Genomic DNA, 49825 nt, shown 5'->3' with positions numbered 1-49825 from the left:
CCGCTACTGGAACACCAAGAGGTACCAGCCGAAACTGAAAGGGCTGAGCCCGGAACAATTCCGGACCCAGTCCGTGGACGCCGCTTGAGACCCCTATTAAGCCGTCCAGCTTTTGGGGTCTAGTTCAGACGGAGGGGGCCGCTCTTTGAGTCCGAGGCTCTCGCGTCAGTAGACCGGGCCGCGCGCCCGTGCTGCCTGCATCTGGGCCCACACCGCCCGCTTTCGCGCCGGATCCGAAAGTGACGCCTCCAGACCATTAACGGCGACGATCTTCCTGCCAAGCACGGTCACAGCTGCGCCGAACGGCGGTGTCGTGATCCCGAACGCAGCCGCCACGTCCTGCGCAGCCTCCATGTCCACGGCGAGCACGAGCGCGGGGTCGACTGCCTCGATCTGTCGGCGCAGCCGCCGAGATCGTGCCGGCTGGTCGATGCCGGGTTCTGGACGCGAAAGCGTGTAGAAGAGCGTGTCCGCCGCATAGCCAAGCGCTTCAAGCGCGCTTTCGGCCGCATGGCCATCCGCGCCGCTGAGTGCAGCACCCCCGCAGGACTCGGCCTCCCCCGGAAGCCCTTTCACGACCGCGACCGTTGCCAGCAGTGATCCGCGCCACGCGACCGCATCCGAGCCCGGAGCGAGCGCATCCGCCTCGGCAAGCTCGGCAAGAGCGCGGCCCTCATGCAGCGCGCGTAACTGGGCGGCCTCGATCGCGAGGCCTGAGGAAGCGCCGTTCGCGCCGGGATCGTCTCCGGATGGAGTACGTGAACTCACGCGTGTCCGCCAAACCATCGCCATGTCGACGTCACGCCACGCTCCAGCGGAGCCACTGCATGCCAGCCGAAAGCACCTAATGCCTTCGCGGGATCGAGCGAACTGCGGTCGACATCGCCGTCGCGTGCGGGCAAGAATATCGGCTCCCCCATCTTGGCCGATGCGGCACGCAGCGCGTCAAGCAACCCGTTCACGGACGTCTCCGCGCCCGTCGAGATGTTGTACGAGGCTGCATCTGCCCCAGAACCCATCGACGCAAGCGACCCCGATGCCTCGGCCGCCGCTATGATCGCCTCAACCACGTCGCCGACGTAGATGAAGTCCCGTGTCTGACCGCCGGAGCCGTAGATCACGGGCGCCACGTCGTCCCGCAGCCTCGTGCAGAAGATGGCGACCACGCCGCCCTCACCCGCCCCGTCCTGCCCCGGACCGTAGACGTTGCTGAAGCGAAACGACGCGAAGTCCGTTGGGCTTCCGGCGAGTTCGGCCGCCATAAGCCCCTCGGCGGCGAGTTTGCTCTTGCCATAAGGGTTCGCCGGCGCCTTGCGGGCCGTCTCCTTCAGAGGCAAGTCGGCCTCGTCGGGCTCGCCGTAGACCGCCGCCGAGGATGCCGAGACCATCCGCTGCACGCCGACTTGCCGTGCGGCTGCAGCCACCAGCCGAGTACCCTCGGCGTTCACGGCCCAGTCGCGCTCGGGATCGCGCAGTGACTCCGAGACACTGGCCTGCGCCGCGAGGTGGACCACGGCCTCAGGCGCGAACTCGGCGACCGCGTCTTGCAGCGCCGTGTCCAGGATGTCGAGCTCGCGGAACCAGACTTCGGGCGCAAGGTTGTCTCGGCGACCGGTGGAGAGGTTGTCCACGACGCCTACATCATGGCCGCGCGCCAATAGCGTGCCAACGAGATTCGAACCGATGAAGCCAGCTCCGCCGGTAACGAGAACGCGCATGAGATGCCCCCCTATTTCGACGCGGAAGCCGGCGCTAGGCGTTCGACTTTCGCGAGGTCGGACTGAACGATCATTCTGTACTCGGCGCTGAACGGAGGATGACACGCCGAAAGCGTCAGCATGGGCGACGGCGTCGGGTCCATGACATCCACCTGCGTCGGCAACACGATCAGCGTACGGCTCACCCGATAAGTGTAGCGGCTGTACGGCGTGTAGAACTCGATTGTGTCACCAACTTGAAGCTGGTCGACGTCGCGAAACGGAGCCAGGTACGTCGTCCTGTGCCCCGCGATGCCGACGTTGCCGGTGGTCCCGGGAACGCTCGTCGTGGGGATCCACCCCGGACCCTTCATGAGATCGTCCCGGTTCACGCCCTTGACGACCACAACGTCCAGTCCAATGCGCGCGATGACCAGCCGGCCAAAAGCGTCACCCTCGGCAAGTCCGCCCCAGTACGCCTTGTCCTGCTCGGCTGAATTCGCAGAGTCCGTGGTTACCACAGACCCGGATTCGTTGGGAACGATACGCACGTCTGCAACCTGCGGAATTTGCGCCTGAAGGGCCTGCTGCTCGACAGCCGTGACCCCGTTTGTCACCGCGTAGTAGCCGAGCAGCCCGATCGCGATGCCGAGAAACACATCGCCGAGAAGAGAAGCTGCCAGCCTCCAGCTCCGCCTCTCAGGGCCGCTCCCCGCTTCCGGCATCCCATCCTCCTCGAAACTGACCGATTTCTTCGAACAAAGCTGTAATGATTCTACCGCCCGCTGCCGATACTCACAGTGTAAGGATTTGAAAACCGCACATCGAACGTGTTCCCCGACAAAGGCACAGCGGATCGAAAGTCCGCCTCGCAAAGTCACGGGTCTAACGGAAGGCAAGCGTCTTCCCACGACAGCCGGACCGCCGGGACGAGATCTCCAAGCCGTTCGGCTGAGGTTCCGCCCAGCGAGTGTTTACGCAGGGGGGAAGCTCGGCCGATGTGCTCGCATCTCGCAGAAGGGCACACGATCATGAAGCGGTTCACTTGGCCGAAACACCTCGGGCGCATCATCGCCGTCGCCATGACCGCTCTTGCGCTCACCACGGTGCCGACGCTCGTCGCTCTCGGCATGCCGACAAGCAATACCGGCACTCAGGCAGTCGCAATCTCCTCCCCGGGCGCCATCACCTCTTCAGACCCAACGATAGTGGTTGCGTCGGCATCGTCTGAGGTCGCCACCGTCGCGCCTGCGTCCGCGACCACCCCGGCTCAGGCTGAACCATCCGCAGCCCTGAACACACCGAACCAAGCGACGGCAACTCCTCCGGCAAACACAAACCCCGCTCCCACCCCAGCTGCTGAGAACGTCGCTCCGGCCGCGGCTCCCGAACCCGTCCCTGCGCCGACCCCGGTTCCCGTTGTCACTCCGGGTCCGAGCGAGCAGGAGCAGGCTCAGGCCATCCTCGACTCATACGTCGCCAAGTACCCGATCCTTGCGGGAACGACGATCACCTTCGGGGACGCTCGTGGCTATCAGGCGATCACTTACTACCAGAGCGGTCGGATCATTCTTTCCGCCACTCACACGGCGAGCCTCGCCACCATCATTCGTCATGAAATCGGCCACGTCATCGACTGGCGTGACAACGGCGTGATCGACTGGGGCGAGAGCATCCCTGCCCTGTAAGCCGAGAGTTACGTACGACCAAAGAAAGAGCCGCGTCTTCGCGGCTCTTTCTTATCGCCAGAATGCTGTTTCCCGCTAGTGCGAAGTCCGTCCGATCCTGCGGAGGAATACTCCGAGACCTGCGGCAAGCAGTGCGAACATCCCGATGAGAGACCAGTTGCCGCCCGTGAAGGGCAGGAATGGATCGTCAACGGTCACGTCAACGTTCCAAGACGACTGGTGGTCGTAGGGCGTGATCGTCGCGGTGTTGCCGATGTGCGTCGTACCTGCAGGCATCGCTGCCTTCACGCGCATTGTATAGGTGATCGTGCGTGACTCGCCCTGCTTAAGCGGGGTGTTGTCGACCCACTTGATGGTGTCGCCATTGTCGATCCCGCCCGCCACATTCACGGGGGTCATGTATCGCTGATCGTAGTTGTCCGTGATCGTCAGGCCCGAGACCGTCAGGGGCTCGGTGTTGGTGTACGTGAGCGTATAGGTCACCAGATCGCCAGGCTTTGCCTTCGTGCGATCGGCGGACTTGACGAGCGTGACATCCGAGAACCCGAGAGCAAGCGCATTACCGACGAGAATGGTGCCGGCATCGCCGCTCTGTAGGGTGAACGTGTACGGAAGTCCGGTCGTGTTGAACCAGCCCGCCTGCTCGACTTCGCTCAGCACGTAGGTTCCCGGCTTGAGATCCGAGAAGAGAGCCTTACCGTCGGCGCCGGTCGTCACAGTCACCGTGGTCTCACCGTTGTAGAGGGCGAACGTCCAACCGGAAAGCGCCGGCTCGTTGGCCTCGCGCACGCCGTTACCGTTCTGATCGTTGTACTTGAGTGCGGTGACACTCGGCGGCTGGTAGTTCCCGAACAGCAGACCGGTGATCGCGGTTCCGTTCTCAACAACCATGGTCCCGTTCGGATGCTCAAGATTGACCCAACCGGCACGCTGCTCCTCGACCACGCGGTAGGTTCCCGGAGGCATGTCGATGAACGAGTAGTTGCCGTTCGCATCCGTGGTAGTGGTTGCCCATGTCTCCCACGTGGTCGCGACCACGGCGTTGGGCTGGATCTGCCCACCGCTGGGAACCAAGCGCTCAAGGGTGATGCCCCAGCCAGCGATGCCAGGCTCGCCTTGATCGCGCTGACCATTGGCATTGAGGTCGTTGTACTTAAGACCGGAGAGAGTCGGATCGTAGTAATCATTCTTGTTGAGCAGATCCGCGCTGAGGGTTTCCGGACCGAACGGTGCCTTCAGGGCAATGGACTCGCCACTGGCAAGCTCGATCATCCAGCTACCGGTGATCACAGACATCACAGGCAGCTTCACGGAGCCTTTGTAGGCATCCGTGGTTCCGTCGCGAACCAGATCCACTCGGCCCGACCCGCCGCCGACGACTTGGTATGTGGCATAAAGCTTCGCGCCCGCAGGCATGTTGCGATATGTGAACTCGAAGGATTTTGTGACGTCGTAGGTGTTGCCGACCTCAAAAGACGCATTCTGTCCCTGGCTCAGCCCAACAGTGATGGGCAGGGTAGTTGTTGCATACCAACCGGTCTGCGCCACCTCAACCAAGCTGTACGTCCCGTTGAGAAGGTTGCTGAAGGTGACCTCACCGTTGGCATTTGTGATTCCAGAGGCAACGGTGGTATCGCTACTCTTCAGAGCAAACGTCCAACCTGAGAGCAGCGGCTCGCCGGAGTCGCGGGTTCCGTTCAGGTTGTAGTCTTGGAACTTCTTTACCGTCACAGAGGCGAACTGCGCGTTGGTGAAGGCACAGGAGGCGGTGTCGCCTGTCTTGACGGTCAGCGTCACCGAGGTCTTGGGATCCACACTGTACCAGCCCGAGGGCACGGTCTCTGCAACCGTGTATGTGCCGGGGAGAAGGTTGCCGAACGTGTATGTTCCATCGTTGCCGGTTGTTCCTGTACGCGTTCCCCCGGGACCTGTCAGCGTCATGGTCACGCCCTTGATAGTGCCACCGGCTGCGTTGTTCTTGGTGACGATGATCTTTGCGTACTTGGCGTTGAAGACACTGAGATCGGTCGTATCCCCCGCACACACTGACAGTGTCTTCTGATCTAGTCTCGTAACAAGGTAGTACCCGGTATTCCCGGTGAGGTCCTCTGTAACCGTGTAGCCACCACCAACGAACAATCCATCAAAGTGAACGTGATCGCCTCCATTTGTAGACTTCGTTTCGATCAAGGCGCCGTTCTTGTAGAGAGAAAACGTCCAGTTCCCTGCAAGTCTGGGTCCACTCTCACTCGAACCGTTAGAACTCAAGTACTTGGTGACTTTGATGCTGCCGACTTCCTTGTTGCCGATCTCAATGGCCGGCTTGATCTTGCCCAAGTCCGAGGCAAGGATCTCGACGATCTTCGGCAGGGTCGTGGTGTTCTTGTAGCCACTCTTGACCTGCTCGGTAATCTCGTACCTGCCAACGTCAAGCTGGACAAGGTCGGTCAAGCCAGACCCGTTATGAGTGGTTTCAGTGAATACGTGGCCTGTAGCGAGGTTCTTGATGTAGAACGTGAACCCACCGAGCTTCGCCTCGCTCGACTGCTTCACTCCGTCGGCGTTTGTGTCATTGAACTTGAGAATCTGAATCTCAGCTTTGTTGGATGGACACGCCGAGGCCGTCGAGGGCAGGATCAGCCCTGATCCTGCAATGGACACGGTAAACACGACGGCCATGACCGCCGAAATCATTCGCCGGAAGCCATTCGGCCGATACAGCAGTTTCCTCATCGCCCTCACCCCTATCGCATGTACCTGAATGCAGTGCGAGGTGAACCCTCTAGGGCACCTCAAAACGAAGCATGCCCCCAGATGATCGAGAAAGGACGACTGATAGGGGTCAATCATCCTTTAGGAGGATGGTCTATCATCCCTTCCGGCGACCATTTTTCCTGGGTCGGCAGGAGGCGACCAGTGCAAGGTCCAAGACCTCGTCCATCGTCTTGACTGGCACGATCTTGAGTTCTTCGCGAACAGGCTTCGGCAGCAGTTCGAGATCGCGGACGTTGTCCTTCGGAATCAGCACGGTCCGAATTCCGGCGCGGTGCGCTGCAAGCAGCTTTTCCTTGAGGCCGCCAATGGGCAGCACCCGACCTCTCAGAGTGATCTCCCCCGTCATAGCGATCTCGCGGTTCACAGCACACCCCGTCAGCACCGAGGCGATGGCCGTGGCCATGGTGATACCCGCCGAGGGCCCGTCCTTGGGAATCGCAGCGGCGGGAACATGGATGTGCAGGTCGAGGTTCTCTTGGAAGTTCTCGGCGATTCCGAGATCCTTCGCGCGCGTACGTATGTATGACACCGCGGCGGTGGCAGACTCCCGCATTACATCGCCAAGCTGACCGGTGAGGATCAGGTTGCCCTTGCCCGCCATCTTGGTCGCCTCGATGAAGATCACATCGCCGCCCACTTCCGTCCAGACGAGCCCGGTCGCCAGGCCCACTTCGTCCTTCTCTTCGAGCATGCCGTAGCTGAACTTCTCCGGTCCCAGGTACTTGTGGATGGTGCGCGCCGTCACTGTCGTCTTGCCCTTCTTGCCCTCCACGACTCTGCGAGCGATCTGACGGGCGACAGCAGCGACCTCGCGCTCGAGGCCGCGCACTCCCGCCTCCCGAGTGTATCGGCGAATGATCTCGCGAACGGCGCCTTCGTCGAGGACGAGCTTGCCCGCCGACAAGCCATGCTCCATCAGCTGCTTGGGGATGAGATAGTCCTGTGCAATGTGGAGCTTCTCCTCCTCCGTGTAACCCGGGAAATGAATGACTTCCATGCGGTCCCTGAGCGCGGCCGGGATCGTATCGAGCATGTTCGCGGTCGTGATGAACATCACGTTCGAAAGATCAAACGGAGCCTCAAGGTAGTGGTCCTGGAACGAGTAGTTCTGCTCAGGATCCAGGACCTCCAGCAACGCCGAGGTGGGATCTCCCCGGAAGTCGGCTCCCACTTTGTCGATCTCATCCATCATGAAGACAGGGTTGTTCGTGCCCGCCTGGTTGATCGACTGGATGATCCGGCCGGGCAGAGCGCCAACGTAGGTGCGCCGATGCCCGCGGATCTCCGCCTCGTCATGGACACCGCCGAGAGAAACGCGGATGAATTCTCGGCCGAGCGCCTTGGCGATGGAGCGTCCTATGGAAGTCTTACCGACACCCGGAGGGCCCGCAAAGCACAGGATGGGGCCGCGCATACGGTCTGTCAGCTTGTGAACGGCTAGGTATTCGAGCACACGTTCCTTGACCTTGTCGAGGCCGTAGTGATCGTGGTCCAGTATCTCTTTGGCGGCGATCAGATCCAGCTTCTCCTCTGATTCGACGGTCCAAGGAAGCCCTGTCAACCAGTCGAGGTACGTCCGGATCACGCTGGTCTCGGCGCCGGCGGCCGGCATCTTCTCAAGTCTGCCCAGCTCCTTGAGCGCTTTCTCGGTGACCTTCTCGGGCATCCCGGCACTGCGGATCTTCTCGGTGTACTCGTCGACCTCGGCCTGAGTCTCGTCGTACTGACCCAGTTCCTGCTGGATCGCCTTAAGCTGCTCCCGGAGGAAGTACTCGCGCTGCGTCTTGGTCATCTGCTCCTTGACGCGGTTTTGGATCTTGGAGCCCAGTTCGAGGATCTCGAGCTCCTTCTTCATGAAGTGCGCGACCTTCTCAAGGCGTTCGCGGGGATCCAGCGCCTGAAGCACTTCCTGTTTGTCGTCAACCTTCAGGTTCAGGTGGAAGGTTAGAAAATCCGCAAGGTGCCCGGGGCCTTCGATTCCGGCGGCCGCAGTGAGCACCTCCTGTGGAACCGGCTTGCCGAACTCGACCGCATGTTCAAAATCCTGCACAAGCGCCCGCATGAGCGCCTCTGTCTCGAGATCGACTTTCACTACTTCGTCGATCAGTTCGACCCGAACCAGCGTGAAGGGTTCAGTCTGAAGGAACTCCAAGATCCGAAAGCGCTGCTGACCCTGCACGAGCGCCTTCGCGGTGCCGTCCGGCAGCTTAAGTTCCTGCAGGACCGAAGCAACGCATCCGATTTCGTAGAGGTCATCAGGGCCCGGTTCTGAAGTCTCGGGAACCTTCTGAGTCGCGAGCGCCACAAAATGCCCGCCACGCATTGCTTCTTCCAGCGCCTTTATCGAACGCTCGCGACCCACGAATAGAGGTACCACCAAGCTGGGGAAGAGAATCAGATCTCTGAGCGGGATCAGAGGCAGTATTTCTGGGATCACGGGTGTTTCGCTAAGGTGTGACATGGCATTCCTTTCGACTCTTCGTGCAATAATCATTCTGCCCGTTCGGCGCGGGCGGTACACTCCCCGCAGGTCGCCCGGGAGGGCAGGAAAACCGTTCGGAGCACACGATGACTGTCGTTGGCACACCATTGCGTCGCCGCACTGCCGTCTGGACGGCAGCAGTGTCACTCGTGATCGCGTTTTCCGCCGTCGGGTTGCTGGCGGCTGTTGCCGCCACTCCACCGGCCACCACGCCCCCGACCGCATCACTCGACTCCCCACGGGGTCCACTCCCCGTGAACAGCACGGCAAAGTATACGGTGACGGTCACGCTGCCCAAGGCGGTCGACGAACTCCAAGTTAAGCTGCAGCTCAATAAGCCATCTGGAGCGGCGGTCTACTCGCGCACCCAGGTCATCCAGAACGCGGCTACGGGAACCCGGTCCTTCTCATTCAGCCCGGACACAGCCACCCTCAAACTCACTCCGGGTGTGTATCCGGTCCAAGTGACCGTGAAGTCGACCGTGAACGGAAGCACCTCGACGACATCGGTAGCCACCGAGCTGCTGCTCTACGATGCTGCCAAGTCACCCGTGCCGGTGGCGCTGGTCTTCCGAGTGCACGGCGCCCCCTTCGCCGACCCGTCCGGCAAGTTGGTGGCCGACCCCGCCGAGAACACACGTGCACGCGATGACGTCGATGCTATCGTGCGGTTCGCCACCGAGAACCCAAAAGCCAAGATCAGCATGGCTGTTCCGCCCGTCCTTCTGCAGCAATGGCGCCAGCTCGCACAAGGCTACACTCTCCCGAATGGGAAGGCTGTCTTGGCTTCCGAGGCAACTCCGCGCGCCTACGCCAACACGCTCTCAAGTCTCAAGGCAGCGCTGGGTTCCGGCGCGCTCGAACTAACGTCGCTCGGCTACGCCGATCCCGATCTGGGCGATCTCGCCCTGCAGGGCCTCGGCAGCGATACCGCTCTCCAGTACACGACCGGATACTCGGCGATCTTGGCGAGCTTGGGGGCAACACCCTCCGCAGGGACGGCGCCGGCAAACGGCGCGGCGCCCTCGAAGGTTCTTCAGCAGCTTGCAGACATCGGCCTCCGCTATGTCGTGGTCGACTCCGCTCTGACGGCGCTTGACTCCAAGCCGGCTTCAAGCGGCGCCTACCCGACCGCGATATCCGGCTTGGCGGCCCTGGTCGCCGATCATGAAGCGGGAGTGGGTCTCTCGGCAGGCGAAGCGTCTGCGACCGTCCGGCATGCTTTCGAACGGATGCTGGTGAGCGGAACCACACAGCCGTTCACGGTGTGCGTCGATCTCGGTGACGGCGGAGTGGGTGCTTCCGCCGTGCTTGAGCAGATCACCGGAACGCTTCTGCAGATGCCCTGGGCAAACCTCGTCCTCGCAAGGGACGCGGCAGCGCGCACCGGCTCAACACAGCTCCTTACTATGCTCGACACAACCAACTCCGGTGCCGTGAGCTTCTGGCAGACGGTCAACAGCGCCAGCGCGTACGCTGCGGGACTGCGCTCTTCGCTGCAGCCGGGCGACGCCGACATCGTCGCGGCGACGACCCCGTCTCTGCTCGCTGAGTCCTCGGCATGGAAGGGTCTCAAAGGCGACTGGACCCTCGCGGATCGTGGCGCGGCGTTTGCCAGCACCTCGTTGGGAATCTCCAAAGGCATCCTCGGCACGATCTACCTCAAGGGTGAACCCATCACGCTTGCCGGAACGAGCGGCAACGTGCCGATCACCATCGGCAACGGCACGCAGAAGACGCTGTCGGTGACGGTCAAGACCCGCGCGCTAACCGAGGGCCTCACAGTGGCGCAGGCCGAGTCAATCGAGACCACGCTCCCCCCAAAGGAGACGTTCGTCCAGGTTCCTGTGAACCTGATGTCGACGGCATCCGGCAAGCTTGAGGTTCAGGTTCTGGCGGGCGACTTGGTGGTTTCGAGCCAGATCATCGACGTCCATGCGTCGTATCTGGACCGCATCGCCATTATCGGTGCGATTGTGATTGGCCTTGGCGTGCTGCTCGGCTACATCGTGAGACGTGTTCGTTCGGCCGACGATTCGAGCTCTTCAGCGGCCCCTGATGATGCCGAGGATGCCGCAGAGCGCTAGACTGCTGTAGGGGTCAAATCGCTTTTGCGAGCAATTGACAGACTGGTGGGCAAGACAATGAGACGATTCGTCTGGACCATACTCATTATCGCGGTCATCGCCACGATCGTGAACGACGCCGTGCGATGGGGCCGCGCAAACTCTGAGCTGAACCTCGCGACGAACCAACTCGCCGCGTGGGCCTCGGCTAACGGACGGGACTTGGCCGTCGACCAAACTATGCTGCAGCTCACGCCGCAAGCCCAGAGACTGGGTGTCACCATCGACGGCTACCAGAAGGACAGCACCGGGTTGCAGCTCTCGACACGGGCCGAAGTCAGCGGCACTTGGGTGGTCGGCGCAGTCATCGCAATGCGCGAAGGAGTTCCCTTCCGGCAGGCCCTGACCACTCCGTTCCCGATCCAAAAACACCTGGAGGCAATGTTCCAATGAGTTCTGAACGCATAGAGATCGCCATCATCGGCGGCGGTCCGGCAGGGCTTGCCGCCGCCTTGTACGCCTCGCGCGGACGCGCGAAGACCGTGGTTTTCGAGCGCGGCATCCCTGGCGGACAGATCGTCACTACCGAGTGGATCGAGAACTATCCGGGCTTTCCAAAAGGACTGTCAGGCGCCGAACTCGGCGACCTGATGACCAAGCAGGCCGAGGAGCACGGCGCAGTCGTGCGGACGTTCTCACCTGTCGACTCGCTCACTGTCGAAGACAGCGGAGCCTTCACACTGGAGAGCGACGGCGAGTCCTTCGAGGCGGACTGCGTGATCCTGGCGACGGGCGCGGTTCCTCGCAAACTCGGCGTGCCGGGCGAAGCGGAGTTCACCGGGCGGGGTGTGTCCTGGTGCGCGACGTGTGACGGGGCGTTGTTCCGGGACAAGGTTGTCGCCGTCATCGGCGGAGGGGACGCAGCCGTCGAAGAGGCGATGTTCCTGACGAAGTTCGCCGCCCGCGTCCACCTCGTCCACCGACGCGGCGAAATGCGTGCGACCAAGTGCATTCAGGAGCGCTGCCTCGCCAACCCGAAGATGGAGTTCCATTACCATCGCGTCGTCACCGAGATCGTCGGCGAGAACGGCAAGGTCGCGGGAGTCCGGCTGGAATCAACAAACGGGGACGCGGAAGAGTATCTCCCGCTTAACGGCGTGTTCATATTCGTTGGCATCCATCCGATGAACGAACTCGTCGCCGAACTCGTGGGTACCGACGAAAGTGGGTACATCAAGGTAGACCACAATGGGCTGACGTCCGTGCCCGGCTTGTTCGCGGCGGGCGATGTGACTGAGTCCCAGCTCAAGCAGGTCATCACGGCGGCCGCGCAGGGTGCCTCGGCAGCGTTTGAGGCACTGCGCTACGTCGACGAGAACGCGATTTGTCCGCTTTAGACAGATAGGTAACCGAGAGGAGCTTTCCCCATGGCAGACCTGATTCAGGTGACCGACGCCAACTTCGACACGACCGTCGGCGGCAGCGACAAGCCGGTCGTTCTCGACTTCTGGGCACCCTGGTGCGGCCCATGCCGCATGATGGAGCCCGTACTCCACGAAATCGCCGAGGAGCACGGCGCGATCGTCGTCGGCAAGCTCAACGTCGATGAGAACCCTCAGGTAGCGACCAAATTCGACATCCTGTCGATTCCCACGCTGCTCGTGTTCGTGAACGGCAAGGTCGAGAAGAAGATCGTCGGCGCCGTCCCCAAGAAGAAACTCCTCGACGAGCTTTCCTCCTGGATCGGCTAACCGCAGACCGGCCTGATATGCCCGCACAGAAGAACAGGGATGTTACGATTCCAACATTCGTGCTATGACAGTGGAGAAGCCGCATCCCCGAGAGAAGGAAGTTGAAGATGTGTGAGCATGGCATCAACATCGCCCAAATGAAACTCGCGATCGGGCAGTCTAACGACGCGATCGCTATGGTCCAGCAGTGGCTTGAGCAACTGCACCATCTCGCCGATCACGGCGCCAAGCCGGAAGCGAGCGCCGCGCTCGCGCAGGCCGGAGTGCTTCTCGGCGAGGCACGGGCAAAGCTTGAGGAAGCTGTGGACGACCTCGAGGGCAGAAGCACCGACAAGACGACGGTGGAGCTGATCTAGACAACGGTCTACCAGAAAGGCCCTCCCGGAGGTCCGAGGAGGGCCTTTCGTGTGTCCGGCTGATGCGGCTGCGCGTTGCCTGGTTACGCGCCGGTGCCACTGTCCGCTGGAGGTGATCCGCGCCGCCGCTTGCTCAGCGCGAACCCGATCAGTCCCGCAAGCCCGAGAGTCAGCGCACCGCCGACGATTCCCGCCGTGCTGGTACCGGCATCGACCGCAGGCCACGTGGCCCCGCCTTCCGTCTCGGTAGCAGCGTCATCGGAGGCCTTGAACCCATAGTCGGGCAGGAAGGCAGTCTTGCTTTGAACCTCAGCCGCGAACTCGGTGATCGCCACCGAGGTCTCCTCGGCCAACTCCGCACTGCCGGTCACCTTGGCAATCGACCACTCAAGGCCATCTGGGTTCGAAGAGGCGAACCATGACAGTCCGATACCCGTTACGAGAGCCATGGCTACCAGCCCGAGGATGACGGGCTTGAGACTCATGCCTACAAGCGACCTGTCCGCGACACTGCGCTCCAGCATCTCAGGCTGCGCCTGCCTCACAAACAGGATCACAGCAGCGGTCACGAGACCCTCGACAAGAGCAATGGCAGCGTGGACCGGCAGCATCATCAGAACAAACGTGCCAAAGGGAAGCGAACTGATTCCGGACGCCGTGGTCTCAAGCACGACTGCAAACGCTCCGAGTAGCAGACCAATCTCCGCGCCGACAATGCTAGCCGCCACGACCCGACCGGTACTCCACTTCCCGCCGAGAATTCTCTTGAAGATCGGATACGCGATGAACATCGGAAAGACGCCAAGGTTGAAGATGTTGCAGCCGAGTGCCAGTAGTCCCCCGTCGGCGAAGAAGAGGCACTGCACGGTCAGCACAGAGGCGATCGCGAGGAAGCCCGCTTCAGGCCCCAGAAGGACCGCGAGGATCAAACCACCTCCCAGGTGACCGCTGGATCCGGTCCCCGGAATCGTGAAGTTGATCATCTGCGCCGCGAATATGAAGGCGGCAACTACTCCCATCAACGGAATCTTGCTCGAGTCGCCTTTCTCTCGCACCTTCTTCGCGCAGTAGACCGCCGTCGCCGCTGAGGCAACCCACATCGCCCCGCCGACTGCTGGCGACAGCAGTGCGTCCGCCATATGCATACAGAACCCTCCCTTTCCCCATTAGTGCTATGAATTCTTAAATAGTGCTACTGACACAGAGAACATACCGCCTGTTCTGAGCGTGGTCAACGTGCGATTCGTGTGAATTGCCGTTTCGGAAATCACAACGGTCTGATCAAACAATGCGCGCCCTGTGTTACTCTTTTCTCGTTTCTGCACACCAATGCCTTTGGAGAAGCCATGCCGGAAGTCGTGCGATTCAGCATTTCCACCGACGAGCGCCTCTTGGAGCGATTCGACGCCCTCTCGGCCGAGAAGGGCTACGTCAACCGCTCCGAAGCGATTCGCGATCTCATCCGCAACGCGCTGGTCGAAGAGCAGTGGTCTCTGGGCGAGGCCGAGGCCGTCGGCACCGTCACCCTTGTCTACGACCACCACTTCAGCGACCTCGGCGACAAGCTCACCGAGCACCAGCACTCCCATCACGATGCAGTCGTCTCAACACTCCATATCCATCTTGATGCTCACAACTGCCTGGAAGTCGTTGTGCTCCGCGGCAAGGCCAGCGAGATCAAACACCTTGCGGACGGTCTTATCGGCACCAAGGGCGTGAAGCACGGCAAGTTCGTGGCGACCACCACCGGCAACGATCTCGTTTAGGGCCGGCTGCCTCCGTGCCCAGCATCGAATCGGGTCTCTACGAACTCGGCCGTCTCGACCAGCTTGCGGCCCAAGACACGCCCGCGCACCGGCTGGATCCGCGGGCGAAGCTCATAACGACGCTCGTCTTCATCGTCTGCGTGGTGTCGTTCGACAGGTATGCGGTCCTTCCGCTCCTGCCGTTTGTGATCTTCCCGCTGGTACTCGCCTATGAGGGCAACTTGCCGTTTAGCGTCATTGCCAAGCGCGTCTTGATCGCCTCGCCGTTCGCGTTGGGCATCGGCATCTTCAACCCGCTCCTAGATCCCATCCTGGCCGGACACATCGGCCCCGTGCCGATAAGCGCCGGCTGGCTGTCGTTCATCTCGATCCTCGAGCGCTTCGTGCTCAGCACCTCGGCGGCACTCGTTCTGATCGGCACGACGGGACTTGTGGGCGTGTGCATGGCGATGGAGCGGCTCGGCGCGCCTGACGTCTTCGTGACCCAGCTGATGTTCCTGTACCGCTACATCTTCGTCCTCGCCGAGGAGGCCATGCGGATGGTCAGGGCCCGCGCGCTGCGATCGTTCGAGGGGCGCGGCATGGGGATGCGCGCGTACGGCCAGATGCTCGGTCACCTGCTGCTTCGCACGTACGCCCGCGCCCAGCGCGTGTACGACGCGATGCTTTGCCGAGGGTTCGACGGACACGTGCGCGTGATGAAGCGGCTGCGCTTCACCGGACGCGACTGGATGTTCATGGTGGGTTGGTCGGCGCTGTTTGTGGTATTCCGCCTGTTCAACGTCCCGCTGCTACTGGGACAGATAGTCACGGGGTTGATTGCATGAGCCACCACAGAATCTCCGTTGCCGACCTCGGGTTTTCTTACCCTGACGGAACGATCGCACTCGATGGCGTTTCGTTCGAGATCACGCATGGCGAGTCCGTCGCGATCGTGGGCGCTAACGGCGCCGGCAAGTCCACGCTGCTCATGCACCTCATCGGCATCCTATCGCCGACGCGAGGCCGCGTTCGTATCGGCGACACACCAGTGACCAAGAACACGCTCAAAGACATCCGCAAATCGGTGGGGATGGTGTTTCAGGACCCCGACGATCAGCTCTTCATGCCGACGGTCTATGAAGATGTTGCCTTCGGACCGATGAACCTCGGTCTGCCGCCAGAAGAGATCGACGCCCGCGTAGTAAGCGCACTCGAACGTGTGAACGCACTACACCTCAGAAACCGTCCGCCGTACCGCCTTTCCGGCGGTGAGAAACGCGCCGTTTCGATTGCCACCGTGCTGGCAATGTCGCCAAACGCGCTGGTGTTGGACGAACCATCCTCAAACCTCGACCCGCAGGCCCGCCGACGCCTCATCGGACTGCTTGCCTCGTTCGACCATACCAAGATCCTCGCAACGCATGACCTCGATATGGCGCTCGACCTGTGCGGACGCACGATCGTTATCAGCAACGGGAAGGTCGCCGCCGACGGCCCAACGCGCGAGATCTTCGCCGACGACACACTCCTCGCCGCCTGCCAGCTCGAACGGCCGCTCGTGATGCAGGGCTGCCCGATCTGCTCGGCACGATCCTGAAGCGCGACGACTGTGCACGACACCCGCACCACGCTGCTACAATAGTCCCGTGACCTCGCCGAGAAAACCGCACGCAGCGAGCGACCGGACGCCCGACGGGCCGGTCTACTGGGAGTGCCCCGCGTGTGGGTACCTCTCGGCGGACCCGAGCTTTCCGCAGGGCAAGAAGAACTGCCCCGCCTGCGGGACGCCGGGCGACTCCCGCCGCATGTTCCCGCCCGAGCGGCTTCGCCGCGTCGACGCGCGCATCCGCCGCTACCATGCCGACGGGGAGCACGAGATCGTCGTGATCCTGGTGGCGACATTCCTTGAGTCGTTTATGGAGGACATGCTCGCGCGGATCATGGGCGCGCAAGGCGCGACCGTGCAGCTGCGCGCCGCCGTGCTCGATGCGCTCAGGTCGGTTGGGCAGCGCATCGGCAAGCTCTTCCCCACGCTCACCGGGAGGCAGTTCGAGGCCACAGCCGATGAGTTCGGCTTCCACGACTTCCCGCACCGCTGGCGTCTGCTGCGCACCGAACGCAACTCCTTCATCCACGACGCCGCCTTCGAAGGTACGCGCGAAACGCTCGGCGAGAAGAGCGCGCACGAAGCGATCGCGCTGCTCGACGACGGGTACGCCCTCTTCGTGCAGATCAACAACCGCTTCGTCGCAGGGCCCAAACGGCGGCGCACTGACGACTCCGCGCGGTGAAAGCGCTCTCGCTCCACATCACCGGGATCGTGCAGGGCGTCGGCTTTCGGCCGTTCGTCTACAACCTCGCACTCGCTCACGGCCTCAACGGCTGGGTGCTCAACGCCTCCGACGGCGTCTACGCGCTGGTCGAAGGCGACGCCGAGACGATCGCGGAGTTCCCACGCCTGCTGCGCGAGCACGCCCCCTCGATGGCCGTCATCGACGAGATCATCGCCGAGGAAGTCGAACCTGAGGGGTTGCTCGGCTTCGAAATCCGCGCCTCACACACTGAGGCAGGCCGGATGACACTGGTGTCGCCGGACATCGCAACGTGCCCTGAATGCGTCGGCGAGCTGGTTTCGCCGGGCGACCGGCGGTATCGATACCCGTTCATCAACTGCACGAACTGCGGACCGCGCTTCACTATCATCGACGACGTGCCCTACGACCGCCCGTCGACGTCGATGCGCGACTTCCCGATGTGCCCCGAGTGCGCCGCCGAGTACGCAGACCCAGCGGATCGCCGGTTCCACGCGCAGCCGGACGCATGCTTCGTATGCGGGCCACGGCTGTACCATGTCGCCGAGGACGGAGAACTGCCGGACGACTGGCGCTGGTCGCCGGAATGCGAGGTCGCGCCACGCCCCCACCGCGATCGCGACGCCGAGGCCGCGCGATCCGACGCCATCATCGCCGACACAGCGCGACGCTTGCGCGCGGGCGAGGTGCTCGCGATCAAGGGACTCGGCGGCTTCCACCTCGCGTGTGATGCCACCGGCGCCGAGGCGGTGGCGCAGCTGCGGTCCCGCAAGCGCCGCTGGGTGAAGCCGCTCGCGGTGATGGTGCGCGATCTGGAGGCTGCACGAGCGGTCGCCGAGGTGGGACCCGAGGAGGAGGCGCTGCTGACTGGGGCCGTGCGGCCGATCGTGCTGCTGCGCAAGCGACGCGAGACGGCAGCGGGCGCCATCGCCCACGACGTCACCGGCGACCTCGGCGAGATCGGCGTCATGCTGCCGTACACCCCGCTGCACCACCTGCTGCTGGCCGAAGTAGGCCGCCCGCTCGTGATGACATCCGGCAATCTCTCCGACGAGCCCATCGCGACAGGTAACGCCGAGGCGCTCTCGCGGCTCGCGCCTATCGCGGACACGTTCCTACTGCACGACCGCGCGATCCTGTCGCGCTACGACGACAGCGTCGTGCGCGTCGTCGACGGCCGCACCGAACTCGTGCGCCGGGCGCGCGGCTACGCGCCGTATCCCCTGCCGCTGCCGTTCTCGGCGGACGCGGGGATCCTCGCGGTGGGGCCGGAGCAGAAGAACACATTCACGCTGATCAGCGGCTCGCACGCGTTCGTGTCGCAGCACATCGGCGACCTCGAAAACGCGGAGACGCTTGAGAGCTTCGAGCAGACCATCTGCCTCTACGAGCGGCTGTTCCGCGTGCAGCCTGAGATCGTCGCGCACGACCTGCACCCCGAGTACCTCTCGACGAAATGGGCACTCGCGACCGATTTGCCCAAGATCGGCGTCCAACATCACCACGCGCACATCGTCTCCGTCACCGCCGAGCACGGCATCAGCGATCCGGTAGTCGGCTTCGCATTCGACGGCACCGGCTACGGCGCCGACGGCTGCATCTGGGGCGGCGAGGTCCTCATCGCTGACTGGGCCGGCTACGAGCGCTTCGCCCACCTAACGTACGTGCCGATGCCGGGCGGCTCAGCAGCCATCCGACGGCCGGCGCGCATGGCGATCGGAACGCTGGTCACGCTCGGGTTGCTCGACCACCCCGGCGCCGCACCACTGCGCTCCCGCCTTGCAGACGGCGAGGAGGCGATGTTGCTGCGCATGATCGAGCGCGGCGTGAACTCGCCGCTCACCAGCTCGATGGGCCGCCTGTTCGATACTGTTGCCGCCATCATCGGCATCACCGACGACGCTCGCTACGAAGGCGAGGCCGCCATCCTCCTCGAGGCCGCGGCCGATCTCGCCGAGACCGGCTCCTATGAATTCGACCTTCAGAGGCCTGCCGAGTCAGGGCAGCCGTACGTCATCGACCCGACGCCAGTCCTCTCGGCGGCGCTGGACGACCTCTCGCGGGGAGTACCCGCGCCAGCGATCTCAATGCGCTTCCACCGTGCAGTCGTGCAGTGTATAGTCCGGCTGGGTAAGGTTGCTGCGCGGCATACCGGCATTCGCTACGCAGCTCTCGCTGGAGGCGTGTTCATGAACAGGATCGTGCTTGGCGAGGCGATCGGCGAACTCGAGTCCGCAGGACTCACTCCCCTCACCCACGTACGCCTGCCGATGAATGACGGCGCCGTTTCATTTGGCCAGGCTGTCGTGGCTTGGGCACAACGGCACAAGGCTTGATGTTACTGCGGCCAAAAGTCGCTGTACCACCCTATTAGGAGGTTTGACCATGTGTCTCGCCATTCCGGCCAAGATTCTCGCGTTCGAAGACGACAAGATGGCCTCCGTCGACATCCTAGGTGTCACACGGAAGGTCTCAGTCGACCTCGTTCCTGACGCGGTCGTCGGCGACTACGTGCTGGTACACGCCGGCTTCGCCATCCAGGTGGTCGACGAACAGTACGCCGAGGAAACCCTCGATCTCTTCAGGGAGATCCCGGAACTGTGCGACGAAAACGGCATGCTGCGCGAGGAAGCGTAGGATCTCATGGATCTCTCGGCATTCCGCGATCCCACGATCGCCAAGAACCTCATCGCCGCGATCAACGCCACGAAGACCGGACCCGTCAAGATCATGGAGGTCTGCGGCACCCACACGGTAGCAATCGCCCGCAACGGCCTGCGCGCAGTCATGCCAGAGCGTGTGACGCTGCTCTCCGGTCCAGGCTGCCCGGTGTGCGTTACCGCGAACGAGGACATCGACACCGCCATCGAATTTGCTCGCCAACCGGGCGTCATCGTGACGACCTTCGGCGATATGATGAAGGTGCCCGGCAGCTACAGCTCGCTCTCGCGCGAGAAAGCTGACGGGCGTGATGTTCGCATCGTGTACTCCCCTCTTGACGCCATCGCGCTTGCCCAGCGCGAGCCGGACAAGCAGGTTGTCTTCATCGGCGTGGGCTTCGAAACCACCACCCCTCTCATCGCCGCGGCCATCATCCGCGCACAAGAGCACGGCGTGGGCAACTTCAGTGTCTTCTCAGCACACAAAACCGTGCCGCTCGCGCTCGAAGCGATCGTGAACGACCCTGAGGTGCACATCGACGCCTTCATTCTGCCGGGCCACGTCTCGACCATCATCGGTTCGGCTCCTTACGAATTCCTTGCCGAGACCTACCACATCCCCAGCGTCATCACCGGTTTCGAGCCCGTCGACGTGCTCCAGGGCATCTACATGCTCCTGAAGCAGCTCGAAGAGGGCCGCGCCGAGATCGAGATCGCATATCAGCGCGGCGTCTCGCCCGAAGGCAACCCGACCGCGCGCGCGCTCGTCGACCGCGTCTTCGGGCCCACGGACGCAGCGTGGCGCGGCATCGGCGTGATCCCCGGTACCGGCCTCAAGATCCGCCCCGAATTCGCGGCCTTCGACGCCGAGAGGCGCATCCCCGTGACCCCGCCGGAACCGCGGGCGATCAAAGGCTGTCAGTGCGGCGAGGTGTTGCGAGGCGTGATCCTGCCGTACCAGTGCCGCCTGTTCGCGAAGGGCTGCACACCCGAGCACCCGATCGGCCCGTGCATGGTGTCCTCGGAAGGCTCGTGCGCGGCCTACTACCGCTACACCGACCACGACACCGCAAACTCTTAGGGAGACACACATCCATGCAGTCTGATCGGATTCTTCTGGCCCATGGCTCGGGCGGCACGATGATGCGCGACCTGATCGACGAAGTCTTCGTCACCGGATTCGCCGAGGAAGCGCTCTCGCGCCTCGACGACGCGGCTGTGCTCGCGTTCCCCGGTAGCCGCATCGCCATGTCGACCGACACCTACGTCGTGCACCCGATCTTCTTCCCCGGCGGCGACATCGGCCGCCTCGCGATCTGCGGCACCGTGAACGACGTCGCCACCAGCGGCGCCAAGCCGCTCTACCTCACCGTCGGCTTCATCCTCGAAGAGGGCTTCCCCATCGCCGACCTGCGCCGCGTGCTCGAGTCAATGCGTGACGCCTGTCGCGAAGCCGGCGTGCACATCGTCACCGGCGACACGAAGGTTGTCGAGCGCGGCCACGGCGACGGCATCTTCATCAACACCGCCGGCGTCGGCGTCCTCGCCGAGGGCATCGATCTTTCCGGCTCCTACTGCCGCCCCGGCGACAAGGTGCTGGTCTCGGGCACGCTCGGCGACCACGGCATCGCGATCGTCTCGATCCGCGAGGGCCTCGAGTTCTCGACCGACATCCAGACCGACGCCGCCCCGCTCAACACCCTCATCGCCAACGTGCTCGCAGCCGCTCCCGATACGCGCTGCTTCCGCGACCCCACCCGTGGCGGCCTCGCCTCCACACTCAACGAGTTCGCAGCCGCATCCGGCGTCTCGATCACCATCAGCGAAACCGCGGTGCCCGTGCGTCCGCAGGTACGCGGCGCCTCCGAGATGCTCGGCTACGATGTCTTCCAGGTCGCAAACGAAGGCAAGATGGTTGCCATCGTCCCCGCCGAGCAGGCCGAATCAGCGCTCGCTGCGATGAAGGCGTCGCCGTACGGCGAGGACGCCGCCATTATCGGCGAGGTCGGCGAAGGGCCGGCAGGACGCGTCTACATCGACACGAGCTTTGGGGCCAAGCGGATCATGGACATGCTGGTCGGGGAGCAACTGCCGAGGATCTGCTAGCGAACTCCCCAGCCTCGCTGGTGTTTCCGCTACACTCCTCCCATGTCTCCCGACACCCCCTGCACCCGCCGAGAAACCCTCCTCGGCCTCGCATCCGTCGCCTTCGCCGGCGTCATGTGGGGCACGATCCCGCTCGTACTTCGAGCGGCCGACGGCGCCTCGGTCGTCAAGGTCTTCTACCGAGTTGTCTTCGCTGCGCTGGCGATCTTCCTCTGGATGCTGGTCACTCGCCGCCTCGGCGAAGTCACCGGCCTCAGCCGCCGCAAACTCGGGCAGGTCGCGCTCCAGGGCGTGATCCTCACCGTGAACTGGGTGCTGTTCCTCTCGGCGCTGGACTTGACCAACGTCGCGACGGCGGAACTGCTCGGCTACACGGGGCCGGTATTCGTGGCGATGCTGGCGCCGTTCGTGACCGGCGAGCGCTTCGATGCGCGGATCATCCTGCCGCTCGGGTTGTCGCTGGGCGGCATCGTGGTCATCCTGGCGCCGCAGGGACTGAACCTGGGAAGCGGTCGGGCGACGCTCGGCGCGCTTCTGGCATTTGCCTCGGCGCTGACGTACGCCACGCTGATGCTGCGCAGCAAGAATATCCTCCGCGGCATCTCGGCCCCGGCGCTTATGCTGATCGAATACGTAGTCGCGGGCGTGATTCTGCTGCCGTTCGCGATCGTGCTTACCAGCCGCGGCCAGGGGCCCACGCATCTCACCGGATACCTGGCACTCCTGTCGCTCGGCATCGTCCAGACTGCGCTTACTGGCGCCATCTTCCTCACCGGCTTGCGGCGCACACGTACTGACCACGCGGCCGTCCTCACGTACACTGAACCGGTATGCGCGGTGCTGTTCGCCGCGGCGTTTCTCGCCGAGCCGCTCGGCGTGTGGTCTGTGGTCGGCGACGCGATGGTCATCATCGGCGGGCTGACGATCGCACAGATGAAGCCGACGCCAAGCGCGATCGAGCCGGTGCCTCTCGAGGCGGCGGGGGTCGAAGGCGACGCAGGAGAAGAAGCGCGCACGGACACTAAGTCCTGAGCGATCAGGGAATCATATACCCGCAGCCCTGCCCGCTGCGGACTGATGTGGAGGCACCCATGGACGCTTTGCAGCACCTCATCGAGCTAGACGCCGTCGCGCGCCTGCGCACGCACGACGCCACCCTGTTCGGCACCGACCCGAAGTCTCTCGCGCTCACCGCCGGAAGCCTCGGCTGGACCACGCTGGCCGAGGAAGCGCCCTCCCTGCTGCCGGAGCTCTCCCGCCTCGCCTCCGAACTCTCCGAGGAGGGCTGCACCGACGTGGTGCTGCTCGGCATGGGGGGTTCGTCGCTGACGGCGCTCGTGCTGGGCGAGGTGCTCGGCGCGTCCGGCAAACGAACTCTGCACGTGCTCGACACCACCGCACCGCTCTCGGTCGACCGGATTATCGCCGACCTCGATCCCGCGAAGACGCTCTACCTCGTGGCCAGCAAGTCCGGCGGCACGATCGAGCCCATGTCGCTCTACGCCATCTTCCGCGACGAAGCCGACAACGAGCTGGGTCGCGAGGCCGCCGGCCGGCGCTTCCTCGCGCTGACCGACCCGGGGACGTCGCTGGAAACACTCGCGCGCGAAGCCGGCTTCCGCGGCGTCATCAACACGCCGCCGACGGTCGGCGGGCGGTTCTCGGCGCTCTCGGCCTTCGGCCTCGCCCCCGCCGCGCTCGTCGGCATCGACGTCGCCGAGCTCATCACCCGCGCCCGCGCGATGGAACAGGCCTGCGCCCTCCTCGCCGAGCACAACCCGGCAGTCGCCCTTGCCGCCTTCATCGCCGACGCGCACGCCCATAGCCGAGACAAGCTCACGATCGTGACCTCGCCCGATCTGGCGTCGTTCGGGCTGTGGGTCGAGCAGCTGGTCGCCGAGTCGCTCGGCAAGGAGGGGATCGGCGTCGTGCCGGTCGTCGAGCTGTCGGACGACATGCCTCTTGGGTATGGACCCGATCGGGCGGTCGTCGTCGTACGGCTCGCCGGAGATTCCCTGCTCCCCAGTTGGCGTGACCTGCTCGCCGATTCGGCCCCCGTGTACGACTTGGCATTGAGCGACCTCCACGACGTCGCCACGCAGTTCGTCCTGTGGGAGCATGCCGTAGCGCTGACAGGCGCGCTTCTCGGCGTCAACCCACTGGGGCAGCCCGACGTCGCCTCTGCGAAGGCGGCGACTGCGGCCGTGCTCGCAGGCACGCTGGAGGCACCCACGGCGCAGACGGTAACGCCCGAGGGCGTTGCGCTCACGTTCGCGGGGACGCTCGCCTCACCCGGCGCCCCTGGCCACACCGACACGCTCGCAACCGCGCTGGGGCACGCGATCGCCGCCCTGCAGCGCAACGACTACTTCGCGCTGCTCGCGTACCTTCCCGAGGACGTCTCGCTGCTGGCCCCGCTCACAGCCGCAGTGCCGCGAGTCTCGGCCGCACTCGGCGTCGCGATCACTTTGGAGCTGGGGCCACGCTACCTGCACTCGACCGGCCAGCTCCACAAGGGCGGCCCGAACTCCGGCGTCTTCGTGCTGTTGACCACGCGCGATTCCGCCGACGCGCTTGTTCCGGGAAGCCCTTGGGGCCTGCGCACCTTACACCGCGCTCAAGCCGAGGGCGACCTCATGACGCTCGCAGCCGCTGGACGGCGTGTGCTGCATGTGGACCTGCCGGACGTCGGTGAGGACTCCGTGGCAGGATTCGCTCACGCGCTCACGGACGCGGCTGGAGTGACCTGGGAGCGGTAAGGGGCACACGTTCGGGTGGACCACCGCGCCCGCTCCAACAGTCATGCCTGCGGAATCACATCGGGCAGAGCCGCCGAGATCTGCTCGGATGCGGCGACTCTGACATTGTCAGCGCACATCTGTGTTGATGGCCTCTCGCTATCAATCACCACTCCGCGGGTGCCCCCTGCCGCATGCGCCGCTGTTGCTCCGGCGCTTGTAAGGCGGTTCGCCTTACAACAAATCCTCCTGCAAGCCGTAAGATACGCCGCTTTTCAGGACGCCTCGACGGTCCCTTCGCCATAGGCTCTACGAGGATCCGCTTCCGCCGCCGAGAACGTACGGGACCGCCACGAGGATGCGAGGAGGCTAGAGAGAAGGCCCTGGCGGAAGCGAACCGACACGCTCAGGAAAAAGGGACAAATAGGAGGGCTGAAGGCAATGAGCAACATCCAGATCAACAGACGCGATTTCTTGAAAGGAACTCTCGCCGTTGGCGCCATTACTGCCGTTGGCGCACTGGCCGGCTGCGCTTCGGGCAAGGCGGATGCCAGCAATACGACGTCGACCGCGACCAAGCACACGTGGGAAACGGCTCCGAACGCCATCACCGACATTGCGAAGACCGAGAACTACGACGTCGTGGTCGTCGGTGGCGGCATGGCCGGCTGCGCTGCCGCCATGTCCGCAGCGGAGAGTGGCGCGAAGGTTGTCCTTGTCGAGAAGACCAAGAGGCTCAGTTTCCGCGGCATCGACTACGCCGCTCTGGCATCCAAGACCCAGCAGGCCGCAGGCATCGACCTCAACAGCCAGAAGAGCGAGATCGTGAAGGAAGCGGAGCGCTGGGCCGGTGGACGCGGCGACGAACGTGTCCTTCAAGTCTGGGCCGACAACTGCAACGAGGCGCTTGACTGGGTAGCGAACCTTCTCGTCACTTATGGGAAGACGACCATCGCGCCGATGCCCCGCGAAATGCAGGAGATACCGCACGCGAAGTACTTCCACTACGCGTGCGACGCGTTCCAGATCGTGCCCAGCCCCGAACAGCTCCAGAGGGGGTCTGAAGCCGCCTACGAGCCCCCGTTCGCGATCGCATGGGCCGACGCCTACAGCGCATATGCGCAGAAGCTTGGGGTCACGATCAAGTACTCAATGACAGCTGCACAGCTGATCAAGGATAAGAGCGGCGCGATCGCCGGTGTCGTGGCGCAAGATGCGAGCAAGACCTACACACAGTTGAATGCGAAGAGCGTGATCCTGTGCACCGGAGGATATGGCAACGATCCCGAGATGATGGACGCCTTCATCCCCAGCCATGCCGACGAGATGATAGGTACACTGACCCCGCCGAGCAACACCGGCGACGGAATCCGTATGGGCGCGTGGGTCGGCGGAGCGATCGACCCCATCCCCCACTGCCCGATGTACTTTGACGAGGCGATCGAGGGGAAGACGGGCAACCGTCCGATCCCCCTCACCAGACAGCCGTGGCTCTACCTCAACGATGATGGTGAGCGCTTCGAGAACGAGGATCTGCCTTATGCATATGTCTGCCGCGGTATGTTCCAGCAGAAGCGCAATATGCAGTGGACGGTCTGGGACAGCAAGTGGCCGACCGAGGGTCCCAAGATGGGAATGGTCTCATGCAAGGACTTCCGCGGAGCCCTGCACGACCCGGCAGCGATCGAGGCATTCATCAAGGATGGCACCATTCTTTCGGGCAACACGCTCGATGAACTGCTCGGCAAGATGAAGGGTCTCAACACCCAAACCGCCAAGGCGACCATTGCGCACTACAACGAGCTATGCGCGGCCGGCGTGGACACCGACTTCGGTAAGCGCAAGGAGTGCCTCAACTCAATCACGAAGGCCCCGTTCTATGCAGTACACATGGGCGCCCAACTGCTTGTGACTCTGGGTGGACTTCAGATCAACCACAACCTCAATGTGATTGACAAGGACGGCAATCCGATCCCCGGGCTGTGGGCCGCAGGCAACTGCTCGGGCAGCTTCTTCTTCAATGACTATCCGATCGTCCTGGCGGGCCTGAGCCATAGCCGCGCAGTGACCTTCGGACGCCTAGCCGGTAAGGCCGCGGCAGCCACCAAGGCATAGATCCGGCACAATACGTGACCGAATGACAGAGAGAGTCGCCTCTAACCGGCGGCTCTCTCTGTTTCGTGAACGCCCTGACAACGCGGATGCCAGCGTGGCTCTATGAGTTCCTATGCCACTCGATGCTACTCTCGACCATATCGATCAATTCCTGTCGGGAGTGAACTCCCAGCTTGTTGTAGATCCGGTAGACGTGCGTCTTGGCCGTCCCGTGGGCGATGACGAGCTTGCCCTCGATGTAGGCAAGGCTTCTCCCCTTGGCCAACAGCTCCATGACCTCGCGCTCTCGCCTGGTCAATGCTGCGCGCTCTGAGATCTCATGGTAGCTCAGCATCAGCAGATCCTCGTCGGGCGCAGACAGGGCGTTTGCCTCCTCCAGACCCCAGGCGCCGAGAACATCTCTCGCGCTGAGTACTATGGAGGTGAGTAACACGAGCGCGATCACAGCGCCGACTGCGACCCAGGTCAACCCTTCCGACGCCACTCCGATCCTACCCGCGAAAAGGTAGCCCAATAGCATGCCAATGAGCATGCTGCCTTGGGCCAAGCCCCTTCCGCACCCGAAGACCTTCAGTGGGGATATCCCGGATCGGTTGGCCAAGTCGGAAAGCATGATCCATACGAGAATGTCAAAACATACATAGCCGGCGGTGACTGCGGCTCCGGCCAAGTAACTGCGCGACCCGCCGAGAAACGGCAGGAGAAGAAAGCCGACGACAAGCAACGGTAACACCGGCCGATAAGTGAAGCCCAAATCGAGATCTCTCGAGAAGAGAATGGATCCCAAGGTGATCAGTACGGCAGCGATACCTCCCCCGAGAAGCGACCACGCGTATGTCGAGTTGAACGCGGCGGCGGATCCCGGCAGGATCAGTCCCTGCATCAGCCCGAATGCCGCACCGTAGAGCCCGATGGCCAGCGAGAGCCTCCAGGGGATCGGAAAGACCCGAGTACTGTGAGCGCGCAGGATAGGAATGGCCGCCGGGATCCGAAGCAGACTCAGAGCCAATACTCCGGCGGCGCACAACGGCAATGCCGCCAACGCAATGATCGCTGCTACCGGGCGCAGATTCACGACAACGAAGTAGAGCGCGATCGCAAGCGCAAATGCAGCGGGAATGTAGATACTCGCCCTCTTGGTCCCGATCGAACCGTAGAACTCCCCGCACATGAGTAGAAGCGGAGCATTCCCGACTCCGGTCAACGCCGCAGCGCCCAGAAGCACAACCATCGACAGCGAGTCACCAGCGGAGGCTCCCACGAGAGCAATCGTGGCGGTCCCCACGGCGACGAGCAACGGAGAGAAGATCAGAAGGATCTTCCTCTGCGATGACGAGATCGGTCGCGTGAAGAAGAGCCCGACCGCAAGCAAGACTACCACGTCAACACCAAGCGAGACCGTATAGGAGAGCCGCGCCAATGCGACCGGAGACTCTGCTGTCGGGAAGAGCAGCGTGCTGGAGGACGTGAGCCAGATCCAGGTCATGATGAAGCTGAGCCCAAGGTACCTGATCGGCATCCACCACTTGGGACCGACAGAGTCCGGCACCACCGGCACCTCGTCTGGTGTTTGACTCGGAGTCATTGTCTCCCTGGCTGGTATCGATACGGCCAGATCCTGGCACACGCGGAGGGCAGGTCCGCGCAGGGCTACTCGCTCGACACAGTCTGACACAACAAGCTCACGCGCGTGCCGATTTTCGAGTGTCGATCACAACCCACCCATCGACGCCTTGTATGTTGCTGCCAGCCTCTCTCGTCGTCCATCATGGCATTCCCAACTCCACGATCCGTGCACTGACCTGCCCGTCGTCCCCCACCTCGAGGATCCCCACACTGGTGCTCGGCATCCTTCGGCGCTGTGTTGCCGATCCCGGGTTCACCGCAAGCACATGGTCGCGGCGACCCACCACCGGGATGTGCGAGTGTCCGTACACCACCACATCGACATCGACGGGCGCCGAGCCGAGATCCGCAAGGTTGTGGATCGCCAGCACCCTCACTCCCGCAAGCCGCATGCGCGCAACGCCCTCAAGCAGCCAGCCGGGGATTGCGCGGTCGCAGTTGCCGAGAACCGCCGTGACCGGCGCGATGGTCGAGAGCTCCCAGAGCACGTCGGCGCGCCCGATGTCACCGGCGTGGATGATAGCGGCCACGTTCTCGGCGCGAAACACCTGCAGCACTCGCGGGTCGAGGTAGCCGTGCGTGTCCGAGATCAACCCCGCGCGTATCACTGGCCATCACCTCCATCGCGAGCAAGCGCGTGCGATCGCTACATCGCTTCCTTCGAAGTCTCCCCCAGCGCCTTGTCGATCTGCTTGCGCAGGACGTCGGGCAGCCCGGGGATGTCGATGTTGACGAACCCGCGTGTGATCATCGAGACCGCCTCGTCTTTGGGCACACCACGCGTCATCAGATAGTAGATCTCCTCGGCGGCGATGGGCGAGATGGCGGCTTCGTGCGAGAGTTCGGCTCCGGGGGCGCCAACGCTTGCGAGGTCCGGGATCGCCCACTGCGTGGACTCAGGCGACTGGACGATGCCTCGGCAGTCCAAGTGAGCCTTGCAGTCGTTGGTCCGGCCGATGAGTCGACCGCGTGAGTACACGGTCGAGCGATCCATCGACACGGTGCGCGCCACAGCCTCGCTGCGGGACCCCTCGCCGATGAGCTGCGCCTCGCTGCCGAGGTCGATGATCGAGTCCTTCAGCCCATAGACGATCGAGTTGAAGATCGCGGTCGAACGCTCCCCCACCAACTTCGCAACGGGGAACGCTTGGATCGACTTCACAGGCTTCAGGAGTACGTAGTTGTTGATGTAGACGCCATCGTCTTCCACGATCACGCCGGTGCGCGGGCGGACGGTGAAGTCCTCGGCCCAGTTGTGCACCATCGTGAAGGTGAGCTTGGCGCCCTTGCCCACGTAGAACTCGGAGATGCCAGCGTGCAGGCCCTCCTTCACGTTATGCGTGATGTTGCAGCCCGTGATGACGTTGGCCTCGGCGCCATCCTCGAGGATGATCACGTTGTGAACGTTCTGGCTGACGTTGCTCTCGCTGACGAGCAGGCACGCCTGAATCGGCTTCTCGACCTTGCGGCCGGCCTTGACCCGGATGAAGTAGCCCTCCGTCTGGTGCAGCGCGACGAGCGCCGTGTACTTGTCCTTGCCCGGGTCGACCGCGCGCCACCAGTACTTCTCGAGCAGCTCGGGGCCGTAGAGCTGCAGGGCCTCCTCGGTGCCCATGATCTCGATGGCGTCGTCGAACGCTTTCTCGACGCGCTCGTAGATCGCCGTGCGGTCGCGCTGGAAGTACGAAGCCGAGCGCTCACTTTCATCGGTGACGAAGCCGCTCATGATCACGGTCTCTCGGATCTGCTTGTCGAGCGACGCGAGCGAATCAACCTTGTCCTGCTCGGAAACGGTCGTGAAGCGGGTTATGTCGATGTCCGGCCCAAGGGCGGCGGGTTTGTCGATCGCAGCCGTGGCTGCCGCGCGTATCTCTTCGAGACGCCCTTCGGCGCCTGTCATCAGCTCGTCTGCATGCATGCCGCACACCCCGCACACTTCTCGTAGCCGTTCTGTTCGATCTCTTCAATCAGGTCGAATGGGTTGCCGTGGCAGGCAAGCCGGCCATCGAACAGGATGTGCCCCACATCGGGGTTCACGAACTGCAGGATGTGCCCCGTGTGCGTGATGATGAGGCCAGAGCGCTTCTTCTCGGCGACGCGGCCGCTCTTGAGCAACCGATTGATCGCCCCGCCCACGACGGCGATGTTGTCGAGGTCGACGCCGCTCTCCGGCTCGTCGAACAGCGCGAGGTCGGGCGACTGTGCGAGGATCTGCGCCATTTCGGAGCGTTTCGCCTCGCCTCCCGAGAACCCCATGTTCACGTCTCGGCCGAGCATATGGCCAAGGTTCAGGTCCTGATCGAGTTCGGCGACGTCTGCATCCGTGATCTTGCCGTGCGAGGCAACCTCGATCAACTGGCGCAGCTTCACGCCACGCACGGCGGGCGGCCGCTGAAACGCGATCCCGATGCCGAGGCGCGCGCGTTCGTCGATCTCCAGCTCCGCGAGGTCGACGCCCTTGAAGAGGATGCGGCCTTCGCTGATCCGATAGCCCGGCAGGCCGACGATGGTGTTGAGCAGCGTGCTCTTGCCGCCACCATTGGGGCCGAGCAGCACGTGCGTCTCGCCCTCGCGGATGACGAGATCCACACCACGCAGGATCTCACGCTCCCCCACCCACACGTGCAGGTTCTCTATTTGCAGCAACGGTGCCGGTCGTTCAGCGGTCATGGGTCACCTCGGTCGTAAGCGGGCATTTCTAGTCGGCCGTAGAACTCGGCCCTAAAGTCCCAGCGCTTTCTTCAGCGAGGGCACTCGGCGGCGCGACACCGGAATCTGCGTGCGCGCTTCATCGGCCAGTGTAAGCACGAGCGTACCCCCGTAGAGCGGGGCAACCTCTTTGACGCGGGCGAGATTCACAAGATAGCGGCGATGGATCCGGAAGAATCCCGCCGAGTCGAGCTTGGCCTCGAGCTGTGCCAGCGACAACGTCGAAAGGAACCTGTCGCTCGTCGTGTGAAGGTAGCTGTAGTCGTCCTTCGCCATGACGTAGAGGATCTCGTCGACGCTGATCAGCAGCTTCCTGCCCGCTTTCTCCACAGGAATCCGCTCGACCTTGGCTGACGCGGGTTCGAGTGCCGGAGCTAGACGTGCGATCGCCTGCTTCAGGCGGCTGAGCTCGACCGGTTTCATGAGGTAGTCGGTCGCGTTGACCTCGAATGCCTTCACGGCGTGCTCACTATGGGCGGTGACAAACACCACCGCGGGCGGTTTTGAGAGTCCTGAAAGCGCGGCCGCCAGTTGCACGCCAGTCAAACCGGGCATCTGGATATCGAGGAAGAGTACGTCGTAGGGGATCGCCTTGATGAGCTGGAGCGCCTCGACCGCGTTGCCTGCCTCGCCCACAACCTCCACTCCGCCTGCTTCGCTCAGGAGGAAACGAAGCTCGGAGCGGGCCGGGGCCTCGTCGTCTATGACCAGTGCTTTAAGCATTGCTGCCTCCATCGCCGACATGAGCGAGCACGAGTGAAACAGTGGCGCCTGCACCCTCAGTGCTTTCGATCGTGACTCCGGAGCCGGGACCGAAGTGCCCCTTAAGTCTATCGTCAACATTCTTGAGCGCAATCCCGAGTCCCCGCCCGTACCCGGACTCAAGCACATGGGGCAGACTAGCCGCCGAGATCCCCACGCCATTGTCGGCGATATCGATATACACGCTGCCGTCCTCACACGCACGTGATGACATGCGGATGGTGAGCACTCCAGTCGGCCGCATCCCATGCGCGACCGAGTTCTCAACGACGGGCTGCACAATGAAGGCCGGGACGAGAAGCTGGCGGTGCTCGGGCGCAATCGCCTGCTCGACTTCGATCCGCTCGCCAAAACGCGCCTGCTCGAAGGTGAGGTAGCGAAGCGTCTGCTCCAGCTCGGTCTCCAGCGGAATCAGTTCTTCGCCAGACTCAAGAGTCCGCCGGTAGAAGGCCGCGAACTCCCTCAGCAGCACCCTGGCTCGAGTTGGGTCCGTGCGAATCAGAGACGCGATCGTGTTGATCGTGTTGAAGAGGAAGTGCGGGTTGATTTGCGCCTGCAGCGCTTTGAGCTCCATGCGGGTCGCAAGCTCTGTCTGACGCTCAAGTTCAGAAAGCTCAAGCTGGGTCGAAAGCGTATCCGCGAGACCCTCGGCCATGGCGATCTGCGTCTCGTTGAGCAGGCTGGGCGTCGTGTAGTAGAACTTGAGGGTGCCGACCGGCATACCGCGCATCATGAGCGGAACCACGATCGCCGCGTTGAGATGACAGTCCTCTCTCGGACAGCCGATCTCCTCCTTGGTCGCGAGGATGCGGATCTCACCGGTCTCGAGCGACTCGCGCGTGCCGCGGGTGATGATCGGCCCGCCAACCGAATGGTGATCCTCCCCGATCCCCGCGAACCCGAGCACGTCCGCCATGTTGGTGATGGCCACGGCGGCGGCGCTTGTCTCGGCGAGCACGATTCCGCACACGGCCTGTGCGCTTTCCGGAGTCAGCCCGCGGCGCATGTACGACAGCGCTTCGTTGGCAACCCGCATCATCTTGTGCGACTGCAGTGCCCGAACGTGATCGGGGCGCGAGGCGAATCTCGAGACGACCAGCACCACAGCCGAGACGACGATGCCCGTAAGCCCCAGGATGGGAACCCACCGCGCGACGTCCACCGTGACGATTCCCACGTACGTGATAGCCGAGAACACAACGATGGCGGCGACCACAAGGATGTCGACAAGCGAGCTGCGGTTGTCGTTCAACTGCTCTCCTCTTTGAGTCACGCGTCACAGACTGCCAGTGCATAGCGCTCGTCGAGCTCGCCGAGCCCTGCGCCGACATAGAGCGACCGCGATGCCACGTTTTCTTCCTGCGTACACAGCGTGAGCGTCGCCGCGCCGAGATGCGCGGCCCACGCGGCGGTTTCGGCAAGGAGTGCCCGGCCGAGTCCGCGGCGTCTGGCGCTTGGCGCCGTGCACAGCCTGCCGAGCGATACCGAACCCCGCATGGCAGTGGCCAGAGTATAGCCGATGAGTTCGCCTTCGGCGGTCTCGGCGACCATAAGACGCTCGCGGCGGGTCAACACGACAAGGTCGTCCTCGGAGTAGCGCCAGAACTCGTCGAAGCAGTCTGCGTCGATCTGCGCCAGAGCCGCGAGATCCGAGAAGGTTCCGTGACGCAGCCGGACTCCCGAGGGGAGACCAGCAGGGCAGATCACACGCGGTGAGCCTTGGATCGCGACGAGACGGTTGGCGACCTGCATCCCGGCCCGCACGTACCCGTCCAGAAACGGCTCCGGCAACAGCGGCGATAGCGCGCGGTCGAAGCCGCGCGAACGCGCGACCTCACGGGCGTCGGCGACAAAGGCCGGCACATGGCGATCGGAGCACCACGCGGAGCGGATCGCGAGGACGTTACTGTGCTCCCGCCACCTGCCGAGAATGGCCGCCTCTCCGCGCGAAGTCACTCGCACCCGCCAGGGAGCCTCGGCCTGATACGCGTGCAGCTCGCCGATGGAGCCCATCAGCTGGGCCGCGTCCACGACCGGCCAGAGGCGCGCGCACTCCTCGGCGGTCGCAGCCCGGGGATTCGCGCTCATCGCAGGAACCCGGCGAGCTCGCTCGCGCCCAGCCACACGCCGACCAGCACCAGTAGGGCGGCAAAAGCGATCTTGACGCTGCGATCGCTCGCGCCCAAGGTGATCCGCGCGCCCAGCCACGCCCCGGGAACCACACCGAGCGCAAGCGAAAGCGCGATCGCCCAATCGATGTGACCCAGCAGCGCGTGAGTGATCGTGCCGGGAATCGCGAGAATCGAGATCGCAAGCAGCGAAGTCCCTATCGCACGCTTGATGTCGAAATGGAGCCACCGGGTGAGCAGCGGCACCAGCACGAAACCACCGCCAAGGCCGAGGAAGCCGGAGTAGAAGCCCGTCAACGCACCGACGGCCAGCAGCGAGCCCCACGCCGGACGGGATTGGGGCGCCTGCGGCGCTCCCTCCGGCGGCGAACTCACGGCTGCGAATGCCTCGGCCTCCTCGCCACCCTCAAGCCCGAGGCGAGGTGGACGCACAAGAGAGACGATCACATCGGCAGCGACATAGAGGATGAGCATCGCCGTCGCGATAAGGACGACCTCGCCCCCGACAAAACGAGTGGCATAGGCGCTAGCCACCGCCACCAGCGAACCAGCCAGTCCGCACGCGACTGCCGTGCGAACGTCGATGATTCCTCGGCGGTAGTAGTTGTAGGCACCCGTCAGCGCGCTTGGAAGGATGACAGGGAGCGGAGTGCCCACAGCAATCAGCGCCGGCGCGCCCAAGATCAGACGAATCGCCGGTGTGGTGACTATGCCGCCCCCGATGCCAAACGCGCCCGAGAGCACCCCCGATACGAATCCGATCCCGAGGGTGATGGCGGTTTGGCGCATACGTCGCCTAAGTCGGCACGACGGGGAATCTCCCCGTGATCGCAGTGCGGTCTACTCGGCGCTCACCACTGAAGAGCGACTTCAGAGCGATGTCGTCCCACAGACCCGCCATCAGAATCGGCCAGCGACGCTGGAACTCAAAGTAGTTCTGGCAATTCTCCTGCGCATACTTGCCCGCGTTGGGTGCCACGCGCAAGCCTGCGTTGAAGTAGTCGCGGCCGCCGCGGAGCACCCGCAAGAACGCCGTCAGTGTGGCTCGCCGACCGATGGAAGAATGGATGAAGTCACCAGGATAAGGCGACAGGGAGCGAGCAGTGACTTGACGCAGGTCGACCTGGGACTTCGCGAACTCGATCTTGCGCTGTTCATAGATGAACCGGTAGACGTCTTGGGAGAACCTTACGGACTCGGAGACAGGTTCGGGCGGCATGTGCACGACAGACCATTCGTTGTCCAGATACACCCCGCCGCCGTGCATCCGGGCATTGATGACGTAGTCGGCGTCCTCGCCGCGCAAGACCCAAGGATCGAACGACACGCTCACAAACATGTCCCTGTGCAGTGCAAGGCAACCGCCGAAGGCAAGCGTCGCGTGTTGGATGCGCGGAGACCGCATCATGACAGCCATCGTCTCGTTGAACGCGTCGCGCTGACGCCAGAACATGTCCGACCAATGCGTCTCGCCGACCTGCTGCCAACGGCCGTTGGTGTCCGTATAGAATCCCGACTTCGCCAACAGCGCCCGCCCATCGTCGAAGCGCGCGCCCAGACCGTACATTGCCTTCTTCAGAAAGTCCGGCGAAGTCACGACTTCATCGTCGTCCAAGAACACCACAGCCTCATAGCCCAGTACCGCGGCGGCCATGAGCCCGACGTTGCGCACCGCGCCGTATCCGCGCAGTCTGACGCCGTCGATCATGTCGGCGAACTCAAGCTGCTCAAGGCGCCTGTGCAGGCTGCCCAGCTCGGCGGGGCCGAAGACGAACGCGTTGATGTCAGGGAAGTCGTCGACGATCTCACGAACACGGTCCTCGGCGCGATGCTCGATGGTTTCGTCGGTTGCTGCTGCGATGATCAGAACCCTGCCGAGCCCCTCGACCTGCTCGAGGGAGCGCAGACAGTCGCCCAGCGTGCTCTCGGCATCGATCGGGGTGGGGTGATCGTATACTGAGGTGAGATCGTCCAGCGCAGCCGTATGGGAGCGCCCACGCTTTGACTTGGGCCGTGTCCAGAACGTCGGGATGATGATGAGTGGTTCCACGGTTGCAGGATCTCCCTTGTCGGCGGGCCATGCACAACACCAAGCGTTCAGACCCCGTACATAATAGCGCTCAGGAGCGAAGCATTGTGTAACGGAGTCTGTGCGGATTCTATGTGCACTTGCCGATCTTCAAAGCGAGATCCGTGCCGCACGTCGAGCACGCGCCGCTGTCATCGACCGCCCCGATGCTCGTCCGGTATCCGCGACGTTGCACGGCTACCACGCCACACGTGGGACACACGGTGTCCTCGCCTCCCGGCTCGTCCACATTGCCCAGATAGACGTAGCGCAACCCCTTCTCGGCACCGATTTCGCGGGCGCGCCGGAGCGTGGCGATAGGCGTCATCGGCAGATCGGCGAACTCGAGGTACGGCACGAAGCGGGTCACGTGCCATGGGGTGTCAACGCCGAGCTCGGTTGCGATCCACTCGGCGATCGCGGCCAGTTCAGCGTCAGTGTCGTTGATGGTTGGGATGATGTTTGTCACGCACTCGACGTGCATTCCGTGCGTATGCTTCGCGCGCACCGCCTGCTCGCGCACCGCCTGGGCATGTGGAATGTGGCAGATGCGTTTGAAGACCTCTTCCGAGAACCCCTTGATGTCCACGCGCCACACGTCGATAACCTCGGCGAAGAGATCGAGCCCTGCCGAGGTGACGTAGCCGTTGGTGACCATGATGGTGAAAAGGCCGTGCCGGTGAGCAAGCCGCGCCGCATCCAGCACCCACTCGAGCCAGATCACCGGCTCGTTGTAGGTGAACGCCACGCCCTCGGCCCCGGCGTCGAGAGCCATGCGCACAGCCTCGGCGGGCTCCACGTGACGCAGCGCCACCGTGCCGTCATCTCCCTTGGGACGCGAGATCTGCCAGTTCTGGCAGTGGCCGCACCGCATGGTGCACCCCACCGAGCCAAACGACATCACATGCGTCCCCGGGCGGTAGTGGAAGACCGGTTTCTTCTCCACGGGGTCAAGCGCAATCGAACTCATGAGCCCATAGGTGAGCGCCCGCAGCGTGCCACCCACAACCCCGCGCGCTCCGCACACGCCGCGCGCGCCCTCGGCGATGAGACACGCATGCGGGCACAAGCCGCAACGGACGCGATCGCCTTCCGTCGTGCCGAGCAAAGCGTCATGCATGGCCGGCCCCTCCGAAAATGAGCGCCGAGAATCCCTGCCTGGGGGAGTATTCCCACCTAGCGGTGTGTCAGCCCAGCGCGATCTCCACGCGGTTGCGGCCGCCGTGCTTCGCGCGGTAGAGCGCGGTGTCGGCTGCGGCGATGAGGTCGCGTGCCGTTGCGTGCACTTCGCCGAGCGCCGCCACGCCGAAGGAACTCGTGACGCGCACCCGCCGCTCATCCCCTACGTCGATCTGCTGCCCACTGAGCGCCGCGCGCAGCTTCTCGGCCACGGCCCAAGCGTCGGTCTTCGTGGTATCGGGCAGGAGGATCGCGAACTCGTCGCCGCCATAGCGCGAAGCGATATCGCTTACGCGCAGTTCGGCCCGCAGCAGCACGCCAAACTGATCGAGCACCGCATCACCAGCCAGATGTCCATAGCCGTCGTTGATGCCCTTGAAACCATCGAGGTCGCCCATGATCAGCGAGAGCGGGCTTCCGTATCGCTCGGCACGCGCGACCTCCTCGGCGAGGCGCTCGTCGAAGAGCCGACGGTTACCCAAGCCGGTCAAAGGATCGGACAGGGCGTTTTGCGTGAGTTCCGCGCGATCCTTGTCCATCAACTTGCGTTGCGCAGGAAAGCACAACTCCCAACTGGAGACGCCGAGACAGACTGCGGCGGCGTGCTCGACGCATGTGTCGTAGCCGCACGCACCACAGTCGATGTCTGCGAACCCAATCGCCGCGAGCGTGTCGTCGATCTGCTCCGGCGAGAGCGTGCGGCTCGATGATGCCGGACATGCCGAGAACACGCGCGCCAACTCGACCTCCGGCAACGCTCCCAGAAGCTCACGGCTGTCCACGACGGATCGCGGCTGGCTTTCGCGCTCTGCGACGACGATGCTGCGCTTCGCATGAACCGACAATGCCGGGTTGGTCGCAGGACCATCGATGCAGCCGTCACAGCAAAGCATGTCCACCATGCCGGGAGCCACATCGCCGCGCTCGATCTCGGCCAACAGGTCATCAATGTCTTTGAGGCCGCGCACTACCACGAGGTCGCCGGAGCCGTACGTGCCGCTCGCAGCGAACGCCTGCCGAGGGAAGCCGTCGGTAAGCGATATCTCCTTGGGAGACTGCGGCCGCCAGATCGACGACGTTTCAGGTTCACGCTCGGGCAGCGAAACACCGTCCAGCATCCGAAGGAGCTCATCGAAGCCGATGGCCGCGTCGATTGCATCCGCAAACTCATTCCTGCGAGCCTCGTCCTTTCGGGCCCAGCACGGCGCGACATAGACGACGGCTGTTCCTTGCGGATAGAGCGCCTTGACGAGCCGGGCGTGCGCGACGTACGGAGACACGATCGGCACGAGCGCGCCTACCAGCCCTGGGTGAAACTGCTGCACCCAGGAGACCGCTACCGCGCACGTCGACCGCAGCTGCACGTCGGACTCTGCGCGCTGCGTCATGGCCCTCTCGTACGCTGCCGCCACCAGCTCTTCGCCAAGGACGGTAGTCTCGATCGCCGAGAAGCCCAGATCGAGAAGCTCCAGCTCCACCGACTCGGGAGTGCGCGGATAGAGCGCCGCGATGTACTCGGAGGCAAGCATCGCCACAACCGGCACCCCGCTCGCAAGTAGGTCGCATACCTGCGGCACATCGTCGCGCACAATGTAGTTGCCGGAACTGCAACCGGTGACGCACATGCCGCATTTCACGCACAGCAACTCGTCTATCTCGGCGACGCCGCCCACAACGTGGATCGCGTGTGCGGGACACCACCGGACGCATCCCCAGCAATGGGGGCATTCGGAGAGCGAATGGCGGATCAGCGGCTCTGGCTGCGTGCTTGGTGCATCGAAGCCACCATCGGTACTAGGTTCTACTAGCGACACGCAACCCCCCTCTTCATCTCAGTGCCTCCAAGCGGGCCCTCTGAGCACTTCCCCAAGCCCGAGACGCCTCAGCCCCGTCAGTAGCGGCAGGCCGAGACCGTAGACGACGATGGCCTCGCCAATGGCGATTGTCACCACGCCAAACAGGTACATCGCCAACCACTTGCCTTCGAAGTTTAACTCCAACAGGGGAATCTTGTAGAGTCCGAGTCCCTTGACCAGCAACGGCAGGTACGCCGGAACGATCAGAGCGTTGGCGAGCACCGGCCCCAGCAGGGCGAGACGTGGGCGGTCGCGGAATCTCCACGTCCACATCGCCCCCAGAAGTGTGCCGAGCGACCCGAACACCACGTCGAGCAAGGCGAGCGGATTCCCGCTCGACGCAAACGTGAACAAGTTGGCGGCCACCGACCCAAGCGCCAGGCCCGGAATAGCGGCCGGCGTGAGGCACGCCACCACCGTGACCGCCTCGCTCAGGCGCAGCTGTATCGGCCCCCATCCCAGGAAGCCGAGAAACTGGACGGTGAGCAAAGTCAGGGCACCATACACGGCGGCAATCATCCCCGCCTGTGCGATGCTGCGAGTTCTGGTCACGTATAAATCCCTTTAGTGGCCGAGCAAAGCCTCGGCGATCTGGACGGCGTTCAGCGCAGCACCCTTGCGGATCTGGTCGGCGACGACCCACATCGAGAGACCGTGGGACACCGTCGGGTCGACGCGGAGGCGACCGACGTAGGTGTCGTCGGTGCGCTCGAGCAACGCGGGCATCGGGTAGGTCTTGGTCGCAGGATCGTCGAGCACCGTGATCCCGGAAGCGCTCTCAAGCGCCGCGCGGGCGGCTTCAAGCGTGACCGGACCGTCGAACTCAACGTTGACCGACTCGGAGTGGCAGCGCAGTACCGGCACGCGCACGCATGTGGCAGCGACTTCGATGCTCGGCGCGTGCATGATCTTCTTGGTCTCGACGACCATCTTCCATTCCTCTTTGGTCGAGCCGTCCTCGAGGAACACATCGATGTGCGGGATGCAGTTGAAAGCGATCCTGTGCGCAAACTGGTCAACAACCAACTCGCGACCCTCGAGGAAGTCGCCGGTCTGTGAGTACAGCTCGTCCATCGCCGCCTGGCCCGCGCCGGAGGCAGCCTGGTAGGTCGACACGACGACGCGCTTGATCGGCGAGATATCGTGCAGCGGCTTCAGGGCCACCACCATCTGGATGGTCGAGCAGTTCGGATTCGCGATCACGCCGGAGTGCCACGCAAGGTCTTCCGGATTGACCTCCGGGACCACCAGCGGCACGTCAGCCTCCATGCGAAACGCCGAGGAGTTGTCGATCATGATGCAGCCGGCGTCCACAACCGCCTGCCGCATCGCCTTGCTCACGCCCGCCCCCGCCGAGAACAGCGCGATATCGACGCCTGCAAACGACTCCGACGTCATCTCCTCGACGACGAGCTCACCACCTGCGTACGGGATCATCCTGCCGGCCGAGCGCGCGGAAGCAAGCGCGATCACGCGCGATGCGGGGAAGTTGCGGCCCTCAAGCGTCAGCAGCATCTCACGGCCCACAGCGCCGGTAGCGCCGGCGACGGCGACGACGGGGTTCTCGGGAAGGATCTTGGCCCACGCCATTTACTTCGCACCTCCGCAGCAGGAGCCGGACCCACACCCGCAGCCGGGGGCGGCCTCGACGCTGACTTCATCTTCGCCCAACCCGAACGCCTTGTGCAGCGCGCGCACGGCCTCTCCGACTTCATTCGCCGAGATCACGCAGCTGATGCGGATCGGCGACGTTGAGATCATGTACAGATTCACACCCGCCTCGGCAAGCGCCGAGAACATCGAGGCCGCGACGCCGGGATGCGTCTTCATGCCCGCGCCGACTAGGGACACCTTTGCGATCGACTCGTCGACCGAGTAGTCGCGTGCGCCGAGCTCCGCGACAACCTCGCCGACGGCGCGCTTGGTGCGGATCAGGTCGTCCTTGGGCACGGTGAAGGAGATGTCGGTCGTACCCGCCTCCGAGACGTTTTGGATGATCATGTCGACGTTGATGTTCTCCGCCGCCATGCGCGTGAAGACCTTCGCGGCAACACCGGGGGTGTCGGGCACGTCTCGGAGGGTGATTTTCGCTTCCGAGATGTCGTGGGTGACTCCTGAGATGATCGCCTGTTCCATGGTTTCGTCGGCCTCCTTGACGATGGTGCCGGGGTTGTCGTTGAAGCTTGAACGGCAGTGGATGACCACGCCGTGGTTTCTCGCGAACTCGACGCTGCGCATCTGGAGGACGCCGGCGCCGCTGGCGGCCATCTCCAGCATCTCCTCATACGACAGCGCGTCTATCTTGCGGGCGTCGGGAACCACCCGCGGATCGGCGGTATAGACGCCGTCGACATCGGTGTAGATCTCGCAGACGTCGGCGCCGATGCCTGCCGCCACGGCGACCGCGGTCGTGTCCGAGCCGCCACGGCCTAGCGTGGTGATGGTGCCATCCGGCGTCGTACCCTGGAAGCCGGCGACGATCACGATCTTGCCCTCGGCGAGCGCGGCCTTGACGCGGTCGGCGCGCACCTCGGTGATCTTGGCTTTCGTGTGCACGAGGTCGGTCATGATGCCCACCTGCGCACCGGTGAACGACACCGCGTCGTGCCCCTCGGCGATGATCGCCATCGCAAGAAGCGAGCACGAGACCTGCTCGCCGGTGGAGAGCAGCATGTCCATCTCGCGATCGGGCGGATCCGTTGATATCTCGCGCGCGAGTGTCACGAGTTCGTCGGTCACATGCCCCATCGCCGAGACGACCGCGACCACGTCGTTACCCGCAAGTCTGCGCGCGATCAGGCGGCGCGCCACCGCGCGGATTCGATCGGTACTGCCGACGGAGGTCCCGCCGAACTTCGCTACGACCAGTGCCATAAGCCTTGCCCCTCGTGTGATGCGTGCCGACACGCCACGACGGCGTCGCCGGAATCTGCCGGGATCTCGACCAGTCTAAAGGGAAGCGCCCCGGCTCGCCACCGTCCCGGAGAAACTCGCACGTTGCGCGACCGCAGTATTACGGGACGGCACCATGGGTCGTGCGTCTGCCGCCGCCGGCGCACTACACGGTATACTTGCTCGGCATGCTTTCAGCGGCCAGTTCGAGCGTGGCCGACACGAACGTTCACTTGGATTCGAAAGGCAGACGCACACGATGACCCAGGGCGCCGTCGTACGCCGATCGAAGGCAGAGCTTTTGGCTCTCGGCGCCTTTGCGGCCCTGTGCGTGCTGGTGCCCCTCGTTCCCGGCCGAGTGATGCTGGGGCCCATCCCGCTCGATGCCGTAACGTTGTCGGCGCCTCTGGTGCTTGCGTTGTCGATCCCGTTTCTGCGTCGCCTTGGAGCCAACCGAATCCCCTTCTCCCCGCTTGAGTTGCCTGCGCTCGTCTTCCTCGGCATCACACTGATCAGCGTCGTGTTCTCGGAAGGCGTGCTGAGTTCGGCGCTCACGTGGACCCGCTACGCCACTTACATCCTGCTGCTGGTGGTCGCATCGGCAGTGGCCATGAGGCCCGAGAACCGCCGGCTTCTCACGTGGACCGTCGCGCTCACCAGCCTCGCGACCGTCGCGCAGGCGGCGTATCAGTTCGCGCGCCCCGACGCGCTGGCGAAGTCGTTCGCATTCTCCGCCGAAGTCGGAGCCCGCGTAACGGGGTCGTTCGGCAACCCGAACTCCTACTCCGAGTACCTCGTGCTTGCGTTCGCTCTGACCCTGTCGCTCGCGCTTGCCGAGAAGGACTGGCGGCGCTGGAGCGCCGTGGCGATCCTGCTGGCCCAGTCCTGTGCGCTCGTGCTCACGTACACTCGGGGCAGCTGGCTCGCTCTTGGTCTGGGCGTTCTCGTCGCCGCGCTCATGATCGACTGGCGTCTCGCCGGCGCATTCGTCCTGGCCGGCGGCGGGCTTCTGTCGATCGTGCCCGGCGCTATGCAGCGTCTGACGTCGATCTTCGCCTCCGAAGGCGGCGCATCGGTACGTCTCCCGCTGTGGAACCTGGCGGTTGAGATGTTCCGGCTCCACCCGTGGACCGGCGTTGGGCTGGGCGGCTATGTGACCGCGCTCATGGCGCAGATCAAGGCAACGCCGTCGATGCTCCCCGCCGGCGTGACCCCGATGAACGCGCACAACTCCTTCTTGACCCTCGCCGCCGAGACGGGCATCTTCGGTATCGCCGCATTTGTCTGGTTCGTGGTCTGCACGGTCCGCAGCTGCTTCACCTACGCAAAGAAGCTGGTCCGGGGCTCGGCGGCATGGCTGATCAATGCGGCGCTGAGTGTGGGGGTCATCGGCTACACAGCCAACGCCCTCACCGACAACTCCTTCCAGAACCCGCGGGCCGCCGTGTTCTACTGGCTGCTTCTCGGCTTGATGTGCGCCAACGCCGCGCAGGCTGACGGCGGCGAGACGCAAGGCGCAACCGGGGCGTGGCCGGCTTTCAGAGCGAAGGTAGCGCGGGTCCTGCTCGGCCGCGGGGCCGAGGGCGCGGCAGACCTCGAGCCGTGGGGAGAGCGCCGATGAGCCGAGAGCGCGTCGTTCGCTCGAAAGCCGAGTGGGCCCTCATGGCCGCGCTCGTGCTGCTGGTCGCGGTCGCTCCTCTCATCGCAGACCTCCGCGTCAAGATCGGTTCCGTTCCGGTCGAGCCGGTGATCCTGGCGATGGCGGTCGCAATCGTCGCAGCGATTCCTTTCCTGCGACGTCTGGGTGCAAGCCGCCTCCCGTCAAACCCCATCGAGATCCCTGCACTGGCCTTCATCGGCTTCTCGGCGCTCACGGTGCTCTTCTCGTCGTCGATCGCTTCCTCCGCGCTGACTTGGGTCCGCTACGCGATGTACATCGTCGTGGCGCTGGTCGTGGCCGCCGCGTGCGTGCGTGCCGAGAACCGCCGGCTGCTCTCCTGGGCGTTCATGGCCGCCGGCGTCGTCACAATGGGCGTGGCGGCCTGGCAGCTGCTTGTGCCGACGGCAGCCTCGATGCAGTTCGCCGTCGATGCCGAGGCCAAGGTTCGCGTCTACTCCCTGTTCCACAACCCAAACCCCTACTCCGAGTATCTGATGTTCTACATCGCAGTAGCGCTCGTGCTGGCCATGAAGGAGCGCGGCGCACTCAGATACCTTGCGGGTGCGCTGCTTGCATGCGGCACTGTGACGCTGTTCTTCACCTATACGCGCGGAAGCTGGCTCGGGCTCGCAGTGGGCGCAGTGATCGGCCTCTCGATGATCAGCTTCAGAACGCTGATCGGCTTCGCTGTGAGCGGCGGCGTACTGCTGCTTGCGGTTCCCGGAGCGTTGCAGCGCCTCGTGACAGGGCTGACCGTCAACGACTCGACAGATACGCGCCTGGGCCTTTGGAACCTTGCGGTCCACATGATTCAGACACACCCCATCACCGGAGTGGGGCTGGGACGCTACGACGAAGTCACCAAGCTGGTGCTGCTGGCTATCCCGTCACTGGGCATCGGCCTCGATGCGATCACGCCGCACAACTCGTACCTGCTGCTCGCCGCCGAGACCGGGGTTCTCGGCGGCCTGCTCTATGCGTGGCTGATCTGGCGTGTGTGCCGCATGGGGCTGGCCTACGGCAGGATCGCCTCAGCGGACCGTCACGTGCGAAACGAGGTCGCGGGCTACACGATCGCCATCGTTGGCTTCGCGTTCGCCGCGCTCACGAACAACACGTTTCAGAACCCTCCCGCGGTCATCTTCTTCTGGGTGCTGCTGGGCATGCAGATGGGCACCGTGTACCGGCTGCTCGCCGTGAGAGTTCCTGAGGCGGATGCTCAAATCGGCGCCAAAGCAGAAAGAGTGAAGGGCGCATGGCTTCGCTCCCTCGGCGAAACATGGCGTCGAAGCCCGTTGTTCGCCATGCCGAGAACCGGCGGGCGCCTGTTGGCCTCGAGCCGTCTAGGTAGAACCGTTCTTGGGCCGGGCGCGACAGATGTTCCGGACCTCGCGGATTGGGATGCCCGCTAACTCTCCCGGCACTGCACCCTTGCAGATCACTCCCGATGGTATTACGATATATCGCGTTATACTTCCGACATGATCCGAGGCCTCTATGTTTGACTGCGAACACTCGGGCAAGCCACAGCCGAGATTCCACCCTCCCTTCCCTCCGCCGTGGGGTGCCAACCTTGGACCATTGGGAGGCAACCCACGCGCGAGACGTGGCGACGTTCAGACCGCCATCCTCGGCCTCATTGCCGAGAAGCCCATGCATGGCTACCAGATCCTCCAAGAACTCGCCGAGAGAAGTGGCGGCGTTTGGAAACCGAGCCCCGGCTCGGTCTACCCCACATTGCAGCTGCTCGAAGATCAGGGTCTGCTCACCAGCGAACAGGCCGGCGGCAAGCGTGTGTTCTCCCTGACCGATGAGGGCCGCGCGAAAGTCGCCGAGCAAAGCGGCGAAGCGCCGTGGGATGAGTTCGCCTCGGAGATCGAGCGCCTCTCTCCCTCCCGCGAAGCTATCACGGGACTGATGGTCGCCACGTCTCAGGTGCTGCACGCCGGCTCACCCGAGCAGGTCCGCAAGATGGTCGAGGTTCTCGGCGAGACACGAAAGAGTATCTATCGGATCTTGGCCGAGGACGAATAGCTCTTTTGGGGGATGGTTCGTCAAGCAAGGGACCGCGCGAAGCGGCCCGGAGAGGGATGAAGAAGCATATGCTCAAACTCCTGATTAGGTACCTTAAGCCCTATTGGAAGGCTCTGATTCTCGTGGGGGTTCTCCAGTTGGGGCAGTCGGTCGCGAACCTGTATCTACCGCGGCTCAACGCCGACATCATCAATAATGGCGTCATGGCCGGTGATACGGACTACATCCTGCGCCGCGGCGGACTGATGCTGCTCGTAACGCTCATCCAGGCCGTCGGCACCGTGGTAGCCGTGTATTTCGGCTCGAGAACAGCGATGGCGTTCGGGCGCGATATGCGAAGCGCGCTGTTCCGCAAGGTGGAGAGTTTCTCCCAGAAGGAAGTCAATCTGTTTGGGACTGCCACGCTGATCACACGCAACACCAACGACATCCAGCAGATCCAGATGGTGATCGTGCTCATGCTCAACATGCTGATCGCAGCACCGATGATGGCGGTTGGTGGCGTGATCATGGCCTTGCGTGAGGACGTGCCGCTCTCGACGATCATCGTGGTGGTGGTTCCGCTGCTGGCGATCGTGGTCGGCACCATGCTAGTCAAGGCGCTTCCGCTGTTCCGCTCGATGCAGAAGAAGATCGATGAGGTCAACAAGGTCATGCGCGAGAAGCTCGCCGGAATCCGCGTCATCCGGGCGTTTGTCCGCACCGACTACGAGGCGCGTCGCTTTGATGTGGCGAACCTCGATCTCACGGACACCTCACTCAAGGTTAACCGCATCATGGCCGTGATGATGCCAACGTTGATGCTCATTTTCAATGTCTCCACGGTCGCCATCATGTGGTTCGGCGGCCTGCGGATCGACAGCGGCGCGATGCCAATCGGCAACCTCACCGCATTCCTGTCCTATGTCATGCAGATTCTCATGTCGGTCATGATGGCGACCATCATGTTCGTGATGATCCCACGCGCAGCCGCCTCAGCCGACCGCGTCCAAGAAGTGCTCCTGACCGAACCATCCGTGATCGATCCCATCACCCCCGCCGAGGAAACCGGATCCCGCGGCTACCTCGAATTCGACGACGTGAGGTTTGGCTACCCCGGCGCCGAGGACCTGGTGTTGCGAGGCATATCGTTCTCGGCGTCCCCGGGTGAGACCCTCGCGATCGTGGGCAGCACAGGCAGCGGCAAGACGACGCTCGTCAACCTGATCCCCCGCTTCTACGACGTCACAGGCGGCACAATCCGCGTTGACGGCGTAGACGTGCGCGACATGAACCGGGATCGACTGTGGGGCAAGATCGGCTTCATCCCCCAGAAAGCGTTCCTGTTCAGCGGCACCATCGGCAGCAATATCCGCTACGGCCAGCCCGACGCAACAGACGAGGAAGTCTGGCATGCCCTTGAAGTCGCTCAGGCCAAGACGTTCGTCACAGAGACCGAGGGCGAACTCGAAGCGCCGATCACCCAAGGCGGCACGAACGTATCTGGCGGACAGAGGCAGCGTCTGGCCATCGCTAGGGCGCTCGTCAAGAAGCCCGAGATCTACGTGTTTGACGACAGCTTCTCGGCGCTCGACTTCCGCACCGACTCCATGCTGCGGGCCGCGCTCAAGCACGAGACACACGACGCGACGGTGATCATCGTCGCCCAGCGCGTCAGCACCATCATGACCGCGGATCGCATCGTTGTTCTGGACAAGGGCTGCATCGCGGGCATGGGCACGCACAAGGAACTCATGGAGTGCTGTGAAACGTACCGCGAGATCGTGTACTCACAGCTCAGCGAGGAGGAAGTAGCATGAGCGAGCCACGCGAGGCAGCACCTACGCCCCGACGCCGCCCGCCCGGTGGCGGAGGTTTTGGCGGCGGTCATGGTGGCATGATGATGGCGTCCACCGAGAAGAGCCAAGATTTCGCCGGGTCACTCAAGAGGCTGGCAGGGCACCTCAAGCCTGAGCAACCCAAGATCATCCTGGTCGTCGTTCTGGCAATCTTCAGCGTCGCGTTGAGTATTGCCGGACCGAAGATACTCGGCCAAGCGACGAACATGCTGTTTGAAGGCGTTATCGGCAAGCAGGTAGGGGCGATGATGCCGGGTGCCACCAAGGCACAGGCAATCGATGCCTTGAATGCCGCCGGACAGACCCAGCTGGTGCAGATGCTTTCGAGCATGAACTTCACGCCGGGAGTGGGTGTGGACTTCAACAAGATCGGCCAGATCCTGCTCCTGCTCCTCGGCATCTATGTGCTCAGTTCGCTCTTCAGCTGGCTGCAGCAGTACATAACCGCGGGCGTCTCACAAAGGACGGTATACCAACTGCGGCGCAGCGTTGACGACAAACTCGCGCGTCTCCCGTTGAAGTACTTCGACACCCATTCGCGCGGCGACATCTTAAGCCGAGTCACCAACGACATCGACAACATCGCGAACTCGCTGCAGCAGAGCCTGACGCAGCTGATCACCGCCTTGCTGACCATTATCGGCGTCTTGGCAATGATGTTCTCGATCAGCTGGCAGCTCGCGCTGATCTCGCTTCTCACCCTCCCGGCCGCCGTGGTTGTGACGATGTTCATCGCCAAACGCTCGCAGAAGCAGTTCGCCGCCCAATGGGAGCGTACCGGCACACTCAACGGCCATGTCGAAGAGATGCACACGGGCCACAGCATCGTGAAGGTGTTCGGGCATCAGGAAGAAGCGATCGAGAAGTTCGAAGAGGAGAACGACGGGCTCTACGAAGCCAGCTTCAAGGCGCAGTTCATCTCCGGCACGATCATGCCCTCCATCACCTTCATCACCAACCTGAACTACGTCGCTATCGCGGTCATCGGCGGATTGCGCGTTGCGCAGGGCACGCTGTCTCTCGGCGATGTACAGGCGTTCATTCAGTACTCTCGGCAGTTCACCCAGCCGATCACGCAGACGGCGAGCATCGCCAACGTGCTGCAATCGGCGGTCGCTTCAGCAGAGCGCGTCTTCGAACTCCTTGACGAAGCCGAGGAGAGCCCGGACCATGCGCATCCGGCTGTCCTGACGCGCGTTGAAGGTCATGTGGTGCTGGAGGACGTATCGTTCCGCTACGAGCCCGAGAAGCCGCTCATCACCGATCTCAGCGTCGAGGCCAAACCTGGTCAGACCGTCGCAATCGTCGGACCTACGGGCGCCGGCAAGACCACGCTCGTGAACCTCCTCATGCGTTTCTATGAGGTTGACCACGGCCGCATACTCATCGACGGCGTCGACATCTGCCAGATGACGCGCGACGACCTGCGCAAGACCTTTGGCATGGTGCTGCAGGATGCGTGGCTGTTTTCCGGCACGATCCGAGACAACGTCGCCTACGGGGCGGAAGGCGCCACCCCAGAGCAGATCCTCGCCGCTTCACAGGCGGCCTACGTCGACCACTTCGTGCGAACACTACCCGACGGCTACGACACGGTTCTCGACGATGACGCCTCGAACATCTCGCAGGGCGAGCGCCAACTGCTCACCATCGCGCGGGCGTTCTTGGCCGACCCGGAGATACTGATTCTCGACGAGGCCACGAGTTCCGTGGACACCCGAACCGAGGTGCTCATCCAGAAGGCGATGTCCGAGCTCATGAAGAACCGCACGAGCTTCGTCATCGCCCACAGGCTCTCGACGATCCGCGACGCCGACACGATTCTCGTGATGAACGAGGGCAAGATCATCGAGCAGGGAACGCACGAGGAGTTGCTCGGCAAGCACGGGTTCTACTACGATCTCTACAACAGCCAGTTCCTCGACTCGTTCGACGAGGCCATGTAGAGCGCAGGTTGATTGAGCCGATACCCTAGGGACGCCCGCACGTGAGGGCGTCCCTCTTGATTTCGCGCATATCCGCATCTTTCAACTATTGGGTGGGATCTCCGAAGTACAGCCGATAGAGCCCCGAGAAGGAGGTCACTCCGGCGAAGTGCGGAGTGTAGAGGTAGAGCGAGAACGTAGAGGCGTTGGTCGGGGCGACCGGGACTCCGTCCACGTTGATAGACACACCCTGCTGCCAGTATGCGCGGTTGACGGAGAGCGTCTTGGCGCCAAACCAGACCTGGTTGCCGAAGCCCTGATACTGCGGGTAGGTGGTACTGTCGGTCTTGCCGCATCCCATCGCCCAGTCGTACGCATACTGACTCGGCGATGTTGCGGCGAGGAGCGACTGCTCTTTCTGCAGCGTCACCAGAATGACCTTCGGGCTAACTCCCCATGCCTGGGCCGCGTCGGCGATGATCTGCGCGGCGGTCTTGGTGACGCCATTGTGGTCCGGTGCCGAGTACGACTTGAGCGTTCCGGACTGCGCGTTGAGGAACGTCTGAATACCGGAAGCGCTCAATGACCCTGAGGCCAAGAATGCCGAGTCCGAAATGACGGTTGCCGGGTTGAACGGCCCGTTCGCTCCTCCG

The 49825-nt window shown here is 63.4% G+C and carries 44 protein-coding genes and 1 riboswitch; of the genes, 23 read left to right on the top strand and 21 right to left on the bottom strand.

Annotation, left to right across the window (positions count from 1 at the left end):
* The coding region (locus HGA39_08235) for an IS3 family transposase (protein NTW29331.1) at positions 1 to 88 on the top strand (88 nt) is incomplete at its 5' end.
* Positions 89 to 165: 77 nt separating this feature from the next.
* Here the strand turns inward: HGA39_08235 and HGA39_08230 are convergent.
* From HGA39_08230 to HGA39_08220, 3 genes are read right to left on the bottom strand one after another with little or no spacing between them, the layout of a single operon-like run.
* Positions 166 to 768, bottom strand: coding sequence for a hypothetical protein (locus HGA39_08230; GenBank protein ID NTW29330.1), 603 nt, complete (start codon positions 766 to 768; stop codon positions 166 to 168).
* Positions 765 to 1718, bottom strand: a complete 954-nt coding sequence (locus HGA39_08225; GenBank protein NTW29329.1) for an NAD-dependent epimerase/dehydratase family protein — start codon at positions 1716 to 1718, stop codon at positions 765 to 767. Before HGA39_08225 ends, HGA39_08230 begins: the two co-directional genes overlap by 4 nt.
* An 11-nt stretch (positions 1719 to 1729) precedes the next feature.
* The gene (locus HGA39_08220) at positions 1730 to 2422 is read right to left on the bottom strand and encodes a class E sortase (protein ID NTW29328.1); all 693 of its coding nucleotides are present in this window, start codon (positions 2420 to 2422) and stop codon (positions 1730 to 1732) included.
* A 110-nt stretch (positions 2423 to 2532) separates the two neighbouring features.
* A riboswitch (cyclic di-GMP riboswitch) is annotated at positions 2533 to 2626 on the top strand.
* Positions 2627 to 2728: 102 nt separating this feature from the next.
* On the opposite strand from HGA39_08220, the gene HGA39_08215 reads away from it, so the two are divergent.
* Positions 2729 to 3385 (top strand): hypothetical protein, encoded by a 657-nt coding sequence (locus HGA39_08215; protein ID NTW29327.1) that lies wholly within the window; start codon positions 2729 to 2731, stop codon positions 3383 to 3385.
* A 75-nt stretch (positions 3386 to 3460) separates the two neighbouring features.
* On the opposite strand, the gene HGA39_08210 is transcribed toward HGA39_08215, so the two are convergent.
* Together HGA39_08210 and lon are read right to left on the bottom strand one after the other, a co-directional pair.
* Positions 3461 to 6118 (bottom strand): DUF11 domain-containing protein, encoded by a 2658-nt coding sequence (locus HGA39_08210; GenBank protein ID NTW29326.1) that lies wholly within the window; start codon positions 6116 to 6118, stop codon positions 3461 to 3463.
* Positions 6119 to 6254: 136 nt separating this feature from the next.
* A complete protein-coding gene (lon, locus tag HGA39_08205; GenBank protein ID NTW29325.1) occupies positions 6255 to 8621 on the bottom strand; it encodes an endopeptidase La in 2367 nt (788 codons plus the stop codon).
* A gap of 107 nt (positions 8622 to 8728) precedes the next feature.
* Here lon and HGA39_08200 point away from each other — a divergent pair, with 107 nt between their 5' ends.
* The 5 genes from HGA39_08200 (at position 8729) to HGA39_08180 (ending at position 12815) form a co-directional block, all read left to right on the top strand.
* On the top strand, positions 8729 to 10729 hold the full coding sequence (locus HGA39_08200; protein NTW29324.1) for a hypothetical protein: 2001 nt from the start codon (positions 8729 to 8731) through the stop codon (positions 10727 to 10729).
* 57 nt (positions 10730 to 10786) lie between these two features.
* On the top strand, positions 10787 to 11161 hold the full coding sequence (locus HGA39_08195; protein NTW29323.1) for a hypothetical protein: 375 nt from the start codon (positions 10787 to 10789) through the stop codon (positions 11159 to 11161).
* Positions 11158 to 12105 carry a thioredoxin-disulfide reductase gene (gene trxB, locus HGA39_08190; protein ID NTW29322.1) on the top strand — a complete coding sequence of 316 codons (948 nt, stop codon included), beginning with the start codon at positions 11158 to 11160 and terminating at the stop codon, positions 12103 to 12105. The genes HGA39_08195 and trxB overlap by 4 nt, the downstream gene beginning before the upstream one ends.
* Positions 12106 to 12135: 30 nt before the next feature.
* On the top strand, positions 12136 to 12459 hold the full coding sequence (gene trxA, locus HGA39_08185; protein ID NTW29321.1) for a thioredoxin: 324 nt from the start codon (positions 12136 to 12138) through the stop codon (positions 12457 to 12459).
* Between the two features lie 107 nt (positions 12460 to 12566).
* Entirely contained in the window at positions 12567 to 12815 is a 249-nt protein-coding gene (locus tag HGA39_08180; GenBank protein ID NTW29320.1) for a hypothetical protein, read from the top strand.
* An 83-nt stretch (positions 12816 to 12898) separates the two neighbouring features.
* On the opposite strand, the gene HGA39_08175 is transcribed toward HGA39_08180, so the two are convergent.
* Entirely contained in the window at positions 12899 to 13960 is a 1062-nt protein-coding gene (locus HGA39_08175) for a cobalamin biosynthesis protein CbiM (GenBank protein NTW29319.1), read from the bottom strand.
* A gap of 201 nt (positions 13961 to 14161) precedes the next feature.
* Here HGA39_08175 and nikR point away from each other — a divergent pair, with 201 nt between their 5' ends.
* The 11 genes from nikR (at position 14162) to HGA39_08120 (ending at position 26494) form a co-directional block, all read left to right on the top strand.
* Entirely contained in the window at positions 14162 to 14581 is a 420-nt protein-coding gene (gene nikR / locus HGA39_08170; GenBank protein NTW29318.1) for a nickel-responsive transcriptional regulator NikR, read from the top strand.
* A gap of 14 nt (positions 14582 to 14595) precedes the next feature.
* Positions 14596 to 15408, top strand: a complete 813-nt coding sequence (cbiQ, locus tag HGA39_08165) for a cobalt ECF transporter T component CbiQ (protein ID NTW29317.1) — start codon at positions 14596 to 14598, stop codon at positions 15406 to 15408.
* Positions 15405 to 16160, top strand: a complete 756-nt coding sequence (locus HGA39_08160; GenBank protein ID NTW29316.1) for an ABC transporter ATP-binding protein — start codon at positions 15405 to 15407, stop codon at positions 16158 to 16160. The genes cbiQ and HGA39_08160 overlap by 4 nt, the downstream gene beginning before the upstream one ends.
* Positions 16161 to 16368: 208 nt before the next feature.
* The gene (locus tag HGA39_08155; protein NTW29315.1) at positions 16369 to 16854 is read left to right on the top strand and encodes a hypothetical protein; all 486 of its coding nucleotides are present in this window, start codon (positions 16369 to 16371) and stop codon (positions 16852 to 16854) included.
* A complete protein-coding gene (gene hypF / locus HGA39_08150) occupies positions 16851 to 19211 on the top strand; it encodes a carbamoyltransferase HypF (protein NTW29314.1) in 2361 nt (786 codons plus the stop codon). Before HGA39_08155 ends, hypF begins: the two co-directional genes overlap by 4 nt.
* Before the next feature lie 49 nt (positions 19212 to 19260).
* Positions 19261 to 19512, top strand: a complete 252-nt coding sequence (locus HGA39_08145; GenBank protein ID NTW29313.1) for a HypC/HybG/HupF family hydrogenase formation chaperone — start codon at positions 19261 to 19263, stop codon at positions 19510 to 19512.
* A gap of 6 nt (positions 19513 to 19518) precedes the next feature.
* Positions 19519 to 20616, top strand: a complete 1098-nt coding sequence (hypD, locus tag HGA39_08140; protein ID NTW29312.1) for a hydrogenase formation protein HypD — start codon at positions 19519 to 19521, stop codon at positions 20614 to 20616.
* 14 nt (positions 20617 to 20630) lie between these two features.
* On the top strand, positions 20631 to 21641 hold the full coding sequence (hypE, locus tag HGA39_08135; GenBank protein ID NTW29311.1) for a hydrogenase expression/formation protein HypE: 1011 nt from the start codon (positions 20631 to 20633) through the stop codon (positions 21639 to 21641).
* A 42-nt stretch (positions 21642 to 21683) separates the two neighbouring features.
* A complete protein-coding gene (locus tag HGA39_08130) occupies positions 21684 to 22673 on the top strand; it encodes a DMT family transporter (protein ID NTW29310.1) in 990 nt (329 codons plus the stop codon).
* Positions 22674 to 22732: 59 nt separating this feature from the next.
* The gene (locus tag HGA39_08125; protein ID NTW29309.1) at positions 22733 to 24400 is read left to right on the top strand and encodes a glucose-6-phosphate isomerase; all 1668 of its coding nucleotides are present in this window, start codon (positions 22733 to 22735) and stop codon (positions 24398 to 24400) included.
* A 420-nt stretch (positions 24401 to 24820) separates the two neighbouring features.
* Positions 24821 to 26494 carry an FAD-dependent oxidoreductase gene (locus tag HGA39_08120; GenBank protein NTW29308.1) on the top strand — a complete coding sequence of 558 codons (1674 nt, stop codon included), beginning with the start codon at positions 24821 to 24823 and terminating at the stop codon, positions 26492 to 26494.
* Between the two features lie 100 nt (positions 26495 to 26594).
* Here the strand turns inward: HGA39_08120 and HGA39_08115 are convergent, their stop codons facing one another.
* The 14 genes from HGA39_08115 to HGA39_08050 all read right to left on the bottom strand — a co-directional run bounded on the left by HGA39_08115 (position 26595) and on the right by HGA39_08050 (position 41697).
* Positions 26595 to 28079, bottom strand: coding sequence for a helix-turn-helix transcriptional regulator (locus tag HGA39_08115; protein NTW29307.1), 1485 nt, complete (start codon positions 28077 to 28079; stop codon positions 26595 to 26597).
* 181 nt (positions 28080 to 28260) lie between these two features.
* Positions 28261 to 28725: a metallophosphoesterase family protein gene (locus HGA39_08110; protein ID NTW29306.1), complete on the bottom strand. Its 465-nt coding sequence runs from the start codon at positions 28723 to 28725 to the stop codon at positions 28261 to 28263.
* Positions 28726 to 28766: 41 nt separating this feature from the next.
* Entirely contained in the window at positions 28767 to 30020 is a 1254-nt protein-coding gene (locus HGA39_08105) for a SufD family Fe-S cluster assembly protein (GenBank protein NTW29305.1), read from the bottom strand.
* Entirely contained in the window at positions 30020 to 30766 is a 747-nt protein-coding gene (locus tag HGA39_08100; protein NTW29304.1) for an ABC transporter ATP-binding protein, read from the bottom strand. Before HGA39_08100 ends, HGA39_08105 begins: the two co-directional genes overlap by 1 nt.
* A 75-nt stretch (positions 30767 to 30841) precedes the next feature.
* On the bottom strand, positions 30842 to 31552 hold the full coding sequence (locus HGA39_08095) for a response regulator (GenBank protein NTW29303.1): 711 nt from the start codon (positions 31550 to 31552) through the stop codon (positions 30842 to 30844).
* Positions 31545 to 32843 carry a histidine kinase gene (locus HGA39_08090; protein ID NTW29302.1) on the bottom strand — a complete coding sequence of 433 codons (1299 nt, stop codon included), beginning with the start codon at positions 32841 to 32843 and terminating at the stop codon, positions 31545 to 31547. The genes HGA39_08095 and HGA39_08090 overlap by 8 nt, the downstream gene beginning before the upstream one ends.
* A 17-nt stretch (positions 32844 to 32860) precedes the next feature.
* Positions 32861 to 33679: a GNAT family N-acetyltransferase gene (locus HGA39_08085; protein ID NTW29301.1), complete on the bottom strand. Its 819-nt coding sequence runs from the start codon at positions 33677 to 33679 to the stop codon at positions 32861 to 32863.
* Complete coding sequence (locus HGA39_08080; GenBank protein ID NTW29300.1) at positions 33676 to 34509, bottom strand: sulfite exporter TauE/SafE family protein; 834 nt, start codon at positions 34507 to 34509, stop codon at positions 33676 to 33678. Before HGA39_08080 ends, HGA39_08085 begins: the two co-directional genes overlap by 4 nt.
* 7 nt (positions 34510 to 34516) lie before the next feature.
* Positions 34517 to 35770, bottom strand: a complete 1254-nt coding sequence (locus tag HGA39_08075) for a glycosyltransferase (protein ID NTW29299.1) — start codon at positions 35768 to 35770, stop codon at positions 34517 to 34519.
* Between the two features lie 109 nt (positions 35771 to 35879).
* A complete protein-coding gene (amrS, locus tag HGA39_08070) occupies positions 35880 to 36908 on the bottom strand; it encodes an AmmeMemoRadiSam system radical SAM enzyme (protein ID NTW29298.1) in 1029 nt (342 codons plus the stop codon).
* 67 nt (positions 36909 to 36975) lie between these two features.
* Positions 36976 to 38781: a diguanylate cyclase gene (locus HGA39_08065; GenBank protein ID NTW29297.1), complete on the bottom strand. Its 1806-nt coding sequence runs from the start codon at positions 38779 to 38781 to the stop codon at positions 36976 to 36978.
* An 18-nt stretch (positions 38782 to 38799) separates the two neighbouring features.
* Positions 38800 to 39342 carry a QueT transporter family protein gene (locus tag HGA39_08060; GenBank protein NTW29296.1) on the bottom strand — a complete coding sequence of 181 codons (543 nt, stop codon included), beginning with the start codon at positions 39340 to 39342 and terminating at the stop codon, positions 38800 to 38802.
* Between the two features lie 45 nt (positions 39343 to 39387).
* Positions 39388 to 40413: an aspartate-semialdehyde dehydrogenase gene (locus HGA39_08055; GenBank protein ID NTW29295.1), complete on the bottom strand. Its 1026-nt coding sequence runs from the start codon at positions 40411 to 40413 to the stop codon at positions 39388 to 39390.
* Positions 40414 to 41697 carry an aspartate kinase gene (locus HGA39_08050; GenBank protein ID NTW29294.1) on the bottom strand — a complete coding sequence of 428 codons (1284 nt, stop codon included), beginning with the start codon at positions 41695 to 41697 and terminating at the stop codon, positions 40414 to 40416.
* A 277-nt stretch (positions 41698 to 41974) separates the two neighbouring features.
* Here HGA39_08050 and HGA39_08045 point away from each other — a divergent pair, with 277 nt between their 5' ends.
* The 5 genes from HGA39_08045 to HGA39_08025 all read left to right on the top strand — a co-directional run bounded on the left by HGA39_08045 (position 41975) and on the right by HGA39_08025 (position 49193).
* The gene (locus HGA39_08045) at positions 41975 to 43336 is read left to right on the top strand and encodes a hypothetical protein (GenBank protein ID NTW29293.1); all 1362 of its coding nucleotides are present in this window, start codon (positions 41975 to 41977) and stop codon (positions 43334 to 43336) included.
* Positions 43333 to 44787 (top strand): hypothetical protein, encoded by a 1455-nt coding sequence (locus HGA39_08040; protein NTW29292.1) that lies wholly within the window; start codon positions 43333 to 43335, stop codon positions 44785 to 44787. Before HGA39_08045 ends, HGA39_08040 begins: the two co-directional genes overlap by 4 nt.
* Positions 44788 to 44872: 85 nt before the next feature.
* Positions 44873 to 45409, top strand: coding sequence for a PadR family transcriptional regulator (locus HGA39_08035; GenBank protein NTW29291.1), 537 nt, complete (start codon positions 44873 to 44875; stop codon positions 45407 to 45409).
* Positions 45410 to 45477: 68 nt separating this feature from the next.
* Positions 45478 to 47208, top strand: a complete 1731-nt coding sequence (locus HGA39_08030; protein ID NTW29290.1) for an ABC transporter ATP-binding protein — start codon at positions 45478 to 45480, stop codon at positions 47206 to 47208.
* Positions 47205 to 49193 (top strand): ABC transporter ATP-binding protein, encoded by a 1989-nt coding sequence (locus HGA39_08025; GenBank protein NTW29289.1) that lies wholly within the window; start codon positions 47205 to 47207, stop codon positions 49191 to 49193. The genes HGA39_08030 and HGA39_08025 overlap by 4 nt, the downstream gene beginning before the upstream one ends.
* 85 nt (positions 49194 to 49278) lie before the next feature.
* Here HGA39_08025 and HGA39_08020 read toward each other — a convergent pair.
* A partial coding sequence (locus HGA39_08020; protein ID NTW29288.1) for a hypothetical protein occupies positions 49279 to 49825 on the bottom strand: 547 nt, incomplete at its 5' end.

This window comes from Coriobacteriia bacterium (assembly GCA_013336165.1).
Classification (GTDB): domain Bacteria; phylum Actinomycetota; class Coriobacteriia; order Anaerosomatales; family JAAXUF01; genus JAAXUF01.
Note: the sequence above shows the minus strand (reverse complement) of the source record. Positions and strands in the feature narration are given on the sequence as shown.

What these genes read in the sequence shown, in the direction of transcription:
- HGA39_08225 (NTW29329.1), bottom strand. Translation starts at nt 1,718, where the DNA reads ATGCGCGTTCTCGTTACCGGCGGAGCTGGCTTCATCGGTTCGAATCTC.
- HGA39_08220 (NTW29328.1), bottom strand. Translation starts at nt 2,422, where the DNA reads ATGCCGGAAGCGGGGAGCGGCCCTGAGAGGCGGAGCTGGAGGCTGGCA.
- HGA39_08215 (NTW29327.1), top strand. Translation starts at nt 2,729, where the DNA reads ATGAAGCGGTTCACTTGGCCGAAACACCTCGGGCGCATCATCGCCGTC.
- HGA39_08210 (NTW29326.1), bottom strand. Translation starts at nt 6,118, where the DNA reads ATGAGGAAACTGCTGTATCGGCCGAATGGCTTCCGGCGAATGATTTCG.
- lon (NTW29325.1), bottom strand. Translation starts at nt 8,621, where the DNA reads ATGTCACACCTTAGCGAAACACCCGTGATCCCAGAAATACTGCCTCTG.
- HGA39_08200 (NTW29324.1), top strand. Translation starts at nt 8,729, where the DNA reads ATGACTGTCGTTGGCACACCATTGCGTCGCCGCACTGCCGTCTGGACG.
- HGA39_08195 (NTW29323.1), top strand. Translation starts at nt 10,787, where the DNA reads ATGAGACGATTCGTCTGGACCATACTCATTATCGCGGTCATCGCCACG.
- trxB (NTW29322.1), top strand. Translation starts at nt 11,158, where the DNA reads ATGAGTTCTGAACGCATAGAGATCGCCATCATCGGCGGCGGTCCGGCA.
- trxA (NTW29321.1), top strand. Translation starts at nt 12,136, where the DNA reads ATGGCAGACCTGATTCAGGTGACCGACGCCAACTTCGACACGACCGTC.
- HGA39_08180 (NTW29320.1), top strand. Translation starts at nt 12,567, where the DNA reads ATGTGTGAGCATGGCATCAACATCGCCCAAATGAAACTCGCGATCGGG.
- HGA39_08175 (NTW29319.1), bottom strand. Translation starts at nt 13,960, where the DNA reads ATGCATATGGCGGACGCACTGCTGTCGCCAGCAGTCGGCGGGGCGATG.
- nikR (NTW29318.1), top strand. Translation starts at nt 14,162, where the DNA reads ATGCCGGAAGTCGTGCGATTCAGCATTTCCACCGACGAGCGCCTCTTG.
- HGA39_08160 (NTW29316.1), top strand. Translation starts at nt 15,405, where the DNA reads ATGAGCCACCACAGAATCTCCGTTGCCGACCTCGGGTTTTCTTACCCT.
- HGA39_08155 (NTW29315.1), top strand. Translation starts at nt 16,369, where the DNA reads ATGTTCCCGCCCGAGCGGCTTCGCCGCGTCGACGCGCGCATCCGCCGC.
- HGA39_08145 (NTW29313.1), top strand. Translation starts at nt 19,261, where the DNA reads ATGTGTCTCGCCATTCCGGCCAAGATTCTCGCGTTCGAAGACGACAAG.
- hypD (NTW29312.1), top strand. Translation starts at nt 19,519, where the DNA reads ATGGATCTCTCGGCATTCCGCGATCCCACGATCGCCAAGAACCTCATC.
- hypE (NTW29311.1), top strand. Translation starts at nt 20,631, where the DNA reads ATGCAGTCTGATCGGATTCTTCTGGCCCATGGCTCGGGCGGCACGATG.
- HGA39_08130 (NTW29310.1), top strand. Translation starts at nt 21,684, where the DNA reads ATGTCTCCCGACACCCCCTGCACCCGCCGAGAAACCCTCCTCGGCCTC.
- HGA39_08125 (NTW29309.1), top strand. Translation starts at nt 22,733, where the DNA reads ATGGACGCTTTGCAGCACCTCATCGAGCTAGACGCCGTCGCGCGCCTG.
- HGA39_08120 (NTW29308.1), top strand. Translation starts at nt 24,821, where the DNA reads ATGAGCAACATCCAGATCAACAGACGCGATTTCTTGAAAGGAACTCTC.
- HGA39_08115 (NTW29307.1), bottom strand. Translation starts at nt 28,079, where the DNA reads ATGACTCCGAGTCAAACACCAGACGAGGTGCCGGTGGTGCCGGACTCT.
- HGA39_08105 (NTW29305.1), bottom strand. Translation starts at nt 30,020, where the DNA reads ATGACAGGCGCCGAAGGGCGTCTCGAAGAGATACGCGCGGCAGCCACG.
- HGA39_08095 (NTW29303.1), bottom strand. Translation starts at nt 31,552, where the DNA reads ATGCTTAAAGCACTGGTCATAGACGACGAGGCCCCGGCCCGCTCCGAG.
- HGA39_08085 (NTW29301.1), bottom strand. Translation starts at nt 33,679, where the DNA reads ATGAGCGCGAATCCCCGGGCTGCGACCGCCGAGGAGTGCGCGCGCCTC.
- HGA39_08080 (NTW29300.1), bottom strand. Translation starts at nt 34,509, where the DNA reads ATGCGCCAAACCGCCATCACCCTCGGGATCGGATTCGTATCGGGGGTG.
- amrS (NTW29298.1), bottom strand. Translation starts at nt 36,908, where the DNA reads ATGCATGACGCTTTGCTCGGCACGACGGAAGGCGATCGCGTCCGTTGC.
- HGA39_08060 (NTW29296.1), bottom strand. Translation starts at nt 39,342, where the DNA reads ATGATTGCCGCCGTGTATGGTGCCCTGACTTTGCTCACCGTCCAGTTT.
- HGA39_08055 (NTW29295.1), bottom strand. Translation starts at nt 40,413, where the DNA reads ATGGCGTGGGCCAAGATCCTTCCCGAGAACCCCGTCGTCGCCGTCGCC.
- HGA39_08050 (NTW29294.1), bottom strand. Translation starts at nt 41,697, where the DNA reads ATGGCACTGGTCGTAGCGAAGTTCGGCGGGACCTCCGTCGGCAGTACC.
- HGA39_08045 (NTW29293.1), top strand. Translation starts at nt 41,975, where the DNA reads ATGACCCAGGGCGCCGTCGTACGCCGATCGAAGGCAGAGCTTTTGGCT.
- HGA39_08040 (NTW29292.1), top strand. Translation starts at nt 43,333, where the DNA reads ATGAGCCGAGAGCGCGTCGTTCGCTCGAAAGCCGAGTGGGCCCTCATG.
- HGA39_08035 (NTW29291.1), top strand. Translation starts at nt 44,873, where the DNA reads ATGTTTGACTGCGAACACTCGGGCAAGCCACAGCCGAGATTCCACCCT.
- HGA39_08030 (NTW29290.1), top strand. Translation starts at nt 45,478, where the DNA reads ATGCTCAAACTCCTGATTAGGTACCTTAAGCCCTATTGGAAGGCTCTG.
- HGA39_08025 (NTW29289.1), top strand. Translation starts at nt 47,205, where the DNA reads ATGAGCGAGCCACGCGAGGCAGCACCTACGCCCCGACGCCGCCCGCCC.